Origin of the sequence: Tropicibacter oceani, from assembly GCF_029958925.1 — a bacterium.
Lineage (GTDB): Bacteria > Pseudomonadota > Alphaproteobacteria > Rhodobacterales > Rhodobacteraceae > Pacificoceanicola > Pacificoceanicola oceani.
In genome coordinates this window covers 2984046-3041716 of the sequence record NZ_CP124616.1, presented here as the reverse complement: position 1 = coordinate 3041716, position 57671 = coordinate 2984046, and the positions used below count along the sequence as shown (strand labels likewise).

The following is a 57671-nucleotide window of genomic DNA, read 5'->3' as shown; positions in this document are numbered from 1 at the left end:
GGATCTGGCGACTGTCGGCCGCGATGGCCGCGCGGATCGCGGGCCAGTCGCGGTTGAAAAAGGCCAGATGGCCCCAGGCGCCGGGCGGCTGCGTCACGCCTTTTGAGAGGCGGCTGCCAGCGCCTGAACCTTGCCCAGGGCGCTGCCGGAATCGATGCTTTCCCGCGCCATTTCAACGCCCTGGCGCAGATCATCCGCCTTGCCGGCGATGGTCAGCGCGGCGGCGGCGTTCAGCAGAACCGCATCGCGGTAGGCGGATTTTTCGCCCTCCAGCAGCGCGCGAAAGGCCTTGCCGTTATCTTCGGGCGTGCCGCCAAGGATCGCCTCAAAGGGATGCTGGGGCAGGCCCGCGTCCTCGGGGTGCAATTCGGCCTCGCGGATTGACCCATCCTCTTCCAATGCGGCGACCCAGGACACCCCGGCAATCGACAGCTCGTCCGTGCCGTCGCTGCCATGCACCAGCCAGGCGCGTTCGCTGCCAAGCTGGCCAAGGGTTTCCGCCATGGGGCGGATCAGATCGCGGGTAAAGGCCCCGGTCAGCTGGCGTTTGACGCCTGCCGGGTTGGTCAACGGGCCAAGGATGTTGAAGATCGTGCGGGTGCCCAGCTCGGCGCGGACCGGGCCGACATGGGCCATGGCCGGGTGATGCATGGGCGCCATCATGAAACAGATGCCAACGTCTTTCAGCGCCTTTTCAACGACTTCCGGGCCAACCATCACGTTGATCCCCATCTGCCCCAGCGCATCCGCCGCGCCCGATTGCGACGACAGGTTGCGGTTGCCATGCTTGGCCACCGGCACCCCGGCGCCCGCCACCACAAAGGCCGTGGCGGTGGAAATGTTCAGCGTACCCTTGCCATCGCCGCCGGTGCCAACGATGTCCATCGCGCCCGCAGGGGCCGCAACCTTGTGGCACTTGGCGCGCATCACGGCGGCGGCGGCAGAGAATTCATCAACCGTTTCGCCGCGCGTGCGCAGGGCCATCAGCAAACCGCCGATCTGGGCGGGCGTTGCCTCGCCCTGAAACAGCACGGTAAAGGCGGCCTCGGCCTCGGCCCGGGTCAGGGGGCGGTCGGCGGCAGCCCCGATCAGGGGTTTGATGTCATGGCTCATGCGGGCACCTTCGTCATGTCCAGAAAATTCTTGAGCAGTTCATGCCCATGCTCCGAGGCGATGGATTCGGGATGAAACTGCACGCCCTCGATCGGCAGGCTTTCGTGGCGCAGCCCCATGATGGTGCCGTCCGCCAGCTCTGCCGTGACCTTCAGGCAGGACGGCAGGTCGGACCGGCGCACCACCAGCGAATGATAGCGCGTCGCCTTCAAAGGCGAGGGCAGGCCCTTGAACACGCCTTCGCCCTTGTGCAGCATTTCGCCCATCTTGCCGTGCACGATTTCATCATGGCGCACCACGGTGCCGCCAAAGGCCTGGCCGATGGTCTGATGGCCAAGGCAGACGCCGAACAGCGGGGTTTTCGTTTCGGCCGCCGCGGCAACCATGGCCAGGCAGATGCCCGCCTGATCGGGATCGCAGGGGCCGGGCGACAGAACGATGCCCTCGGGCTTCATCGCCATGGCCTGCTGCACGTCGATCGCATCGTTCCGGTGAACCTTCACATCTGCGCCCAGCTCTCCGAGATAGTGCACAAGGTTGTAGGTAAAACTGTCATAGTTATCGATCAACAGCAGCATGGGTCTCTCTCGGGGCTGGCGGCTTGGGGCTTGGTCGCGGTATACATGCGCAGGCGGGCCCGGTGGCGTCAAGAGCACCAAGGGACAACAGGCCCGCAGCAGGCATGACAATTGGGCAAAGGGCAGGACATATGGCACGCGGATTTGTGATGGGCGCGATCTGGGGAACCGTTGTTGCGGGCTTTGGCGCGGCGGCATTGTCGATTGCGGTCGGAACCCCGGGAAACCAGACCAGCCCCTTGCCGCCCGTGCCGCAGGTCGATCAATCCCCGGCGCCGCAGGCCTCCGATGCCGCGCCCGAACGCCCCGTCGTGCAGGAACCCACGGCCGCCGATGCCCCCAAAGCCCCCGCTGCGGTCGAAAGCACCCAGCCGGGCCGCAGCCCCGAACCTGAAACCGGCGTGACCCTGCCAGAGCAGCCCGCCGCTGATCTTGCCCCCCCTGAGGCCCCCGGCCAGATCGGCACCGATACCGAACCGCCCGCACCGCCGCAGATCGGCGAAGCACCGCAGGCGCCGCAGGCGGTCAGCGATGCGCCCGCTGCGCCGCTCAGCGTCAGCTCGGATGCCCCGGTCGTGCCGACCGCCCAGGCCGAAGCCCCGGACATGCCCGCCCCCGAACAGGCCCTGTCGATCTCGACCGACCCGGCGCAACCGCCGAAGCCCGCCGCGCCCGCGCCCGCGCAGGCCGAGGCCCCGGCGCCCGAGGCAGCGCAGGTCGATCAGCCCCCGGCGGATGATCCCGCCGCCATCCCGGATACCCCGGATGACCCCGCACAAAGCGCCGAGGACCTGCCCCAGCTGCGCGCCGAGCCCGGCGAACAAGACGGCGCCATCGGCCTTGGTACCTCGGCCGGAACCCTGACCGATCGCGAACCGGCCGTCCCGCAGGGCCGCCTGCCCAGCATTGGCGGCGACAGCGACGCGCCCCAGGATGCCGCCACCGCCGGCACCGCGACCGGTCTTGGCGATGACAGCCCGCTGATCCGCTTTTCCGCCCCCGCCGAGGCCGCGCCGGACCAGCCGCGCATGGCCATCGTGCTGATCGACGACGGCACCGGCCCGCTTGGCCCCGACGCGCTTGGCAGCTTTCCCTTCCCGGTGACCTTCGCCATCGACCCGGCCCATCCCGCGCCGCAGGAAACCGCCGCCGCCTACCGCGACCTGGGCTTCGAAGTCATGGTTCTGGCCGACATTCCCGAAGGCGCGCAGGCCTCGGATGTCGAAGTTTCGCTGGCCGGGGCGCTGGATGCGGTGCCGCAGGCCATCGGCGTTCTCGAAGACCCCCAGGGCGGCATCCAGGGCAGCCGCGCGATCTCGACCCAGGTCACCGAGGCACTGGCCGCCTCGGGTCACGGGTTGGTGACCCTGCCAAAGGGGCTGAACACCGCCCAGCAACTGGCCGCCAAGGCCGGCGTGCCCTCGGCCACCTTGTTCCGCGACTTCGACGGCGAAGGCCAGGATGCAAGGGTGATCCGCCGCTTCCTCGATCAGGCGGCCTTTCGCTCGCGCCAGGAAGGGGCAGTGATCATGCTGGGCCGCCTGCGCGCCGATACGGTCTCGGCGCTGATGCTGTGGGGGCTTCAGGACCGGGCCAGCTCGGTTGCGCTTGTCCCGGTGTCCTTCGTGCTGCGCGAAACCCTAGGGGAATAACCGCGCGCCCGGTTTCCATTTGCCCAAAATATCCCGGGGGAGTCCTGGCCAAAGGCCAGGGCGGGGGCAGCGCCCCCAAGCCCCGTCAGCCGCGCCCGGCCCAGTCCGACAGGGTCACCGCCAGATCGCCATAGCCGGTCATGCGCCGCTCGAATGCCAGTCCCAGCCGTTCGGCCTGCGCCCGCGCCTTGTCCGTCAACGCCGGGTCATCGGTCTGCGCCAGGTAGACCAGCGTTTCGTAATTGCCGAAATACATGTGCCGCAGGTCCGGGTGGCGATCCAGCCCCAGCGGTTTCCAGACAAAGGCATCGAACTGCCGCACCAGGAAATCGGTCAGGTAAAAGCTGGTGATCTCGCCGCGATCCTCAAAGGCCTGCACGCCGTCGAAAAAGGCATAACAATGCGGCCCGGCCACCATCTCGACCCCCATGTCTTCGCAGGCCGCCTGCAGCAGGCCGCCGGTGCCGCAATCGGCATAGACCACAAAGATCTGTTCGTACTGGCTCCGGTGCCTGGCCACGGCGTCGCGCACGGCATCGGTGATGCGTTCGGGGTGGTTGTGCAGGATGGCGGGCAGGCAGGTCAGGTCCAGGTGGTCCCAGCCATTGCGCGCCTTGATGTCAAGGATCTCGCGCGCCAGCGCGCCGCAGGCAATCAGCAGGACACGGCCCTTGCCGGTGGCGGCAAACCCGTCCTCGGTCAGGGTCGACAGGTCGGGAAGGGGAAGATCAGGCGTGGTTGTCATCGTGCGGCACATGCGCCAGCGCCCATCGGGCCACCAGCGCAAGACACAAGAGCAGCGGCATCACCGTCAGCATGCCCCAGGCCGAAACCGCCCAGATCGTCAGCGCGGCAGCGGCAATGACGGACAAGATCAGAAGCGCAAAGGATGTAACAGGCACGCAGCTCTCCTTATTCTTGCAGCCAATATGGGACATGCGCGGGCAAAGAAAAAGGCCTCTTTGCACGAAAGAGGCCTTTGGGTGGAAATTTGCCGTGACGCTTCTCGTGCAATCAGCCGGCAGCCATCTGGTTGTGCTTGCGCGCGATGAATTTCTTGGCGGTCTCGACGGCCACGGCCGCATCGCGGCAATAGGCGTCGGCGCCGATGGCCTTGCCGAATTCCTCGTTCAGCGGGGCGCCGCCGACCAGGATGACGTAATCATCGCGGATGCCCTGGGCGATCATCGTGTCGATCACCACTTTCATGTAGGGCATGGTGGTGGTCAGCAGGGCGGACATGCCAAGAATGTCGGCCTCTTCCGTGGCCAGCGCCTCGAGGTATTTTTCAACCGGGTTGTTGATGCCCAGATCGACCACCTCGAAACCCGCGCCCTCCATCATCATCGAAACAAGGTTCTTGCCGATGTCGTGGATGTCGCCCTTGACCGTGCCGATCACCATCTTGCCCATGCGCGGTGCGCCGGTTTCGATCAGCAGCGGTTTCAGGATCGCCATGCCCGCCTTCATGGCGTTGGCGGCCAAAAGCACCTCGGGAACAAAGAGAATGCCATCGCGGAAATCGTTGCCGACTATGGTCATGCCGCCGACAAGCGCCTTGGTCAGAACGTCGTAGGGGGTCCACTTGCGTTCCAGCAGGATGTTGACGCCGTCTTCGATCTCTTCCTTCAGACCGTCGTACAGGTCGTCCCACATCTGTTCGACAAGTTCTTCGTCGTTCAGGTCAGCGAGGATGATCTCTTCTTCATCGGACATTTGGTGCGTTTCCTTGTACCGGCCTGCGGACGCCCGCAGGGCTGTGGTTCATTTCTCTATTGTGGCCAGAAAGGTTTTGACAATTGGCGAATTCCGACATGGGGCGCGCCGGTTCCGACGTGGATGCGACAGAATGTCAGAAACTTGCGCATGTTCTTGTTGTGTTCTAATTTGTGCAGATGCCTGATGCCACGCGCCCCGTCCCAAAGGAACGCCGCCCCGGAAGGGGGGCCGCCAGCCGTGAAACCGGCCGGTTCGAACGCCATGTGCGCGAGGATGTGCAGGACGGCTGGGACATTCCCGAAGACCTGCCGGTGCTGCGCACCTTTGTCAGCGACGAGGTGGCGCGCAGTGTCATCAACTATGTGCGGTCGCCCGATCTGCCGTTTGACCGGTCGTTGAACCCCTATCGCGGCTGCGAGCACGGGTGCATCTATTGCTTTGCCCGGCCCAGCCACGCCTATCTGGGGCTGTCGCCGGGGCTGGAGTTCGAAACGCGGCTGATTGCCCGCCCCAACGCGCCGCAGGTGCTGGCGCGCGAATTGCGGGCGCGGCGCTATGCTGTTGCGCCGATTGCCATCGGCACCAACACCGACCCCTACCAACCGATCGAACGCGACCGTGGCATCATGCGCGCCTGTCTTGAGGTGCTGCGCGATTTTCGCCATCCGGTGGCCATCGTGACCAAGGGCACCTTGATCGAACGCGATCTGGATATTTTGTCCGACATGGCCGCGCAGGGTTTGGTGCGGGTGGGGATTTCGGTGACAACGCTGGACGCCGGGCTGAGCCGCAGGATGGAGCCGCGCTGCCCCGCGCCTGCGCGCCGCCTGGCGGTGATCCGCAGATTGACCGAAGCGGGCGTGCCGGTGCGGGTCATGGCCTCGCCCATGGTGCCCGCCTTGACCGACCCGGAGCTTGAGGCGATCCTGACAGCGGGGCGGGGCGCCGGGGCCACCTCGGCCAGCTGGATCATGCTGCGCCTGCCGCGCGAGGTGGCCGATCTGTGGCAGGAATGGTTGCAGGAACACTATCCCGACCGCGCCGCGCGCATCATGGGCCATCTGCGCGCCATGCACGGCGGCGAGGTCTATTCCAGCGCCTGGCACAAACGCATGCGCGGCGAGGGGCCTTATGCACAGATCATCGCGCAGCGCTTTGACCGCGCGGCGCGGGCGCTGGGGCTGAACGACGCGCAACCACCGCTGCGCTGCGATCTGTTCAGACCGCCCGCCCGGGCCGGGGATCAGCTGAGTTTGTTCTAGGCACATGGCAAGGGTGCCGGGGATTGCCCCGGCCTGCTTTGGGTTCGGTGAATGGGATGGCGTTAGACGCGGCGGCGTTTGCTGCGGCGAACGCGGCCTGCGCCGGCCTCTTCGCCCAGACCGTCGCTGTCCGAGGAAAAACCGCCAAGCGCGCCTGCGATTTGATCGAGCGTCGGGCGCGGGCCAAGGGGGCGGGTTTCCAGCGCCTCGCGCATCGCCTTGAGGTGCACCGGCATGGTGCCGCAGCAGCCGCCGATGATCCTGGCCCCGCAGTCGCGGGCCAGTACGGCGTAGTCGGCCATCAGCTCGGGCGTGCCGTCATAGTGAATGTGGCCTTCGTGGTATTTCGGGATACCGGCGTTGCCCTTGGCGATGATCGGACGTTCGGTGCCCTGGGCGGCAAAGCCCAGTACGGTGCGCAGCAGGTCCGACGCGCCGACACCGCAGTTGGCGCCAAAGGCGATGGGCGGGTTGGGCAGACCTTCGACCAGATCGACCATCGAGGCCGAGGTGACGCCCATCATGGTGCGCCCGGCGGTGTCAAAGCTCATGGTGCCGCACCAGGGGGCATTGATGTTGCCAAAGGCCTCGGCGGCGGCGCGGAATTCCTCGGGGGCAGAGATGGTTTCGACCCAAAGCACATCGGCCCCGCCGTCGATCAGCCCCTTGCCGGTTTCCTCGAACATCTGCACGGCGGTTTCATGCGCCAGCGTGCCGGCGGTGCCCATGATTTCACCGGTCGGACCGACCGAGCCTGCGACGATGACCGGGCGGCCCGCGGCATCGGCCACTTCGCGGCCCAGTTCGGCGGACAGTTTCGACAGCTCATAGGCGCGGTGGGCGGCGTCGTGCAGTTTGAGGCGCGAGGCATTGGCGCCAAAGGAGTTGGTCAGGAACAGGTCGGAGCCCGCATCGACCGCACCGCGATAGAGCGCGCGGATCTTGTCGGGTTCGTTTTCGTTCCAGAATTCCGGTGCGTCACCGGACATCAGGCCCATGTTGAACAGGTTGGTGCCCGTCGCGCCATCGGCCAGCAGCCAGTCGCGGGTTTCGAGCAGTTTGGTCAGAGCATTGGACATGGGGACCCCTTGGTCGGTTTCGGCCGGGTTTTTCACGGATCGCAGATCAAGGCAAATTCATAATCTGCATGTTTATTATGAATGATGCGCGGGGAGGCTGGACGGCGCTTGTTCCGGCTTTACGCCGGAACCTCGCCCCGCCCGCCGTCCCATGGGCGAGGGGCGCTGCCCCTCGCGCTCCCCGGGATATTTGGGGCAATTGGAAATCAGTGGGGGGTCATTCCCACTCGATCGTGCCCGGAGGCTTGGAGGTGATGTCATAGGTGCAGCGGTTGATGCCCTTGACCTCGTTGATGATCCGCGTGGCGGTTTCGCCAAGGAAGTCGTGGGTGAAGGGGTAGTAATCCGCCGTCATGCCATCGACCGAGGTCACCGCGCGCAGGGCGCAGGCATAATCATAGGTGCGCCCGTCGCCCATCACGCCGACGGTGCGGACCGGCAGGATCGCCACGAAGGCCTGCCAGATGTCGTCGTAAAGGCCGTGCTTTCGGATCTGGTCGATATAGACCGCGTCCGCCTTGCGCAGGATTTCCAGCTTTTCGCGGGTGATTTCGCCGGGGCAGCGGATCGCAAGGCCGGGGCCGGGGAAGGGGTGGCGCCCGATGAAATGCGCGGGCAGGCCCAGTTCGCGGCCAAGGTCGCGGACCTCGTCCTTGAACAGCTCGCGCAGCGGTTCCACCAGTTTCAGGCCCATCTTTTCGGGCAGGCCGCCGACGTTGTGGTGCGATTTGATGGTGACCGAGGGGCCGCCGCTGAACGACACGCTTTCGATCACGTCGGGATAAAGCGTGCCCTGGGCGAGGAACTGCGCGCCTTCGATGTCGTTCGCGTATTTCTGGAAGACGTCGATGAAGAGTTTGCCGATGATCTTGCGCTTGGTTTCGGGGTCGCTGACGCCGTCAAGCTCGCCAAGGAACAGCTCTTGTTCCTGTGCGTGGATCACCTGGAGGTTCATGTGATCGCGGAACATGGTCACGACTTCTTCGGCCTCGTTCAGGCGCAGGAGGCCATGATCGACAAAGACGCAAGTCAGCTGATCGCCGATGGCCTCGTGGATCAGCGCGGCCGCGACCGAGCTGTCGACGCCGCCGGACAGGCCGCAGATTACCTTGGCGTCGCCCACCTGCTGGCGGATCTTGTCGATGGCTTCCTGGCGGTAGGCGCCCATGGTCCAGTCGCCCGTGAAACCCGCCAGTTTCACGAAATTCTCGTAGAGTTTCGCGCCGCGCGGGGTGTGGTGCACCTCGGGGTGGAACTGCACCGCGTAGAAGTGGCGCGAGGCGTCTGCGGTGATGGCAAAGGGCGCGCCGGGCGAGGTGCCGTAGACCTCGAAACCCGGGGCGATTTCGGCGACGTGGTCGCCGTGGCTCATCCAGACCTGTTCGCGGCCTTCGGTGAACCAGCCGTCCAGCAGGTCAAGCTGGGCCTTTTGTTCGACATAGGCGCGGCCGAACTCGGCGGTGCCGTGGCCCGATTCGACGCGGCCGCCCAGCTGCTGCATCATGACCTGCTGGCCATAGCAGATGCCAAGGATCGGCACGCCGTAGTCGAAAATCTCTTGCGGGGCGCGTGGACTTCCCTCGCGGGTGACGCTGTCGGGGCCCCCGGAAAAGATGATCGCCTTTGGCGCCATCGCGCGGACCATGTCCATGGTCACGCCCTGGTAGGGGTGGATTTCGCAGTAGACGTTCAGTTCCCGCAGGCGGCGCGCGATCAGCTGCGTCACTTGCGATCCGAAGTCGATGATGAGAAGGCGATCATGCTGTGTCATGGCGATGCTTTAGGGGCGCGCGCGCGCCTGTGCAAGATGGCTTTGCCGCTTTGGGTATGGTTGCGGACGGCAGAATGGGGTGCGCGGCGGCGGCATCCGGGACGGCCTGTGGACCGGGCCGGCGCGCTGGCTTGCCTTGCCGCCCTTGGAATTTTGTCGGTTCGGGGCGGTTTCGGCAATCGGCATGTCGTTTTCCCCCCGCAATGGCCGGAATCCGCTAATGGCGCGGGCGCGCGGCGCTGTAGAACCCCTGCAAAGCGGCGGCGCAGACCCTGTGCCGCATTCACAGGCTATGAGGATCACGATGATGGCAGAAGCAGAGGCACGCGGCAGACGGGCTCGGGGCGGCGGCGGGGCCGCGCGGCGGGCGGAACGCAGCTCGGTCGTGGTGGAAACCGCCAAATACATCGAGCGCAACATTCCCAACTACGAGATCCTGAGCGAAGAGGCGCTTGAGATCATCGAGCACAACGCCGAGACGATCCTGGAAGAGATCGGCGTCAATTTCGTCAACAATCCCGCCGCGCTTGACCGCTGGCGCGATGCCGGGGCGGATGTGCAGGGCGAACGCGTGCGTCTGCCGCGCGGGCTGGCCCGCGAGTTGATCAAGACCGCGCCCAGCCAGTACACCCAGCACGCCCGCAACCCCGACCGCAATGTCGTCATCGGCGGCAAGAGCCTGGTGCTGGCGCCGGTTTACGGCCCGCCCTTCGTGCGCGACCTGGATGGCGGGCGCCGCTATGCCACGATCGAGGATTTCCGCAAGTTCGTGAAGCTGGGGCAGATGTCCAAGTGGCTGCACCATTCCGGCGGCACCGTTTGCGAACCCACCGACGTGGCGGTGAACAAGCGGCACCTGGACATGCTGCACGCCCACATGACGCTTTCTGACAAACCCTTCATGGGGTCGGTGACCGAACCCAGCCGCGCCCAGGACAGCGTCGAGATGTGCGAGATCCTGTTCGGCAAGGAGTTCGTCCAGGAAAACACGGTGATGACCTCGCTGGTCAACATCAACTCTCCGATGACCTTCGACGATGTGATGATGGGCGCGCTCGAGGTCTATGCCGCCAACAACCAGGCCTGCATCGTGTCGCCCTTCATCGTTGGCGGCGCCATGGCGCCGGTGTCGGTGATGGGCACGCTGACCCAGGTTCTGGCCGAGGTCATGGCCGGGATCGCCTATAGCCAGCTGGTGCGCAAGGGCGCGCCGGTGATCTTTGGCGCCTTTGTCACCTCGATCGACATGAACTCGGGCGCGCCGACCTTTGGCACCCCCGAGGCGGCGCAGATCACCTATGGCGCGGGCCAGTTGGCGCGCCGGCTGAACCTGCCGTACCGGTCGGCCGGATCGTTCTGCGGATCGAAGCTGCCTGATGCGCAGGCCGCCTATGAAACCGCGAACACCCTGAACGTCGGCCTGCAATCGGGCGTGAACTTCATGCTGCATGCCTGCGGCTGGCTTGAGGGTGGGCTGGTGTCCAGCTTTGAGAAATACGTGATGGACGCCGATCAGCTGGGTGCGCTGCACCACATGGCGCGCGGCGTGGCGATCGACGAAAACGCCCAGGCGATGGATGCGATCCGCGAAGTCGGCCCGGGCGGGCATTACCTGGGCTGCGCCCATACGCAGGCCAATTTCAAGAACGCCTTCTGGCGCTCGGACCTGCTGGATTACAAACCCTTCGAGGCCTGGTCCGAAGAGGGCGGCCGCGACACCCAGGTGTTGGCCGCGGCGCGGGTCAGGAAGCTGCTCGATACCTATCAGCAGCCCTATCTTGATCCGGCGATTTCCGAGGCGCTGTCGGACTACGTGGCGCGCAAGAAGGCGTCGATGCCGGACAGCTTTACCTGAGGACCTGACGGGCAGGGCGCGCCCGGCCGATCAGGCCGGGCCGCAATCACCGACACGATCCCCGCCTAGCTGCGGGCTTCGCGCAACAGGCGCGCTTCGCCCATCATGGCGACAAGCAATTCGACATGGCGCGACACGGAATAGCCCGCGTCGTCGCTGCGCCGCCGGTCGTCCAGATCGGTTTCCAACTCGATCAGCTTCATCAGCGCCGCGCCGGGACGCGGCAGGGTGCCATAGCCCAGCAGCCGGTGCAGATGCGCCCGGCGGTAATCCTGCGCGCCGATTCGGGCGGCGCGGATCAGCAGGCGGGGGCGGCGAAGATCGTTCAGCAGTCCCAGGATGTCTTTCATGGCGTGGTCTCCAATCCATCGGTGATTCTGACGATGGAAAGGTGACACAGCCCGGGGCGGTGTTGCGCCGGGGCGTGTCGGCGCGAACGCAGGGTTACCGAGCTGTTTAGAAAATGTGGCGAATTCTAGGCGGTGCACGGCAATCTTAACTTTGGAGTAATACACACACGCCTAGGTTGCGATTGATCCATGGGGATAAAATTGTGGATAACCGATCGCCCGGGGAAGGGGAATTATGATCGAGGTCAGCGGAACAGACATGGTGGCACAGCTGCCAAACTGGGTGCCCGATGCGGCGCGCGTATACATTGCGCACACCGAGGACGGACATTCGATTCGCGCCTTGGCGCGGGAGGCGGGGTGCCATGCCTCGACCGTCCTGCGACAGGTGCGGAAAATCGAAACTCGTCGTGACGATCCTTTGATTGACGCCGCCTTGCGACAGCTTGGCCGCTCCAGACCTGCCAAAGGTGCGATCCACTCTGATAAGGACAGCGACGCTATGACGGCATTTTCCGATATTCCGTCCACACCGGACGAAAAAACCCTGACGCGCGAAGCGCGCCGGGTGCTGCGGCGGCTTTGTGAAAGCGGGGCGGTTCTGGCCGTGGCCGCCGAAATGGACAAATCCGTCGTGGTGCGCGACACCGGCGAAGGCGGCTCGACCCGCACGGCGGTGGTGGATTCCGCGATCGCCCAGGCGATGGCCCTCAAGGACTGGATTTCCTGCGAGGCGCCGGGCCGGATTTCGCGCTATCGCATCACCTCGTCCGGGCGCTCGGCACTGGGCAAGATGATGGCCGAACAGGAAAGCCGGGTGCGCGGTTTTGCCGAGGCGCAGGCCGGGTTCGATTCGGGCCGCGCCGCCGAAGAGGCGCTGGACGAGATCGACCGCGACCCGCGCGCCCGAAAAGGCCGCTTCACACTGGTCGAAAGCCCGCTGACCGCGCTGGCGCGGCGTCGGGACAAGGATGGCAAACCCTTCCTCAGCGATGTGCTTGTGGCGGCCGGGGAACGCATGCGCGAAGATTTCGAGCTGGCGCAGATGGGCCCGCGCACCACGCAGAACTGGGATCAGTTCCTGACGGCGGGGGTGCAGGCAGGCAGCGCCAAGGGCGAGATGGGCAGCTCGGCGGCGCGCACCCGGCTTGAATCCGCGCTGCGCGACCTGGGGCCCGGTCTGGGCGATGTGGCGCTGCGCTGCTGCTGCTACCTTGAAGGGTTGGAAACCGCCGAAAAACAGCTGGGCTGGTCGGCGCGCTCGGGCAAGGTGGTGCTGCGCATCGCCCTGCAACGCCTGCGCCGCCACTACGAAGAACGCGCGGCGCAGGGCGGCGACCTGGTCGGCTGACCCCCGTCTTTCCATTGATAAGAAGACCTTGAACCTATCGCCCCCGGCGATAGGTTCTTTGTATGAACATCACGCTCAAGCAACTGACCTATTTCAAGGCGCTGGCCGAACAGGGCAATTTCCGCCGCGCGGCAGAGCAATGCCACGTCAGCCAGCCGGCGCTTTCGGTGCAGATCCAGGAACTGGAACGCAGCCTGGGCGGCGCGCTGGTCGAACGCCAGACCCGCGGCCTGCTGCTGACCCCGCTGGGCCGCGAAGTGCTGGAAACAGCGCAGCGGGTGCTGTCGGACATCGCCCAGCTGGAACGCAGCGCCCACAACCGGCTGGGGCTGGGCGGGGCGCTGCGCCTTGGCGTGATCCCGACCATCGCGCCCTATCTTCTGCCCGAGGCACTGGCCGCCCTGCGCTCGGCCGATATTTCGCTGGATGTGCAGATCACCGAAGGCAAGACCGACCGCATTCTCGACCTGCTGGCCGAAGGCGCGCTGGACGCCTGCATCCTTGCCCTGCCCAGCGAACGCGACGGGCTGGAGGAACGCGCGCTGTTCGAGGACCGCTTCTTGCTGGCGGGCAGCGCCGGGCGGCTGGAAAGCCTGGGGCCGGACATCAATCCCGAAGGCCTTGGCGACAGTCAGCTGCTGCTGCTCGAGGATGGCCATTGCCTGACCGATCAGGCGCTGGCCGCCTGCGGGCGCGGCCGTGGTCACGCGCGCATTCACATGGGGGCATCGTCGCTGCCGACGCTGACGCGGCTGGTCGAGGCGGGCTTTGGCCTGACCTTGATGCCGGAACTGGCCGCCGCGACCGAACGCGCCGTGGCGCCGGGCATGGGTTTGCGCCGCTTTGACGGGGTGCAGCCGTCGCGCCGTGTCGGATTGGTGCGCCGCGCCACCCGGCAACCGGCGCCCTGGTTTGACGCCCTGGCCGATACCCTGGCACAGGTGGGCAGCGGACTTGTGAATGACGCAAGGCTTTTGTGCGATGCGCTGGCCGGCGCAACGGCTGGCCGCAACCCTTTGCCGCAAAAAGAAAAAGGTGCAGGGGGCACTGGTTAACGTTTGGGATGCGCCACTCGGAAGACACTCCAAGCGGTACTGGTAAAACCCCCTGCATTTCTTTATTAGAAACGCAACGTCACTTCTTCGCGGGGAAAAAACCGTGCGCGATCTCAAAATCCCGTCTCAGCGTCACCCTGAAAAGGCGCATCGCCCCGACAACGCCCAGCCCAAGAAACCGGACTGGATCCGGGTCAAGGCGCCCGGCGGCGAAGGCTATAACGCCACGCGAAAAATCATGCGCGAACATAACCTCGTGACCGTCTGCGAAGAGGCAGGCTGCCCCAACGCCGGCGAATGCTGGAACCAGGGCCACGCCACCATGATGATCATGGGCGAAATTTGCACCCGCGGCTGCACCTTTTGCAACGTCGCCACCGGCAAACCCAACGCGCTGGACGCCTTTGAACCGGGCCGCGTGGCCGATGCTGTGCAGAAACTGGGGCTGAACCACGTGGTCATCACCAGCGTCGACCGCGACGATCTGGAGGACGGTGGCGCCGAACACTTTGCCCAGACCATCCGCGCGGTGCGCCACCGCAGCCCCGGCACCACCATCGAAATCCTGACGCCCGATTTCCTGAAATGCGACGACAGCGTGCTGGAGCGTGTGGTCGCCGCCAAACCGGATGTCTTCAACCACAACCTTGAAACCGTGCCGGGCCTTTACCCCACGGTGCGCCCCGGTGCGCGCTATTTCCATTCTCTGCGCCTGCTGCAGCGGGTCAAGGAACTGGACCCGTCAATCTTCACCAAATCCGGCATCATGGTCGGCCTTGGCGAAGACCGCCAGTCTGTCGGTCAGGTGATGGACGACATGCGCGCCGCCGATGTCGATTTCCTGACCATCGGCCAGTACCTGCAGCCGACGCCGAAACACCACGTGGTTGACCGTTTCGTCACCCCCGAGGAATTCGCAGCCTATGAAAAGGCCGCCTATGGCAAGGGCTTCCTGATGGTGTCGGCCACGCCGCTCACGCGCTCCAGCTATCACGCCGGGGATGATTTCGCCCGCCTGCGCGATGCGCGCCAAGCGAAGATCAGCAAGGGATAGACTTTCCGCATTCGTTGGACCGGGAATGCCACGACGGGGCAAGCCTGCCAAAGGCCGGGTGTTTGCGGTGCCGGACAGGCAACCTGCGCCGCTGCCATGACAGCGCCTCTCCCGTGTTGACTTGCAGCGTATCGAACCTGATGCTGGTTTCGAAACTTGGATTTCATCGCGTCCTGCAAGTTGCATGAGGGTGGCATGGACATGAACACTTCACCGTTCGCGAAACGGGTTTACAGCTACAAGGCTGGCACGTTCCAGCCGATCTTCATGTCCGGTCTTTTGATCTTTGCAGGGTTGATTGTCTTTGTCGTCATCACCTCCCTGCACACACATCGCACCTATGAATTCAACGGCACGACAGGGCAACATTCTGATGCTTTCGTCATGGGGGCAAGTATCACGGTCTTTGTCATATATCTGGGTTGCTGTCTCATGACCTTGCGCTGGCTCCAAAGGAACAGGCACTCATCCCGAACAGTTGTTCTGGATGAAGAAAAAGTGCAGCGCCCAATGTCCAAAGGGGATCGGCGCGAAGACTATCTATCCTACGACGACGTTCTGAGTGTCAAAGTGAAGCACTACCCTGAAGGCGGCCCCGAGCTTGTCGTTTCCACGCGTTCGGGGCGCGTTGCCTATAAAAGCGTGTATTTCGAAAGCGCTGCCGAATTCACTGACTTTTGCCATCGCATGGAACAAGTGTTGAATAGGAACGGCACTGCCGTCACCGGGTCTGCCGCAAAGGCCGGTGCATAGGCGAGCCGACAAATGCGGCGATTTGCACGACAAGTGACCGGACGCAACGTCTGCCGCAGCGCAGGTCAAAGACCTTCGGCAGCCCTGCCAGGACAGGGCCATCCGGCCACGGGGCTTGGCGCGAGATCGACAGCGCGACCTGCAAAATGCCGTTTCTTCGTTTCGATGGCGCCGGGATCACTGTGCCGGTGCGGGCAATGCCTTGACATAGGCCGCCACGGCCTGCCGGTCCTCTGCCGGCAGTTTCGCGAAATTCGACACCACCGCGGCCATGTGGCCGCCGACGCTGTCGAAATCCGGGGTGAACCCGGTTTCGAGGTAATAGGCGATATCCGACGCGCCCCAGGTCAGCTTGTCCGGCGTCAGCGCGGGAATGGTGCCTTGCCCCGACGGGTTCGGCGCACCTGCCAGCCAGCGCGACTTATCCAGTCCGCCCAAGGGGTTGCGCGGTGTGTGACATTCGCCGCAATGGGCCAGCGTTTCCACCAGATAGCGCCCGCGCTCCAGCTCGGGGCCGACCTCCATCACGTAGTCGTCGGAAAAGAACAACAGCTTCCAGCCGCCCAAAGACCGCCGGATGTTGAAGGGAAACCCGACATCATGCGGTTTCGACGGGGTCGCATCGGGCGGCAGGGTCTGCATATGCGCAAACAGGTCCGCCAGATCCTGCGGATCCATCTTGGTGTAGGAACTGTAGGGGAAGGCCGGGTAATAATGCTGACCCTCGGGCGAGGTGCCCTTGAGCACCGCATTGGCAAATTCGGGAAAATCCCAGGCGCCGATCCCGTGTTCGGGGTCGGGTGAAATATTCGGGGCATAAAAGGTGCCAAAGGCCGTGGCAAAGGGCTGCCCGCCAGCAAGAACCAATTTGTCCTCGCTTTTCGGCGCATGGTGACACGAGGCACAGCCAGCGGCGGTAAACACCGCCTCGCCGCGCGCGGCATCGCCCTCGATCCCGTCGATCAGGGCCGCGTCAACCTTGGCCGGAGCGGTCAGCCACAATCCCACCCCGGCGGCGATGACCGCCACCGGGACAAGCAGTTTCAAGGCGCGTTTCATCGCCGATCACTCGGGCGCGCGATAGGCGTCGTGGCAGGCCTTGCAGGTGCCGCCCAGCTTGCCAAGCGCGGGGCCGATCGCCTCCTGGCCGGTGGCGGCCGCGGTCTGCATTTCCTTGGCGGCATCGCCAAGCGCGCCCCATTTGGCCATCACGTCATCGAGGTTTTCCCACATGTTGGGCTGGGCGCGGGTGCCGTCGATGCTCATGTTGTCGGACCCTTCGGGCCACAGCGTCGGCTGGTGCACCATCGACACGCCCACCAGCGAATCCGCGGCGGCCTGTGCGGCGGCCATGTCATAGGCGATGTCGCCCTTGGCCATGCCCCCCAGAACACCCAGGTTCAGCGCAAGGATGCGGAACTGGCCCTGGCGCGCCTTTACTTCGGCGGCATAGTCCTGGGCCAGGGCGGCGGTGCCGCCGAAAATCGAAAAGGCTGCAATCAGTGCGAAAGTCTTTTTCATGGATATCTCCCTGAGAGTTCAATGGTACCACCATAATAGGAACCTGTACCTTCACAAGAGTATTAGCGATTCCTGCAATCAGGGGGCAAAAACTTGCACAGGGTGAACTGGGACGATCTGCGGCACGTTCTGATGGTGGCCGAAAAGGGCTCGGTCGCGGCGGCGGCGCGGGCGCTGGGGGTCAACCATGCCACCGTTCTGCGCCGCATCGCCGCCTTTGAAGAGGCGGCAGGCGGCCCGGTGTTCGAACGCCACGCCCAGGGCTATCGGCTGCGCCCCGACCGCGTTCCGGTGATCGAGGCCGCCCGCCGCGCCGCCGAGGCGATGGAACAGGCCGGGCAACTGATGCGCGGCAAAAGCACGGGCGCGGCGCAGGTGTTGCGCGTGACCTCGGTCGATACGCTCTGCGCGGGCCTGCTGGCGCGTGAACATGCCCGCATCGCGCGGCGGGTCGCGCCCTACCGGCTGGCGCTGATCTCGGCCAACACGCACCTGGACATGGCGCGGTTGCAGGCGGATGTCGCCGTGCGCCCGGCCAATGCCTTGCCCGAAGGCATGGTTGGCGATGCGCCCTGCACCCTGGGGTTTGGCGTCTATGCCGCGCCGGGGGCGCCGGAAACCTGGCTGGGTCTGACCGGGCCGATTGCGGGCTCGCCGGCGGGGCAATGGGCGGCGCAGTGCCTGCCGCAGGATGATCTGGCGGCCAGCGCCGACAGTTTCGTGGTGCTGCGCGAACTGGCGCTGGCCGGGCAGGGGCGGGCCATCCTGCCCTGTATCCTGGGCGACGCCTGCGCCGGGCTGACCCCGTTACCCGGCCTGATGCCCCGGATCGACGTGCCGGTCTGGGTTGCCTGTCATCGCGATCTGGCCGGGGCCGGACGCATCGAAAGCCTGCGCGCCGCGCTGGTCTCGGTGCTGCGGGCCAATGCCGGGGCGCTGGCCGGTCAGCATTAGGGCCTGCGCGCCTCAGTCGGTAAAGCGCACCTTGCCGATAAAGGGCAGGTTGCGGTTGTGCTGGGCAAAGTCGATGCCATAGCCCACCACGAATTCGTCCGGGATCTCAAAGCCCGTCCAATCCGCCTTGATCTGCACCTCGCGGCGCGACGGCTTGTCCAGCAGCGCGATCGAGCGCAGCTTGCGCGGCCCGCGCGACTTGAGCAGCCCCAGCACGTGTTTCATGGTGAACCCGGTGTCGATGATATCCTCGACCACCAGCACGTCGCGCCCCTCGATCCCGCCGCGCAGGTCCTTGAGGATGCGCACCTCGCGCGAGGATTCCAGCTCGTTGCCGTAAGAGGACGCCTCCAGGAAATCGACCTCGACGTCCAGCTTCAGTTCGCGCACCAGGTCGGCGATAAACACGAAGGACCCGCGCAAAAGCCCCACGACCACCAGCTTGTCGGTGTCGGAAAACTCCTTTTCGATCAGGTCGCTAAGGTCTTCGATCCGGGCGGCGATGGCCTTGGCCGAAATCATCTTGTCTACGACATATGGACGCTGAGGCATGATCCATCCCTTGTAATTTCGCGCGCAGCATACGACATGAGGCCCCATTGTCACCAAGCAAAGGGGCGACATGCCGACCCACTCTGAAACCCGCCACCTGCCGTACACGGCCGACCAGATGTACGCCCTTGTGGCCGATGTCGCCAACTACCCGCAGTTCCTGCCTTGGACCGCCGCCGCGCGCATCCGGTCGCGCGAGGATTGCGGCGATCACGAGGTGATGCTGGCCGACCTGGTGATCAGCTTCAAGGTCTTCCGCGAACGCTTTGGCTCCAAGGTCACGCTCTGGCCGCAGGCCCGGCGCATCGACACCGAATACCTGGACGGCCCGTTCAAGCACCTTGTCTCGCGCTGGGATTTCAAGGATGCCCCGGACGGCGGGGTCGAGGTGTCGTTCTTCGTGGATTTCGAATTCAAGAACCGCATCCTGCAAGGCGCGGCCGGCATGTTTTTCTACGAGGCGATGCAGCGCGTCGTGCGCGCCTTTGAACGCCGCGCGGCCGAGCTTTACGGCTGACCCCGAAACGAAAACAGGCCCCGCAATGGGGGCCTGCTTTGTCACCATCCGATCCCTGAATCAGCTGGCGTGATCGTAGGCGCGTTCGCCATGGGCCGACAGGTCCAGCCCGTTGACCTCGGTTTCGGCATCGACGCGCAGCGGCGTGATCGCCTTGACCACAAAGATCAGAACCACGGTCACCACGGTGGTGAACACCCCCACGATCACCAGCGATCCCAGCTGCGCGGCCCAGCTGCCCGCGCCAAAGGCCGCGATCATGATCGTGCCAAAGATGCCGCCGACACCGTGCACTGCAAAGACGTCCAGCGTGTCGTCGATCTTCAGCGTGTTGCGGATCAGGTTGACCGCCTCCTGGCACAGGATGCCCGCGACCGCACCGATAACCAGCGCTTCGATCGGCCCGACAAAGCCCGACGCCGGAGTGATCGAGGCAAGCCCCGCAATCGTCCCGGTCACGATACCCACCAGGGATGCGCGCCCGAACTTGATCTTTTCCCACAGCGCCCAGGTCAGCGACGCGGTCGCCGCCGAGATATGCGTGACGGTCAGCGCCATCGCCGCGCCGCCGTCAGCCGCCAGTTGCGAGCCGCCGTTGAAGCCGAACCAGCCGACCCACAGCATCGCCGCGCCGATGAACACGTAGCCGGGGTTGTGCGGCGGGGTGGTGCGGTTCTTGCGCGGGCCCAGGAACACCGCGATCAGCAGCGCCGCAAGGCCTGCGGTTTCGTGCACCACGATGCCGCCCGCGAAATCGCGCACACCGGTTTCGCCAAAGATGCCGCCATCGGACAAAAACCCGCCGCCCCAGATCCAGTGCGTCACCGGCGCATAGCACAGCAGCATCCACAGCCCCGAGAACAGCAGCACAAAGCCAAAGCCGATGCGTTCCACATAGGCGCCGACGATCAGCGCCGGGGTGATGATGGCAAAGGTCATCTGGAAGGCAAAGAACAGCACCTCGGGCAGGGTGCCCGACAGAGTATCGGCGTCGATCCCGATCAGGAACGCCTTGCCCAGGCCGCCCCAGACCGCGTTGCCCTCGCCAAAGGCGATCGAGTATCCGAAGGCCAGCCAAAGCACGCTCATCAGGCAGGCGATGGCATAGCAATGCATGAAGACGCTCAGCACGTTGCGCGCCCGTACCAGGCCGCCATAGAATAGTGCCAGCCCCGGCAGCGTCATGAACAGCACCAAGGCCGTTGCAACGATGATCCAGGCGGTATCCGCTCCGTTCATTGGGTTTCCTTCCCTTGTCCCTTTAACGTTGCGCGCCTGCATGCCGGATTCGATTGCGGATAAAACGCACTTTCTGGATTGAGACAGGTCATTTCCGGGGCAGTTTGCGAACTGCACAAAAAACAGGCTGAAATATCGGGAAACGCCGCATCAGCGGGCAGCCGATGAACCCTTGGATTTCAGGGAAACCGGGCGCGCGGACGGTTTTCCGCCACAGAGGGGGGCGGATGGGGCGTGCCGCTTTTTTGTGCAGTCGGCTGGCCTGCGGCCGGGGTCCTGGCTGGTTTTCGGGGCGTTTCAAGGCGCCCGACCGGCCCCGTGGGGCTGACGCGTCTGGGCCTTTGGACTACGCACCAAACCCGGCCCGTTTCGTACCAAACGTGGTAAGGGTCCGTTTACCGCAGCGCCGACAAGATCAGGTTCAGCGCGTGCTGCGTCGCCGCGTTTCGCACATTCGCGCGCCCCAGCGCCCCGTGTTCCACCGTCTCGCTGGTCACGCCATCCGCCGTCGCCAGCGCATAACAGACCCGCCCTTCGGGTTTGAAATCCGACCCGCCGGGCCCTGCAATACCGCTGATCGCCACCGCCACATCGGCCTGCGCGCGGCTTAGCGCCCCCTGCGCCATCTCGCGCGCGACCTCCTCGGACACCGCGCCATATGCTTCCAGCGTGCCGGCTGCGACGCCCAGCATGTCCTGCTTGGCGCGGTTGGAATAGGTGACAAAGCCGCGTTCAAAGATCGCCGAACTGCCGGCCACATCGGTCAGCGCGGCCGAAACCTTGCCCCCCGTGCAGCTTTCGGCGCAGGTGATGGTCTTGCCCTGATCCTTTGCCAAATCCTTGATTTCAGTGGCAAGTTTCAGGGTCACATCATCACCCCATGATAGATCGAGGCCAGGATGATCGCCCCCAGCGCCGCGAAAAGACCGGCGAACACATCGTCCAGCATGACCCCCAGCGGCGTGCCCAGCCGGTCCGCCTTGCCCACGATCCAGGGCTTGGAAATGTCGAACAGCCGAAACAGGACAAAGCCCGCGATCCAGCCGGGCCAAAGCCGGTGCACCCCGATATCCATCATGATTGCGCCATAGCTGACCGGGAACAGCGCGATCCACATGCCGACAACCTCGTCGATGACGATCCAGGACGGGTCGTGATCCTCGTCCTCGTCGGCGGTGATGATCTGCGTGGCCTTCCAGCCGATGAAAAAGGCGGCGACGGTGCAAACCAGCAGCAGCCAGAACCCCCCAATGATATGAAGGGCATAGGCGGCGGGCAGGGCGGCCAGCGATCCCCATGTTCCGGGCGCGGGGCGCATGCGGCCCACGGTCAGGAAGGATCCGATCAGGCGGGCGGTCTTGTTGTTCATGGTTTCACCAATGTGGCTGTTGCGATGGCGGCGATGCCCTCTTCGCGGCCGGTGAATCCCAGCCGTTCCGAGGTGGTGGCCTTGATCGACACGCGGTCCGGCGTGATCCCCAGAATGTCGGCCATGGCCTGCATCATGGCGGGCGCATGCGGGGTGATCTTGGGCCGCTCGCAGATCAGGGTGCAGTCGACGTTCGACAGGGCAAAGCCCATGTCACGCGCCATCTGCGCGGCGTGACGCAGGAAAATATGGCTTTCCGCGCCTTTCCACTGCGGGTCCGAGGGCGGGAAATGCCGCCCGATATCGCCCATCGCCAGCGCGCCGTAGATTGCGTCGGTGACCGCGTGCATGCCGACATCGGCATCCGAGTGGCCCTTCAGCTTGCGGTCATGCGGCACCTTGATCCCGCACAGAACGACATGGTCGCCCGGTTCAAAGGCATGCACGTCAAAGCCGTTGCCAAGACGGATATCCATATGATTTCCCTTCAGAATTCTTTCGGCCCGGGCGAAATCCCCCGGCGTGGTGATTTTCAGGTTGGCCTCGTCACCGGCGACGATGGCCACTTCCAATCCGGCGGCGCGGGCGATCTGGACATCGTCGGCGGCGTCGGGCGGATGGGCGCGGTGCGCGCTCAGGATCGCGTCAAAACGAAAGCCTTGCGGCGTCTGCGCCCGAAACAGCCCTTCGCGGTCGCGCGTTCCGGTGACCTTGCCACCCGCACCGGTCCACAGCGCATCGGTGACGGCCACGGCAGGGGCGGCGCCTGGTGCGGAGTCCAGCGCGTCGATCACCGCGTCGATCACCGCGCGCGGCGTGCAGGGGCGGGCAACGTCCTGGATCAGGACAAGGTCGGGGGCCTCGCCTGCCAGCGCCTCAAGCCCCGCGCGCACCGATCCAGCCCGCGTATTGGCCCCGTCGACCAGCGTCACATCCAGCCCCCGCGCGGCCGCTTGGGCCAGGGCGCGATCATCGGGATGGATCACCATGACAAGGCGGCCCAGATGCGCAAAGGCCTGCAGCGTCCAGCGCGCAACGGGCTGCCCCAAAAGCGCCTGCCACTGCTTGGGCAAGGGGCCTTTGGCGCGGCTGCCGCGACCTGCGGCGACAAGGATGACGGCTGTGCGCATGGCTCTCTCGTGTCGGTCGCGGCTTGTCTAAGGCCTGCGCGGGGCGGGCGCAATTGCCCAGGGCGCAGTGCACAATTTTTGTGCATTCGCTTTTTTCCAGTGCGCGAAAGCCGCGCGACTCATTGAACCCTTGGGGGGGCGGGGTTACCTGAACCCTATAGCGTGTTGCCTTTGCTTGCATTCCCGTGCCCGGCGATTTGTCCGACTGCCGGGGGAACGGGCTTTGCCGCAGGCAGGATCCCTGGTCCGCGACACGCAAAAGATGCACAAGGAATAGGCGTTTGAGCTTTCGTCTGAAAGACAAGGAAATCACCCCACCGGTCATGCTGGCCCCGCTTGCCGGGATCACCGACCTGCCGTTTCGCACCCTGGTGTCGCGGTTCGGCGCGGGCCTTGTGGTGTCCGAGATGATCGCCAGCGGCGAATTCCTGACCGAGCGCCCCGGCACCCGCGAAAAGGCGGAGCTGGGCGCGCAGATCGAAAACACCAGCGTGCAGATCGCCGGCCGCGCGCCTGGACCGATGGCCGAGGCGGCCAGGATGGTCGCCGACATGGGCGCGCGGGTGATCGACATCAACATGGGCTGCCCGGCCAAGAAGGTGACGGGCGGCTGGTCCGGCTCGGCGCTGATGCAGGTGCCCGACCACGCGCTGTCGCTGATCGAGGCGGTGGTTGATGCGGTCGACGTGCCGGTGACGCTCAAGACCCGGCTGGGCTGGGATGACAGCTGCCTGAACGCCGCCGATCTGGCCCGCCGCGCCGAGGCGGCAGGGGTGCAGATGGTGGTGATCCACGGGCGCACCCGCTGCCAATTCTACAAGGGCCGCGCCAACTGGGCCGCGATCGCCGAGGTAAAGAATGCGCTGACGGTGCCGGTTGTCGCGAACGGCGATATCGTCGATGCCGCCAGCGCGCGCCGGGCGCTGGCGCAGTCCGGCGCCGATGGTGTGATGATCGGGCGCGGGGCGCAGGGCGCGCCCTGGACGCTGGCGCAGGTGGCGCATGATCTGTTCGGCGCGCCGGCGCCGGTGATCCCGCAGGGCGCTGACTTTGTCGACATGGTCGCCGGCCACTACGAGGCGATGCTGGATTTCTACGGCCCCGATCTGGGCAACCGCGTCGCCCGCAAACACCTGGGCTGGTACATGGACCGCGTCGGCACCGACGGGGCGGCGCGCGGCGCGCTTTTGCGCGAAAAATCCCCCGCGGCGGTGCTGGCGCGTCTGCCCGATGCCCTGAACCGGCCGTTCTGCCCTTCGGGAGCTGCCGCATGATGGAAGAAGATACCGAAGCGATGATCTGGTCCTCACTGCCGGTTCCGGCAATCCTGATCGACCCGGACGAACGGATTGGCGATCTCAACCCCGCCGCCGAGGGGTTCCTGAACAATTCCGCCAAATGGCTGCGCGGCCAGCCGGTCTGGGATCGGCTGGCGGTGGATGCGCCTCTGGAGAAAAGCCTGGCGCGGGCGCGCGAAAACGGCACGCCGCTGTTCGTCAACGATGTGGATGTCGGCACTGGCAGCCGCCCGCCGCTGGTCTGCAACCTGCAGATTTCGCCGCTGATGGGGCGGGCGGGCTGGATGCTGATGCTGATCAGCCCGCGCGAACTGGCCGGGCGCATGACGCAAAGCCATTCGGTGAAATCGGCCGCCAAATCCGCCATCGGCATGGCCGAGATGCTGGCGCATGAAATCAAGAACCCGCTGGCGGGCATCGCCGGGGCGGCGCAGCTGCTGTCCATGAGCCTGCCCAAGGAAGACCTGGAGTTGACCGACCTGATCGTCATGGAAACCCGCCGCATCGTGAAGCTGCTGGAACAGGTCGAGCAATTCGGCAACCTGTCGGCCCCCGAACGGCTGCCGGTCAACGTCCATGACGTGCTGGACCGGGCGCGGCGTTCGGCGGCGCTGGGGTTTGGCGCCCACATGAAGATCGTCGAGGATTACGACCCCTCCCTGCCGATGGCGCTGGGGGATCCCGACCAGCTGCTGCAGGTGGTGCTGAACCTGATCAAGAACGCCTCCGAGGCGGCCGATCCCCAGGCGGGGGGCACGATCCGGCTGCACACCTATTATGACCACTCGTTCCGGATGCGCCGTGCCGACGGGTCGGGCCAGTCGCTGCCGCTGCAGATCGAGATCATCGACGATGGCCCCGGCCTGCCCGAAGAGATCCGCGGCGACATCTTTGACCCCTTTGTATCGGGACGCGAAAACGGCACCGGCCTGGGGCTGGCGTTGGTCAGCAAGATCATCTCGGACCATGACGGCTGGATTTCCGTGGACTCCGTTCCCGGCCGCACGGTCTTTCGAATTTCATTGCCCCGGCACGCCGGGAAGCCGCAGGAGAGCATCTGATGGATGGCACCGTACTTGTCGCCGACGACGACCGCACGATCCGAACCGTTTTGACCCAGGCCCTGACGCGCGCCGGGTGCAAGGTGCACGCGACCTCCAGCCTGACGACGCTGATGCGCTGGGTGGCCGAGGGCAAGGGCGACGTGGTGATCACCGATGTGATGATGCCCGATGGCAACGGGCTGGAAATGCTGCCCAAGATCAACAAGGACCGGCCCGGGCTGCCGGTGATCGTGATTTCGGCGCAGAACACCATCATGACCGCCATCCAGGCCGCCGAGGCCGAGGCCTATGACTATCTGCCCAAGCCTTTCGATCTGCCTGACCTGATGAAGCGTACCTCGAAGGCGCTGGAACACCGCAACCGCGCGCCGCGGCGCGAGGACCCGGTGGTCGGCGCCGACGAGCCGGACGAGCTGCCGCTGGTGGGCAAGACCCCGGCGATGCAGGCGCTGTACCGGCTGGTGGCCAAGGTGATGAACACCGATCTGCCGGTGCTGGTCTGCGGCGAAAGCGGTACGGGCAAAAGCCTGATCGCGCGCGCCATTCACGACTTTTCCGACCGCCGCACGCTGCCCTTCGTGACGGTGACGGGCGCTGACCTGGCCGATCTGGAAGGCCCGGCCAAGGTGCTGGCGCGGGTGCGCGGCGGCACGCTGCTGATCGACGAGATCGCCGACATCCCAGACGAGGTGCAGGCGCGCATCGTGCGGATGATGGATGTGCCGGGCGAACACGTGCCGCGCTTCATGGCGACCACGCAGTATGATGCCGGGTCGCTGATGGACAGCGGCAAGGTGCGTCAGGACCTGTTCTATCGCCTTGATGGCGCGACGATCACCGTGCCGTCGTTGCGCGAACGGGTCGAGGACATCGCCCTGTTGACCGACCATTTCCTGGCCCGGGCGGAACGCGAGGGGGCGCCCAAGCGCTGGCTGTCCAAGGAGGCGGCCGAGCTGTTCCGCGTCTACAGCTGGCCCGGCAACGTGCGCCAGTTGGAAAACGCCGTGCGCCGTCTGTGCCTGACCAGCATGGAAAAGGAAATCACCCGCGCCGAGGTCAGCGCGGTGCTGGGCAACCAGCCCGAAACCGGACCGGCCCTGCATGGCGGCGACAGCGAAAACCTGGGCGCGTCGGTGGCGCGGCACCTGCGGCGCTATTTCGACCTGCACGGCGCGATGCTGCCCCCCGAAGGCCTGCACGGCCGCATCATCAAGGAGGTCGAAGAGCCGCTGATCGAGATCGCGCTTGAGGCGACGGGCGGGAATCAGGCGAAATGCGCCGACCTTCTGGGAATCAACCGCAATACCCTGCGAAAAAAAATCACCGACCTTGATATTCGCGTGACACGGCGCCGCAAATTGATGTAAAAGGGCCACATAACTGTGGCAGCGCCGCCATGATGCGGTGAAAAGACCACAAGATATGGCGGTCGCTACCCAAGGGTAGCACATCTTTGCGAGGGTTGGCTGTGGCCACACGAGCACGGTCTGAAGCGTCCGGGGGCACCTGGGCGCGCCTTAACCGTCTGCGACGGCAAAGGCATGTGCAAAATGCGATGACACTGGCGCTGGTGGCGCTGGGTCCCTTGCTTGCGCTGGCGACATTCCTGGTGCTGGGTCCGCTGGACAGCGGTTCGGGCACGCAAATGAGCCTGCGGCTGATCCTTCTGGCCGATCTTGTCTATGTGCTGCTGGTTGCGGCGCTGGTCCTTAGCCGGGTGGCGCGGATGATCGCCGACCGGCGGGCGCAATCGGCCGGATCGCGGCTGCACCTGCGGCTGACCGGGGCCTTTGCGCTGATGGCGCTTTTGCCGGCGATCACGGTGGCGGTCTTTGCGGTCATCACCATCAACATCGGTCTTGAAACCTGGTTCTCCAGCCGGGTTCAGAACGTGGTGGGGGCCTCGCTTGCGGCGGCCGAGGCCTATGAAAGCGAACAAAGCGCCGCGCTGACACAGGATGCCTGGGCGCTTGGCGGGTTCGTCAACCAGAACCGCCAGGTGCTGACGCTGAACCCGACCATGACGCTGCGCGAATTGCTGTCCGAAGGCCAGTCGCAGATCCAGCGCGGTCTACGCGAGGCTTATGTAATTGACAGTGCAGGGGAAATCATTGCGCGGGGCGAACGGTCCTACCTGTTCGACTTCGAACGCCCCGGCCCGCAGGATTTCGCCCGCGCCGACGACAACGGGGTCGCCCTGATCGAGGATTGGCAGAACAACGAATTCCGCGCCCTGGTGCCGCTGAACGCCTTTGTCGATCACTACCTTTACGTCAGCCGCGATGTCGACGGGCGCATCCTGACGCTGCTGGATGAAACCCAGGAAACCGCGCGGTTCTACCAGCAACAAGAAAGCGAACGCGGCCGGCGGCTGTTCGATTTCGCCCTGCTGTACCTGGGCTTTGCGCTGCTGTTGATCCTGGCCGCGACCTGGGCCGGGCTTTGGTTTGCCGAACGTCTGTCGCGCCCGGTGGGCCGGCTGGCGGGCGCGGCGCAGCGCGTTGGTGGCGGCGATCTGGACGTGCAGGTGATCGAGGACGAAGGCGACGACGAAATCTCGATGCTGGGGCGCTATTTCAACCAGATGACCCGGCAACTGAAAGCGCAGCGCGAAACCCTGCTGGAAAACACCCGCCAGATCGAACGCCGCCAGCGGCTGTTCGATTCCGTGCTGTCTTCGGTCACGTCGGGGGTGGTCGGGCTGGACGAAGAGGGCAAGGTGACCTTTGTGAACCGCGCCGCCGAACGCCTGCTGGGCTGGCACGAAAACCACCGCGCCGACCCGATCTTTGTCGCGGTGCCGGAATTCGGCACCCTGTTCGACCGGATCCGCGAGGAAGGCCGCGAAACCCTGCAGGAAGAAATCAAGGTCAGCCGCGAGGGCCGTCTGGAACACCTGCTGGTACGCCTGTCCACCCGGCGCCGCAGCGATGCCAGCCTCGAAGGCTACGTGGTGGCCTTTGACGATGTGACCGACCTTGTGGGCGCGCAGCGCATGGCCGCCTGGGGCGATGTCGCCCGCCGCATCGCCCACGAGATCAAGAACCCGCTGACCCCGATCCAGCTGTCCGCCGAGCGCATCAAGCGCAAGTTCGGCCGCAAGCTGGAAGGCGACGACGTGACCTCGCTGAACGATCTGACCGAGGTGATCATTCGCCAGACCGGCGATCTGCGGCGCATCGTCGATGAGTTTTCCAAGTTCGCGCGCATGCCCGAACCCGAACGCAAGCCCGAGGACCTGGGCGCGCTGCTGCGCGGTGCCGTGCTGTTGCAGGAAACCGGCCAGCCCGAGGTGCGGTTCAAGACCGATATCCCGGGCGATCCGATGCCCTGTGAACTGGATGCCACGATGATCGGGCAGGCGCTGACCAACCTGATCAAGAACGCCGGCGAAGCCATCGAAAGCCTGCGCGAACAGGGCGCCCCGGACGGCTTTGACCCCGAAATCCGCGTCAGCGCCGCGCTGTCGGACGACGGCCGCGCCGAGATCCGGATCATGGACAACGGCATCGGGCTGCCCGAAGACCGGGCGCGGCTGTTCGAACCCTATGTGACGACACGCGACAAGGGCACCGGCCTGGGTCTGCCGATCGTCAAGAAGATCATCGAGGAACATGGCGGGACGCTGTCTTTGGAAGACGCGCCCGCATTTGGCGAGGGCGCGCATCCGGGCGCCATGGCCGTTGTACGTCTGCCGTTGGGCGCCCCCGCGTCCGAGGCGCAGATGAAACTGGTGCAGGAGGTTTGAGGTCCAGAATGGTTGAGGTGAAGACATGAGCGATATTCTGATTGTCGACGATGAACGCGATATCCGCGAGCTGATCGGGGATATCCTGGAAGACGAAGGCTTCTCCACGCGGCTTGCGGGCAATTCGCAGGATGCGATGAATGAAATCAACGCCGAACCTCCGGCGCTGCTGATCCTCGACATCTGGCTGAAGGACAGCAAGATGGACGGGATCGACATTCTCAAGACCGTCAAGCGCGACAACCCCGATGTGCCGGTGGTGATCATTTCCGGTCATGGCAACATCGAGATCGCCGTGGCGGCGATCAAGCAGGGGGCCTATGATTTCATCGAAAAGCCCTTCAACATCGACCAGCTTCTGGTGGTGATCCGGCGGGCGATGGAAACCTCGCTGCTGCGCCGCGAGAACCAGCAGTTGAAGCGCGGCGAGACGAAGAACGCCGAGATGATCGGCGACAGCGCCTCGTTCCGCACGCTGGTCAGCCAGCTGGACAAGGTGACCAAATCCAACGGCCGCGTCATGCTGACCGGGCCTGCGGGCAGCGGCAAGGAAGTGGCCGCGCGCTATATCCATGCGCGGTCGAACCGGACCAATGCGCCCTTTGTCACCGTCAACTGCGCCGGCGTCGAACCCGAGCGCATGGAGGGGATGCTGTTTGGCCGCGAAAGCGCGCAGCGCGGGGTCGAACCGGGGCTGCTGGAACAGGCGCATGGCGGGGTGATCTATTTCGACGAGGTCGCCGACATGCCCGTCGGCACCCAGTCCAAGATCCTGCGCGTCCTGGTCGATCAGCAGTTCACGCGGGTGGGCGGCAACGACAAGGTGCGGGTGGACCTGCGGGTGATTTCATCGACGGGCCGCGACCTGAAAGAGGAAATCACCGCCGGGCGGTTCCGCGAAGAACTGTACCACCGGCTGAACGTTGTGCCGATCGCGGTGCCGTCGCTGGCCGAACGCCGCGAGGACATCCCGCTGCTGGCGGCGCATTTCATCAACGAATGCAACCAGTCGCAGGGCCTGCCGGTCCGCAGCATTTCCGAGGATGCGGCGGCGCTGATGCAGACCATGACCTGGCCGGGCAACGTGCGCCAGCTCAAGAACCTGGTAGAGCGGGTGCTGATCCTGGGCGATGGCACCGGCCCGATCGAGGCGCGCGAGCTGCCGCAGGAAAGCACGCCGGGCGATGCCGAAGAGGACCGCGTGGTGTTGTCCGGCACCCTGGCCACGCTGCCGCTGCGCGAGGCGCGCGAGGCCTTTGAACGCGAATACCTGCTGACGCAGATCAACCGCTTTGGCGGCAACATCTCGCGGACGGCCTCGTTTGTCGGGATGGAACGCTCGGCCCTGCACCGCAAGCTCAAGAGCCTTGGGGTGGTGACCAGCCAGAAATCCGGTGCGCGCGTGGCGCATGTGGATGACGAGGCGGTGGAACGGGCCTCCTGATTGCCGGGGCGCGTCGGGTGATCGGACTGCGCGGACTGGCGGCGCTGGCACTGGCGGCGCTGGTGCTGGGCGGCTGCGCGGGCGCGCCTTCGGGTGCGCTGACGTCCCGCTCTGGCGGCGGGGCAGAGGCGGGGGCGCAAACCCGGCAGGACCGCATCGCCGAATTGGGCGCGGCGATTGCCGCGCTTGGCCCAAACGTCGATCCGGACGAGGCCACGCGCGCCGCGCGCATCGCCATCCAGGAGCCGCTGCAATGGGCCATCGACTGGCAGGTGGTCGATCCACCTTTGATCCACAACATGAAGGTGAACAGCGGCCTGCGCCCGCGCGGCCTGTGCAAGGATTGGGCCGATGATCTTCAGGCCCGCATGGCGCGCGAGGATTTCCAGACGCTGGACTGGCACCGCGCGATTGCCAATCACGACACGGTGCTGATCGAACATTCGACGCTGATCGTGTCGGCAAAGGGCGCGGCGATGCAGGACGGGATCGTGCTGGACCCCTGGCGGCAGGGCGGCGGGCGGCTGTTCCATGCCCGGGTCCCCGACGATCCGAAATACCGCTGGACCCCCCGGGCCGAGGTTTTTGCCCTGAAACGCAAGTGGCGCGCCGCCCGAAACGCCCCGCGCCCCGAGTGACGCAAAGACGGGCAGGGCGGGCGCGCCGATGCTCGCGACTGCGACGAGGCGTTGACCATGCGCCCGCGTCATGCCATGCCGGGGGCTGGTTTGAATGAGGTTCGACCATGAAGGTCATCATATGCGGGGCGGGCCAGGTTGGCTGGCAGATCGCGCGCCACCTGTCGGGCGAACGCAACGACGTCACGGTTGTCGACAGCAACCCCGACCTGGTCCGGCGCGCCACCGATACGCTGGATGTGCAGGGGATCGCGGGTTTCGCCAGCTATCCGGACGTTCTGGAAAAGGCCGGTGCGCGCGATGCCGACATGGTGATCGCCGCGACCTATTCGGACGAGGTGAACATGGTCACCTGCCAGGTGGCCCATTCGGTCTTTGCCGTGCCGCGCAAGATCGCCCGCCTGCGGGCGCAAAGCTATCTGACAGCGATCTATTCCGATCTTTACCGGCGCGAACACCTGCCCATCGACGTCGTCATCAGCCCCGAACGCGAGGTCGCCGAGGCCGCGCTTCAGCGGCTGTCAGCCCCGGCGGCCTTTGACACCGAAACCTTTCTGGATGGCAGCGCGCATCTGCTGGGCCTGTCGATCGACGAAGACTGCCCGGTGGTCAACACGCCACTGCGGCAGCTGACCGACCTGTTTTCCACGCTGCGTTCGGTCGTGGTGGGGGTGCGGCGCGACGGCACGCTGTTTGCGCCCGAAGCCGGTGACCAACTGTTTGTCGGCGACAGCTGCTATGTCATGGTGCATCAGGACGATGTGCGCCGCACGCTTGAAATCTTTGGCAAATCCGTGCGCAAACAGGAACGCGTGGTGATCGTGGGCGGCGGCAACGTCGGCCTTGCGGTGGCGCGCCAGCTGGAACAGCGGCGCGACCGGATCCGCGCCAAGGTGATCGAGCGCGACCGCAAGAACGCCGAACGCGCCGCCGATGCGCTGGAACGCACCATCGTGCTGCATGGCGACGGCCTGGACGCCGCCCTGCTGAGCGAGGCGGGCGTCGAACGCGCCGACGCGGTGCTGTGCGTGACCGACGACGACAAGACCAACATGCTGGCCGCCGTGCGCGCCAAGGCCGCCGGCTGCCCGATGGCGATTGCCCTGGTCAACGATCCGACCCTGGTCGAGCTGATGGAGCCGCTGGGCATCGACGCCTATATCAACCCGCGCGCCACAACCGTAAGTTCCATTCTGCGCCACATCCGACACGGGCGCGTGCGCTCGGTCTATTCGATCGGCGACGCCGAGGCCGAGGTGATCGAGGCCGAGGTGCTGTCGACATCCTCCATCGCCGGGGCGCGCATCCGCGACATCGATTTCCCCGAAGGCGTGCTGGTCGGGGCGGTGCGCAAGGGCGGCAAGGTCGTCAAGCTGACCGGCAGCCTGCAGGTCGACGCGGGCGACCAGATCGTGATCTTTGCCCTGGCCAAGGACGTGCCGGAGGTCGAACGCCTCCTGCAGGTCTCGATCGACTTTTTCTGAGCCATGACCGCCATCGCACGATTGCCATTGTTCTTGATGCTGCTGGGGCTGATGTCGGTCACGCTGATCGTGCCGGCGGGCTATGCCCTTGCCATCGAGGAATTCCACGACGCGCGTGCCTTTTTCTATTCGGGGCTGGTGGGGATGATCCTGACCGCGCTGGTCGGCATCGCCCTGTCGAACCGCGCCCACAACCTTAGCGGCGTGCGCCAGTTGCTGGGCTTTCTGGCGGCCTTCATATTTCTTCCGATCTTTCTTGCCGTGCCGTTCTACGAGGCCGTGCGCACCACCACCTTTCTGTCCGCCTATGTCGAAATGGTCTCGGCGCTGACCACCACCGGGGCCAGCCTGTTTGATCCGGCGCGCCTGTCGGGGCCCGAACACCTGTGGCGCGGGCTGGTCGGCTGGATGGGCGGGCTGATGGTCTGGGTCGCGGCCTCGGCCATCCTGGCGCCGCTGACGCTGGGCGGTTTCGAAGTCACGGCCGGCGGCGAGCCGGGGCAGCTGATCGCCAATGGCGCGGCGCGCGACGTGCGCAACACCCCCGCCCGCCGCCTGCACCGCAGCGCCGAGGCGCTGGTGCCGATCTATGTCGGGCTGACCCTTGCGCTGTGCGTGCTGTTGCTGGTGGCGGGCGATCCGCCGCTGGTCGCCCTGATGCATGCCATGGCGGTCATGTCGACCTCGGGGATCACGCCGCTTGCCGGGGTCACGGCGGCGCCCAGCGGCCTGATCGGAGAGATGATCCTGTTCTGTTTCATGTTCTTCGCCCTGTCGCGGATGACCTTTTCCACCGACACCGGGCAGGCGCAGCGCCGCGGCCTGCAATATGACCCCGAATTCCGGCTGGGTCTGTTGATTGTCGGGACTGTCCCGGTGCTGTTCTTCGTGCGCCACTGGCTGGCCTCGTTCGAGGTGGGCGACGAACAGAACCTGCTGGCCGGGGTGCGGGCCTTTTGGGGCGGGCTGTTCACGGCCATGTCCTTTCTCAGCACCACGGGGTTTCTCAGCGGCGACTGGGACACGGCGCAGGCCTGGTCGGGGTTGTCGACGCCGGGCATCCTGTTGATGGGCCTGGCCATGGTCGGCGGCGGCGTGGCCACCACCGCGGGCGGGGTCAAGCTGCTGCGCGTCTATGCGCTCTACCTGAACGGCAAGCGCGAGCTTGAGCGGCTGATCCATCCGCATTCGGTTGGCGGCTCGGGCCTGGTCAACCGCCGCATAAGGCGCGAGGGCGCCTTTATCGCCTGGGTCTTCTTCATGCTGTTCGCGGTGACGCTGGCCGGTTTCTGCATGGCCTTCAGCGCCGTCGGCATCGGCTTTGAACAGGCGATGATCCTGACCGTCGCGGGGCTGTCGAACACCGGGCCGCTGGTGCTGTATTCAGGGGCCGAACCGATCGTGCTGAACGCCCTTGGCGCCGAGGCCAAGGCCCTGCTGAGCGCCGCGATGATCCTGGGGCGGCTCGAACTTCTGGCCATTGTGGTGATGCTGTCGCCGGACCTTTGGCGCAGCTAGGCGAGGGCGGCAAAGGCGCCCTGGGGGCGGTCTTTGGCCGGAAAACCGGGCGGCGCCGCGGGCCTGTTTCGGGAAATGCGCTTTTTGCGCTGGAAACTCGGATGCGTCCAAGACATACTCGCCCAAAGTGAGGGGCGTGCCCTGCGCGGTGCGATACAAGAACAAAGGCAATTTCAATGGCTTCGGACAGACAGAACCTGCAGGACGCATTTCTTAACCACGTTCGCAAAACCAAGGTTCCGGTTACGGTATTCCTGATCAACGGTGTGAAGCTGCAAGGTGTCATCACCTGGTTTGACAATTTCTGCGTGCTTTTGCGCCGCGACGGCCAGTCTCAACTGGTTTACAAACATGCGATCAGCACGATCATGCCGTCGCAACCGATCAACCTTTATGATGGTGAAGACGCTTCTTGAGCGGACATGAACACGACACCGTAGCAACCCGCGCCTGGGTGCTGCATCCCGACATGAAATCCGTTCAGGATCGCCGCAAGGCGGACATGGCCCTGGAAGAGGCCGTGTCGCTTGCGCACGCCTTGCCGCATCTCGAGGTGGTCGGCCAGACGGTCGTGCCGCTCAAACGCGCGCACCCCGGCATGCTGTTCGGCAAAGGCAAGATCGCCGAGCTCAAAGACCGCTTCAAGGCCGAGGAAGTCGACCTGGTGCTGGTCGACGGTCCGGTCTCGCCGGTGCAACAGCGCAACCTGGAAAAGGAATGGGGCGTCAAGCTGCTGGACCGCACCGGGCTGATCCTGGAAATCTTCAGCGACCGCGCGGCCACGCGCGAAGGCGTGCTGCAGGTCGAAATGGCGCATCTGTCCTACCAGCGCACCCGGCTTGTCCGCGCCTGGACCCACCTGGAACGCCAGCGGGGCGGGCTTGGCTTTGTCGGCGGCCCCGGCGAAACCCAGATCGAGGCCGACCGCCGCGCCATCGACGAACAGCTGGTGCGCCTGCGCCGGCAGCTCGACAAGGTCGTCAAGACACGCGAATTGCACCGCGCCGCCCGCGCCAAGGTGCCGTACCCCATCGTCGCACTGGTCGGTTACACCAACGCCGGCAAATCCACCCTGTTCAACCGCCTGACCGGGGCCGAAGTGCTGGCCAAGGACATGCTCTTCGCCACGCTCGACCCGACCATGCGCCAGGTCGAACTGCCCACCGGCACCACGGTGATCCTCTCCGATACGGTGGGGTTCATTTCGGACCTGCCGACCGAACTGGTCGCCGCCTTCCGCGCCACGCTCGAAGAAGTGCTGGCCGCCGATGTCATCGTGCATGTGCGCGACATCTCGCACCCCGAATCCGAGGCCCAGGCCCGTGACGTGCGCACCATCCTCAATTCTCTCGGGGTCGATGACCAGGTGCCGCAGGTCGAACTGTGGAACAAGATCGACCGCCTCGACGACGAACAGGCCGACGCCACCCGCAACCGCGCCAACCGCGACGACGGCATCTTCGCGGTCTCGGCGATCACCGGCGAAGGGCTGGATGCCTTCCTCGACGCAGTGACAAGGTCGCTGGGCGAGGAAAAGCGCCGCGAAGACCTGATCCTGCCCTACAACCAGGGCCGCAAACGCGCCTGGCTGTTCGAAAAGGGACTGGTCGAAACCGAAGCGCAGACCGAAGACGGCTATGCGCTCACGGTCCACTGGACCGCAACGGACAAGGCCCGCTTCGACGCCCTGTGAACCCGCCCTGCGCTTCTTTGTGCCAAAAATATCCCGGGGGGGCGCGCAGCGACGGGGGCAGCGCCCCCAGCGCCGTCAGAAAACCGCGCTGTCCTGTGCCAGGATCCACTCCGCCGCCCGCAGCCTTGCGGCCTGTCTGCGCGAGGGCGCGGCCGGGGTGCGCGCCCATAGTCCCAGCGCAAAGGCGCGTTGCAGGAACACCCGCACCAGCGGATCGCCCAGGCCTTTGCCATAACCGTGCGCCAATGCTGCCAGTGCCTCCTCCGGGTCCTGCCCGACAGGGGTGAAGGCCAGGATATCGACGCCCAGGGCGAAAAGATCGCGCAGCGGCTCGTCCTCGGCGGCATTCTCGAAATCGATCCCCCACAGCGCCCCGTCCGCCCCGACCAGCAGGTTGCCGGCGTTCAGGTCCTTGTGGGTGACGGCGCGGGTCGCCGGCTTGCGGCGCACCTGGTCGAACAGCGCGTGCTGGGCGGCGACGTGGCGGGCAAAGCCCGGCAGGTCGGCGATCGCCCGCGTGCCTTCTGCACCCTGCGTCTGAAGTTTGTCCAGCCAGTTCAGGTGCCCGATGGGGCGAAAGGGGGCGGGGCGCAGGCTGGATGCGTGCAGCGCCGCGATCCAGGCCCCGGCGCGTTCCACCAGCGCCAAAGCCTGCGCGGGCGCGGCGCTTTGAAGCGCGGCCTCAAGCGGCTGGCCGCCACAATCGTGCATGACCAGCGCCGGGATCTCGGCCGCGAAATGCAGCACGCCCGGCGCGCGGAGCTCTCCGCGGGCCAGCACCTGTGCCACCGCGTTCTGGCGATCTGACTGGGCGCGGGCCTTGTCTGCGGCCTCGGGCGGCCACAGTTTGACCACGACCGGCGCGGCCGTGCCCGATGCGCGCAGCACGCCGGGGGCAAGTGCCGTCAGATCACCCGACCAGTCCGGCCACAGCGCGCGCAGGGCCTGCCCGGCCTTGTCGCGGGCTGCCTGCGGTGTCACGGCTTGACCAGCCGCGTGATCCCGACCGAAGCCGCCCGGGCCAGGCCTTCGTCCAGCGACATCGGGATGTATTCGCCGCGCCGCCACAGCTGGCCCAGGTCGTCATAGTGGCGCGACAGGAAATGCCCCGATTGCCCGGTCGCGCTGACAAACACCGAACTGTCGGGATCGGCAAAGTCATAGACGCCGCGATAGCCCGCCGCATGGACGTTTTCGAAGGGGGCGTCGCCGCTGCCGCGGGTGCGGCCGCGCATCAGCGTGTTGTCCCCGCCCGAGGTGCTTTGCTGGATGTTCACGAAATAGCGCAGCACCGGAACCTTGCCCAGGACCGTGTGTTCATGCACCGCCTGGTGGGCATCGCCCCAGCGCAGCGATTCCAGCGCGTCGCCATAGGTTTCATTGATCCAGACCAGCGCGTCGTCCAGTGCCAGCCTTGCGATGTCCGCGCAGCTTTCCTCGTTCACCGAACGCAGGATGTCACACCATTTCGCCGCGCCGTTCACGTCGCGAAAGACCCGTTCGATGAACAGCGGTTCGACATGGTCGAATTCGCTGGCCAGCGGGCCCAGGTCGTCGCGGATCAGGCGTTCCTGCAGCGCGCGCAGCCAGGCAGCATAGATCAGCGGTTCGGGCAGATGTTCGTTCATCTCGCCGTTCCAGTTGGCCAGCAGGTCCAGCGCGCGCTGGCGCTGGCGCTCGGGGGTGCCTTCGGGGGCGGCCTCTCCGGTGTACCACAGATCGCGGCCGATCAGCGGCAGCAGGGTGCGGGCTGTGACGGACACGGTGTCCAGCTGCGCCTCGATGAAACTGTCGCGGGTGTGCACCTGGCGGCCCTGCATGATGGTGCGCCAGCGCTGCACCCTCTGGCTGTCGCCCCAGTCAAAGCTGACGTGGCGCGGAAAGGCATCATCGGTCAGCTTGTTGTTGGTATTGCCGACGATCCCGCCCTGAGGGGCCAGAAAGCCGGGGTTGGCGGAATAGGGCAACGTGCCCTGCCAGCGGTTTTCGGCGACATGGCCAAGGCTGGGCATGCGGCCCTGGCTTTGGTGGCGCGGATCGCGCGACGGCATCACACCGATCAGTTTCAGCGCGACGGTGTCCTTGTCGATCAGCGTCAGGTTCTGCGACGGCGCCACATGGGCGCGGCTGATCTCGATCGCCTCGTCGACGGACCCTGACATCATCAACCCGATGCCCGCAGTCATCGAGGTATCCTTGCCCGACAGCGCGGTCCAGGACAGGGTGGCCACATGGCCCGGCGGGGTCACGGCCTCCAGGTCGAAACTGGCGCGCGGCAGCACCGGGCCGTTCGTCGTCCAGCGCAGGGTGATCGTGGCCGGCGCATGATCCTTGATGGTGATGATGCTTTTGCGGGTCTCAAAGCGCGCCCAGCCGTCCGGCGTGCGGTATTGTTCTGAGTCTTCGGGGTTCAGCTCTTCGATGAACAGATCCTGATCATCCAGGTAGGACGAGGTCAGCCCCCAGGCCAGGCGCTCGGACCGGCCGACCATCACCACCGGAATGCCCGGAATGGTGCCACCGATCACGCCGCCCGAGCGCAGTTCCAGCCGCGCCAGGTACCAGATCGACGGGGCGGTCAGCCCAAGGTGCGGGTCATTGGCCAGCAAGGTGCCGCCGCCCGCACTGCGCGAGGCATCCGCCGCCCAGGCGTTCGAAGCCCCCGACAGGCCGCGCGGCGGCGTGGCGGGCAGAAAGGCCTGCCGCGTCTGGCTGGGGGTATGGGCGGGCAGGGGGCCGGGCACCAGGCTGGCGTATTCGGGCAGGGCCGCGACGCCGGGGCCGGGCATGTCCGGCAGGATGTCCGACAGCCGGTCGGCATCGGGGATCAGCAGCGAGGTGCGGGCGCGCAGCACCTCTTCGCGCAGGTGGCCGGTCAGCTGAAAGGCCATCAGCTTGGTCAGGGCGATGGAATCAGCGGGCTTCCAGGGCGCCAGCGGCGCGTTGAACATGAAGAATTCGGGCGCGCCGCGTCCGTTGCTGCCCTGGTTGATTTCGTCAAGGCGGGCATTGACCCCGGCGCTGTAGGCTTCGAGAGCGTCCAGCGTGGCGGCATCCTGATGCGCCACCGAGGCCACCGCCAGCGGGTACAGATCCAGCCGCCGCATCAGCGTGTCGGTTTCCACCGTGCGGGTGCCAAAGATTTCCGACAGGCGGCCCTGCACGGTGCGGCGCAGCAGCACCATCTGCCACAGCCGGTCCTGCGCATGCGCATAGCCCAGCCCGAAAAAGGCGTCGCGGTCGGACAGCGCCATGATGTGCGGCACGCCGGCATTGTCGCGGATGATCTCGATGTCGGCGGTGATCCCGGCGACGGGCAGCGTCTTGTCGTATTCGGGCAACGACCGCGAGGCGAGATAATAGACCATGCCCGCCCCCAGCACCGTCAGAACGATGCTCAGCGTCACCAGCCGCAACAGCCATCGGAACACAAGCGCCATTTCCCTCGCCCTTTTCTTGCGCTAACTGGGATGCAACGGGGCTTAGCCTGCCCTTGGCCGGATGCCAAGGGGCGCGGGCGGCGAAGGCGTGCAAGAGGGAGAGAGTGAATGGCAAAGGTTGCATTTCTGGGGCTGGGAGTCATGGGCTATCCGATGGCGGGCTACCTGGCCAAGGCGGGGCATGACGTGACCGTCTACAACCGCACCGCCGCGAAGGCCGAAAAATGGGTTTCCGAACATGGCGGCGCCTTTGCCACCACGCCGCGCGCGGCGGCGCAGGGGGCCGATTTCGTGATGTCCTGCGTCGGCAACGATGACGATCTGCGCTCGGTCTGCCTGGGCGATGACGGGGCCTTTGCCGGGATGGAGGCGGGCGCGGTGTTTGTCGATCACACCACGGTTTCGGCGCAGGTCACGCGCGAATTGCACGCCGCTGCCGCCGACAGCGGCATCGCCTTTGTCGATGCGCCGATCTCGGGCGGGCAGGCGGGGGCCGAAAATGGCGCGCTGGTGGTGATGTGCGGCGGCGCGCAGGACGCCTATGACAAAGCCGAACCGATGATCGACGCCTATTCCAAGCTGTGCAAGCGGCTGGGCGAAAGCGGGTCGGGCCAGCTGTGCAAGATGGTCAACCAGATCTGCATCGCCGGTCTGGTGCAGGGTCTGTCCGAAGGGCTGCACTTTGCCGAAAAGGCGGGCCTTGACGGGCGCGCTGTGGTCGAGGTGATCGGCGGCGGAGCGGCGGGCAGCTGGCAGATGGTCAACCGCTATGAAACCATGCTGGACGATCATTTCGAACATGGCTTTGCCGTTGACTGGATGCGCAAGGATCTGGGCATCTGCCTGCAAACCGCCAATGAAAACGGCGCATCCCTGCCGGTGACAGCGCTGGTCGACCAGTTCTACAAGGATGTGCAAAAGCTGGGCGGCGGGCGCTGGGACACCTCGTCGCTGATCAAGCGTCTGCGCGAATTCGGCTGACCGGCGCGGCAAGGGGCCTTGCGGCCTGACCGGACCGGTATGTGAAACGCCAGCCAGGCGGACTTGCCCGGCGGGCGCAGTGTATCAAAGAGGGCAGGGTGCCATGACGCGACAACCAGACGACAGCCGGATCGGGATCGCCCTGATCGGCGCGGGCATGATCGGGCCTTCCCATGTGGCGGCGCTGTCGGCGATGCAGGACCGGGTGCGGCTGGCGGCGGTCGTCTCGCGGCGGCCGGAACGGGCGCTGCCGTTGGCCGAACACTATGACGGCCCCGCGCCGCGCTTTACCGCCGATCTGTCCGAGGTGCTTCAGGCGCCCGACGTGCAGGTGGTGATCGTCGCAACGCCGCCCAGCGTGCGGATCGAGCTGATCGGGGCGCTGGCCGCGGCGGGCAAGCATATCCTGCTGGAAAAGCCCCTGGCCCGCACCCTGGCCGAGGCCGAGCAGGTGGTCGCGATCTGTGCCGAGGCCGGCGTCACCCTGGGCGTTCTGTTCCAGCACCGCGCGCGAGCGGCCTCGGTCGCGGCGCGCCGGTACATCGACAGCGGCGCGCTGGGGGCGCTGGGGCATGTGGAAATCGCGGCCCCGCTGTGGCGCGATCAATCCTATTACGACGAATTGGGCCGCGGCACCTATGCGCGCGACGGCGGCGGCGTGATGCTGACGCAGGCGATTCACACCTTTGACCTGGCGCTGAGCCTGACCGGCTCGGTAACCCAGGTGCAGGCGATGACCGCCACCACCCCGCTGCACCAGATGGAATCCGAAGATATGGCCGTGGCCGGGCTGCGCTTTGCCAACGGGGCGGTGGGGTCGCTGAGCGTCAGCACCGCGAGTTTCCCCAATCGCGGCGAAGAAATCTGGCTGCATTTCGAAAAGGGCTCGCTTTGCGTGGGGCGTGACCAGTTGATGGTGCATTGGCGCGACGGAGGCCGCGAACAGGCCCCGCAGACCCCCGAGCAGGTGGCCAAGCATACCTGGCACCAGCGCGTGATCGAGGATTTCGTCGAGGCCATCGGCAGCGGGCGCGCGCCCATGGCGACCGGGCAGGACGGGCTGGCCGCGCAGCGCCTGATCGCCGCGATCGAGCGCAGCTCGGAGGCGGGGCGCGTTGTCGCCATGTCCGACCCGCTGGCCTGACGGCAGCGCGCCCGGCTGGCATCGGCGGGCAGGTCAGCACGATTGCCCATTGTCATTTGCCCCCGCCTGCCTTTATGTTGTCTGACAGGATACTGCCCGTGACGGCAGGTCCCGAAAGTTTCGCTGACACGGATGCAGGACAAAACATCCCTGTCAGGCCGATCTGGCCCCAACAGGCCGAAGTACCGTGCCCGAACCGCCAAAGGCGACGGGCCTTGAATGGGCGCCCCCGGTTCCAGGACGGGCAGAGCGTCGGAGAAGAAACGCGATGAAGCGCGCGACCACACACAGGCATGATGCAGGGACGCAAGGCGCCCTCCATGCCCGCGCGCCATCCCTCGCATTGACAAGACACAGCACTGGCACCTCGGCCCCACCCGGGCACGGGGGCGCTTTGCTGCGCAATTGGATCACATGGCAAAGAAAATGCTCATCGATGCCACCCACGCGGAAGAGACCCGCGTCGTGGTGGTGGACGGAAACAAGGTTGAGGAGTTCGACTTTGAATCCGAAAACAAGCGCCAGCTTGCAGGAAATATCTATCTAGCCAAAGTCACGCGGGTCGAACCCTCGTTGCAGGCGGCTTTCGTGGACTATGGCGGCAACCGCCATGGTTTCCTCGCCTTTTCGGAAATTCACCCCGATTATTACCAGATCCCCATCGCCGACCGTAAGGCGCTGATGGAGGAAGAGGCGGCCCTTGCTGCCGAGGAAGAAGAAGAACGCGAGCGCCCGAAAAAGCGCACGCGCGGCCGGTCGCGCCGCAAGCCCAGCCAGGCCGAGAACGCCAAGTCCGATGACGAGGTGATCACGGCGGAACCGTCCCGCGAAGTCAGCGGCATGGAAACCATCGACCTGGGCGACGACACCGAAGAGGGCGCACCGGGCGAAGGCCTGTCCCCGATGGAGACGGTGCACGAAACCCCCGTCGCCGACCCCGATGAGCTTGCCGCCGAAACCACCGCCGAAACCACCGCCGAGGCCGAGGCCCCCGCAGCAGAAGCCGAGGCAGCCCGTCCCGAGGCCGCCGAAGAGGCGGATGATGACGGCGACGACGAAGCAGACGATGGCGACGACGACGAAGCAGACGCCGCCAGCAAGGACGAATCCATCGAATCCGTGTCGGACGACGACTCGGAAGAAGACATCCGTCCGCGCCGCAAGCCGCGTCCGCGCAAATACAAGATCCAGGAAGTCATCAAGGTTCGTCAGATCCTTCTGGTGCAGGTCGTCAAGGAAGAGCGCGGCAACAAGGGCGCGGCCCTGACCACCTATCTGTCGCTGGCCGGTCGTTACTGTGTCCTGATGCCGAACACCGCGCGTGGCGGTGGCATCAGCCGCAAGATCACCAATGCCGCCGACCGCTCCAAGCTCAAGGAAATCGCGGGCGAGATCGACGTGCCCAAGGGCGCGGGCCTGATCATCCGGACCGCCGGTGCCAAGCGCACCAAGACCGAGATCAAGCGCGACTACGAATACCTTCAGCGGCTGTGGGAACAGATCCGCGAACTGACGCTGAAATCCAGCGCCCCGGCGAAGATCTATGAAGAGGGCGACCTGATCAAACGCTCGATCCGCGATTTGTACAACCGCGAGATCGACGAAGTTCTGGTCGAGGGCGAGCGCGGCTACCGCATCGCCAAGGACTTCATGAAGATGATCATGCCGTCCCACGCCAAGAACGTGAAACACTATGTCGACCAGATGCCGCTGTTCGCGCGCCACCAGGTCGAAAGCTACCTGTCGGGCATGTTCAACCCGACGGTCCAGCTGAAATCCGGCGGTTACATCGTGATCGGCGTGACCGAGGCGCTGGTGGCCATCGACGTCAACTCGGGCCGTGCCACCAAAGAGGGCAGCATCGAGGAAACCGCGACCAAGACCAACCTGGAGGCCGCCGAAGAGGTAGCCCGCCAGCTGCGTCTGCGTGACCTTGCCGGCCTGATCGTCATCGACTTCATCGACATGGACGAGCGCAAGAACAACGCCGCCGTCGAGAAAAAGCTGAAAGACAAGCTGAAGACCGACCGCGCCCGCATCCAGGTGGGCCGGATCAGCGGCTTTGGCCTGCTTGAAATGTCCCGCCAGCGTCTGCGCCCGGGCATGATCGAGGCAACGACAGCGCCGTGCCCCTCGTGCCACGGCACGGGTCTGATCCGCTCGGACGACAACATGGCCCTGCAGGTGCTGCGCCAGATCGAGGAAGAAGGCACCCGCCGCCGGTCGCGCGAAGTGCTGGTGAAATGCCCGGTTTCGATCGCCAACTACCTGATGAACCAGAAACGCGAACACATCGCCCAGATCGAATCGCGCTACGGCATGTCCGTGCGCATCGAAGGCGACGCGCATCTGGTGGCGCCCGATTACACCATGGAAAAGTTCAAGACCGCGACCCGCGCCGTGCCCGAAGTGGTGGCGCCTGTCGTGTCGGTGGACACCACCTTGATGGATGAAATCGACGGCAGTACCACATCGGCCTGGGATGACGAGGACGAAGCCGAAGCGGCAGAAGCCGCAGAGGCAGCCGCGGCAAGCCCGTCCGCCAGCGAAGACGACAAGCCGAAAAAGCGCCGTCGTCGTCGGCGTCGTCGCAAGAACGGCAACGGCGATGACAACGGTCAGGACATGGCCGGCGATCAGGACGGCGAGAGCGCCGATACGGCTGATGCCCCCGCCGAGCCTGCCGAAGCAGCAGCCGAGGCCGAAGCCGGCGAACCTGCGGTCCAAGCCGAGGCCGAGGCCGAGGAAAAGCCCAAGCGCAAACGCAGCACCCGTTCGCGCTCGCGCGCCAAGACGGTGAAATCCGACGACGAGGCAACCGCCGAGGGCGACGTGCAAGAGGCAACCGCCGAGGCCGCGCCCAAAGACGACACCGCCGAGGCAGAGGACGCGCCCAAACCCAAGGCCAAGCGCACCCGCACGCGCAAGAAAAAGGCCCCCGAGCCCGAGGCCGAAGCCCAGGAGGCAGAAGCCCAGCCCGAAGGCCAGGCCGCACCCGAGGCCGAAACCACGGCGCAGCCCGAACCCGCAGCGGCTGAACCGCAGGCCGAGGCCTCCGAAGAGGCGCAGGCGCCCAAGGCTCCGGCCAAACCGCGCCGCACCCGCCGCAAGGCCGCCGAGGTGATCGCCGAGGTCGTCGGAACCGCCGATGAAACGACCGAAGCCGCGCCCGCCGCAGAGCCGGTGGCCGAGACGGCCCAGCCCGAACCGGCCCCTGAACCGGTCGCCGAGGTCAGCGAAGCCGAACCCGTGGTCGAAACGGCCACAGCCGAGCCCGCCGTTGAAACGGTGGCCGAGGCCAGCGCCGAAGACGACAAGCCGAAAAAGCGCGGCTGGTGGTCCCTGGGGCGCTAAGCCACTGAGGCAGAAAAACAAAAGGACGGGCCCCCGGGTCCGTCCTTTTTCGTTGCGCGCGCGCGCGGTCAGCCCAGCCGCCTTCTCAGCCCGCCTTGATGATTTCCCAGACCATCGCCGCACCGTCTTCGCGCGACGCGGCCAGCTCATGGCCTGCCTCGTTGCAAAAATGCGGCATGTCGATCACGGCGGCGGGATCATCGGTGCGCACGATCAACCGATCGCCGGGCGCAAGCGCCTGCAGCCGCTTGCGGGCTTTGAGAACGGGCAGGGGGCACAGCAGCCCGGTGGCATCAAGATCATGGGTCATGCGCAAGGATTTAGGGCCTTTCGAAACAAAAGGGAATCCGATTCCCGCAGCGCCCCGCCCCGCACCACGAGGATGTGACCGAAAGCCGTGGTGACGCCGCCCGCGCAATGGCCTATCTGGTCAATCATGTTTGGAATCGAGATCATCGACGCATCGCTTTTGCCCGCCATGATCGTGGCGCTTCTGGCCGGGCTGGTGTCCTTCCTGTCGCCCTGCGTGTTGCCGGTGGTGCCGCCTTACCTCGCCTACATGAGCGGCGTGTCCCTTGGCGACATGAACCGCGACACGGGCCGGGGCAAGGTCCTGTTGGCGGCGCTGTTCTTCGTCCTTGGTCTGTCCACCGTCTTCCTGCTGCTCGGCTTTGCGGCCTCGGCGGCGGGCACCGCGCTGCTGCAATACCAGGATTGGTTCAACACCGCCGCCGGCATCATCGTGATGATCTTTGGCGCGCATTTCATCGGCGTCTACCGCATCGGCTTTCTCGACCGAGAGGCGCGGCTCGATGCCGGTGACCGCGGCGGCAGCGCCTTTGGCGCCTATATCCTCGGCCTTGCCTTCGCCTTTGGCTGGACGCCCTGCATCGGCCCGCAACTGGGCGCGATCCTGTCGCTTGCCGCCTCCGAGGCGTCGCTCACCCGCGGCACGCTGTTGCTGGGCGTCTATGCGGCCGGGCTGGGCATTCCCTTCCTGCTGGTCGCGGCCTTCCTGCCAAAACTCACCGGTGCCATGTCCTGGATGAAACGCCACATGGAGCAGATCGAACGCGCCATGGGCCTGCTGCTCTGGACCATCGGCCTTTTGATGCTGACGGGCGGCTTTTCGGCGCTATCCTTCTGGCTTCTGGAAACCTTCCCGGCGCTTGGCGCCCTGGGCTGACGCCGCTCTTCCAATTGCCCCAAATATCCCGGGGGAGTCCCGCAAGGGACGGGGGCAGAGCCCCCATGCCAACCTGCCCGCAGGCCTTACTCTTGCCGGAAATGCGCGCTAGACTGCCCGAATAACAAGGGCAGCAGGCATGACAGCAAAGCCGTCACAACCACAGGTCACGCGCCGCCGGGTGTTCTACATTCCCGGCTACGATCCGATTCATCCCCGGCGTTACCGTGAACTCTACCGCAAGGAAGGCGCCGATCAGGCGCGGATTTCCGGCTATGAGCTGACGCTCAGCCCGGGCAAAGGCGGCGACAACTATGGCTGGCATGTTCAGGCGCGCATCGACGGCGCCGATGTGCAATCCGATGTCGAAGTCCTCGTCTGGTCGGACATTGTCCGCGACAGCATGGAGACCTCGATCCCCGCCACCTATGCCCAACTGGTCCGCACGGCGGCGGAATACATCGGGTCGGGCGCGCTGTGGCGGCTGATGCGATTGCGAAAAGGCCCGGTGATTGCCGCGCTTTACCCCATCGGGATGCTGATCGGACAATTGCTGTTGGCGCTGCTGCTGGGCTGGGTCGCTTTTGCGGTGATCGCCATGGCCACCCCGGTAATCGGCTTTGCCGCTCTGCTGTTGGGCCTTGGCGCCATGGCCGCAACGGTCGTGGCCCTGCTGCGCTGGTTCAAGAAGAAAGACGGCAAGTTCTTTGCCTATTACCTGATGCACGACTACGCCTATTCGGCGCAGCACAAGGGCGCCAACCCGCCCGAGCTTGAGGCGCGGATGGCGGTTTTCACCCAGACCATCGCGGACGCGCTGAAATCGGATGTGGACGAGGTGCTGGTGGTCGGCCACAGCTCGGGCGCGCATCTGGCGGTGTCGATCCTGTCGGACCTGATCCGCGCCGGTGGAGTGCCTGAAAACGGGCCAAAGCTGGGGTTTCTCAGCCTAGGGCAGGTGGTGCCGATGGTGTCGTTCCTGCGCAACGCGCACCGGCTGCGCGCCGATCTGCGCTATCTGTCCGCCCGCGATGAACTGACCTGGGTCGATGTGACCGCGCCGGGCGATGGCTGCGCCTTTGCGCTGTGTGATCCGGTCAGCGTTTCGGGCGTCGCGCCCAAGGACAAACGCTGGCCGCTGGTGTTTTCGGCGCAGTTCACCAAATCGCTCAGCCCCGCGCGCTGGAAGGAACTGCGCTGGCGGTTCTTCCGGCTGCATTTCCAGTATCTTTGCGCCTTCGATGCGCCGCTGGATTACGACTATTTCCAGATCACTGCCGGGCCGCTGACGCTAGGCACGCGTTACAAGGACCGCCCGCCCTCGGCCAGCCGCATCGACCATGCCGTGTCGAAATTCACGAGCGTCGCGCCGTGATCCCGCCCAAACCCAAGGCGCGGCCTGATCGGGTGTCGCTGTGGCGCTATGTCAAACTGTTCCGTCAGGATATCCTCAGCGCGCAGCCCGCGCGGCTGTACCGGGCCTGGATGGCGGAATTCAAGACGCCGTTCTTCCGGTCCTACATGGTCAACCAGCCCGAATTGGTGAAAACCGTGCTCAAGGATCGGCCGATGGATTTTCCCAAATCCGGGCGGATCAGCGAAGGTTTGCGGCCTTTGCTGGGGGACTCGGTCTTTTTGACCAATGGCGCGCAGTGGCAGCGCCAGCGCCGGATCATCGACCCCGCGTTCGAGGGCGGGCGACTGCGCGAAACCTTTGGCGCCATGTGGGCGGCGTCCGAGGCGGCGCGCGCACGGCTGGCCGACAGGGCGGGCGAGGCCGTCGAGATCGAAGAGATCACCAGCCACGCCGCTGCCGACGTGATCTTTCGCACGCTGTTTTCCATCCCGATCGAGGACGCGGTGGCGCAAAAGGTGTTCCACGAATTCCGCACCTATCAGCGTACCCAGCCGATCCTGAACCTGGCGGCCTTTGTACCGCTGCCGCGTTGGATGCCGCGGTTCTTTCGCCGCGATACCAAGGACACCGCCCGCCGCATCCGCGCGCTGATCACCGGGCTGACCGAGGACCGCCAGCGCGAGATCGCCGCAGGCACCGCGCCTGACGATCTGGCGACCAAGATCATGACGACGGTGGACCCGCAAACCGGCGATACCTTTGATGCGCGCGAAATGGTCGACCAGGTGGCGATCTTTTTCCTGGCGGGGCATGAAACCAGCGCCAGCGCCCTGGCCTGGGCGCTGTACCTTGTGGCCACCAACCCCGGCTGGCAGGACAGGATCGCGACCGAGGCACAGGCGCTGAGCGGCGATTTCAGCGATGTCTCGAAACTGAAGATCAGCCGCGACGTGTTCCGCGAGGCGCTGCGCCTGTATCCGCCGGTCCCGATGATGGTGCGCGAAAACACCTGCCCGGAACGGTTTCGCGACCGCACCCTGCCCAAGGGCTCGCAAGTGGTGCTGAGCCCATGGCACCTGCACCGCCATGAACGGCTGTGGGACAACCCCGATGGCTTTGACCCGGCGCGCTGGCAGACCGAAAACGGCAAGACCTGCGCGCGCGACGCTTACATTCCCTTTTCCGCCGGTCCGCGCGTCTGCACCGGCGCGGGCTTTGCCATGGTCGAGGGGCCGCTGCTGCTGTCGCTATTGCTGCGCGATCTGAGGGTGACGGCGGTGCCGGGAAAAACCCCGATCCCCGAGGCGCATCTGACCGTGCGGTCGCGCGATGGCATCTGGTTGCAGGTCGACCGGCGGTAACCAGATTTTTCGCCGAAAAAACCATTCTCTGACAGGCGCAGCAAATAGTTTCAGACTGTTAGCGATAAAGGTCTGGCGCGCCTCTACCCAGGGGCGGGCGGCTCGTCTATTCAAGGGCCAACCGCATATTTCATACGAGGTTCATGATGGCGCAGCACCCAGAAGTCTTTGAAAAGCAGGTCGAACAGATGGCCACGGGCAAGGGCTTTATCGCCGCGCTCGACCAGTCGGGCGGATCGACCCCCAAGGCGCTGCTGCAATACGGCGTGCAGGAAGACGACTATGACGGCGAAGAGGCGATGTTCGCCGAAATCCACGCCATGCGCTCGCGTATCATCATGGCCCCCGATTTCACCAGCGCCAAGGTTCTGGGCGCGATCCTGTTCGAACGCACCATGCGCGGCGAAATCGACGGCAAACCCGTGGCGCAGGTGCTGTGGGAAGACCGCGGTATCATCCCCTTCCTCAAGATCGACAAGGGGCTTGAGCCCAAGGCAAACGGCGTTCAGCTGATGAAGCCGATGCCGGGCCTTGATGCACTTCTCAAGGATGCCAAGGGCTTTGGCGTCTTTGGAACCAAGGAACGGTCGGTCATCCACGAGGCGGACGAGACCGGCATCGAAGCCGTCGTCGCCCAGCAGTTCGAGGTCGGCCGCCAGGTCGTGGCCGCCGGACTGGTGCCGATCCTGGAACCCGAGATTGACATTCATTCCTCGACCAAAGCCGAGGCCGAGGTGATCCTGCGCGACCGGATCGCCGCGCATCTGGACACGCTCAAACCCGGTGAGCGGATCATGCTGAAACTGACCATCCCGTCGCAGGACGGGCTGTATGACGCGCTGGCCGATCATCCCAACGTGGTGCGGGTCGTGGCACTGTCGGGCGGCTATTCCACCGACGAGGCCTGCGAACGTCTGGCGCGCCAGCCCAAGATGATCGCCTCGTTCAGCCGTGCGCTGGCCGAAGGGTTGACCAAGCAGATGTCGGATGCCGATTTCAACGCCGCCCTTGGCAGCAACATCGACAAGATCTACCAGGCTTCGCTGTAACCGGTCGCGGCGGCGCTGCCGCCACCCGGGCCAGCCTTTCGCGGGACGCAGACCGGATGGTTTGCGTCCCGCTGTGCGTTTCGGTCCTTCGATTCGCGGCCCCCGCGACCCTTTACCCTTTTGCCCGCTTGGGTTGCATCGGCAAGAAAAGGCTCATCTGTCTTTGCGGCCGATATCGGAACAATCCCGCATGCCTTGGGCCACTGTGTCCAGCCGCGCAACCGGGGCGGCGAAATAGGCGGTTTCCAACCCGTTTCTTGCCACAATTTTCGTCCAATTTTAGCCTTATTCGAGTGATGCAGAGTAGGGTTTCTTGTGACGATTCAGCGTGTCTATCTTGCAGCGCTTGCCCTTGCGCCCGCATTGGCCGTTCTGCTGTTTCCCCTGCCTGCGCTGAGTGCGCCCGTAACGCTGACGCTGGGCGGGGCGGGCGGGCTTGTCGGTATTCTTGCCTCGTTCGGGCAATCGGGCGGGGCGGCGCGCCGGGGGGCGGCGCAGCGGTTGCTGCGCGACCCGCGCGGTTTGCCCGATGATCTGCCGGATATCGAACAGGCGCGCCGCCTGCTGATTCAGGCCACATTGGTCGTCGATGACAGCCCCGGCGCGCCGCCGGGCCGCGACAGCGCCATTGCCGAGGTTCTGACCGGGGTCATGCAGGGCTGGGGCCATGCCGGCGCCGAAACCCTGCCGCGCGCCCTGGTGCAGGAACTGACCGTGCTGGACCGTCTGCTGCGCGCATCCCCGCAAGAGGCCGGCGCGCTGGCGCAGTATTTTGCCCGGCCCGACCTGATGCTGGACCTGCGCGACGGGGTCAATGAAATCGCGGCCCACCGGGCTGTTCACGACCGCAACCGCGCCGCGTTCGAGGCCAGCCAGGTGATGTGGGAAGCGCAGAACCGGGGGCAGGCGCCCCATGGTCTGCTGCCCGTGTTGCGCGCGCTGAACGCGCCGGACCCGGATCTGTGGCATCGGGTCATCCTGGGCCATGACCGCACCGATCCCGATCAACGGGAGGCGGCGCTTTGGTGCGTGGAACAGCCCGGCTGCGACCGGGCCAGCATTGCCCTTTACATGGCCGAACTGGCGGCGGGCGACGCATTGCTGCACGCGGCGCGGCGCGGCGACGACCGGTTTCTGGACCGCATTCTGACGGTGATCCAGGGGTTGAACGACGGCGCCTATGGGCAATCCGAACTGGCACTTGACCCGGTGGATGCGGTGGCGGGCGACACCCAACGCTTCAACACCATGCTGGCGGCGCTGGCAGAGCAGACCGGGGCCATGCGCTGGCCTGCGCCTTGCGGGTTGTTCACCGAATATGCCGGGCGCGCGCCCTATGCACGCGACCATTGGTGCCTGCGCAGCGGCCGCCTGATCGCCGCGCCGGACGTGCGCGATTACTTTCCGGCCGGGCAGGGCGCGGCATAGGGGGTTGTACCTGCGCCGCGCCGCGGATTAGTCAGGGCCCAAACAAGGAGCGGCGCCCATGTCCCAAACCCCCGGCACACCCCCGACCAGATCGCATGGCCGCAAGACCATCAAGGCAACGCTGAAACCGCGCAGCCTGATGGAGGACGACGACGATCTGGCCCGCGCCTGGCGCGCTCAGGTCATCACCCTGTTCCCCGAGGCCTTTCCCGGCATCCTGGGCCTGTCGCTGACCGGCAAGGCGCTGAAGGACGAGCTGTGGCAGCTGCAAACCGTCAACCTGCGCGATTTCGGCATGGGCAAGCACCGCAATGTCGATGACACCCCCGCGGGGGGCGGCGCCGGGATGGTGCTGCGCCCCGATGTCATGGGCCATGCCATTGATTTCGCGCAGCGCCGCGTGCCGGGGCCCTTGGTCTACCTGTCGCCGCGCGGTCGCCGCTTTGATCAGAAGATGGCGCAGCACTGGGCCAGCCTGCCGGGGATCACCCTGATCTGCGGCCGGTTCGAAGGGCTGGATCAACGGGTGGTGGATCACTACGGGATCGAAGAGGTATCGCTGGGCGATTTCGTCCTGACCGGAGGAGAGATCGCCGCGCAGGCCATGCTGGACGCCGCCGTGCGGCTGTTGCCGGGGGTTCTGGGCAATGCCGAAAGCGCGGTCGAGGAAAGCCATTCCTCGGGGTTGCTGGAGCATCCGCAATTCACCCGCCCCGCCGAATGGAACGGTCTGACCATTCCCGACGTGCTGATGTCTGGCCACCACGGCGAGATCGCCAAGTGGCGGCAGGCCCAGTCCGAGGCCCTGACCCGGCAGCGCCGCCCCGATCTGTGGGCGGCGCATCAGGCCGGGAAGGACAGCAAGTGACCGCACCCGCCCTGACCATGCGCCGGGCCACGACCAAAGACATCCCCCAGATCGTCCGTATGCTGGCGGATGATCCGCTGGGCAGCACGCGCGAAGTTGTCTCGGACCCGGTGGACGCCGGATATTTGGCGGCGTTTCAGGCGATCGCCCGGGACCCCAACCAATATCTTGCCGTGGCCGAGGTCGCGGGCCGCGTGGTCGGCACCTTGCAGCTGACCTTTCTGCCCGGCCTGTCGCACCGCGGCGCATGGCGCGCCCAGATCGAAGCGGTCCGCGTCGACACCCCCGCGCGCGGCACCGGCCTTGGCCGCCAGATGATCGCTTGGGCGCAGCACGAAGCCCGCCAAAGGGGCTGCCGCATGGTGCAACTGACCTCGAGCGCCAGCCGCAAGGACGCGCACCGGTTCTATGAAGGCCTGGGGTTCGAACAAAGCCACGCCGGGTTCAAGCTGGTGCTGTAGGGCCGGGCATGAATTGGGCACCGACCCGATTGAGCAGCGCCCCTGCAGCCGTAAAAAGCTGGAATGCGTCGGCAGCATAGCCCTACAGTATGATCCAGACGTGAAATCTGAATTCCACAGTGAACAGGGGCTGAAAATGTCGAAAAGAACCTACTACCTGGAAATCTAGACAGCGCACGAGGACAAGGCCGGTACCGACGAAGATGTGTGGATTGCTCTGAAAGGGCCGGGCGGTACTACCCCGTCCATGCATCTGGATAGGGGCGGGTACAACGATTTCGAAAAGGGTGACTGCGACACCTATTCGGTGGTCTGCAACGATGTTGGGGACGTGGATGTAATCTATGTTGGTTTGTTGGCCGAAGGAAAATACGAAGGATCGCCTGATCTGGACAGTGAAACCAGTCTTACAAAGAAAGACGAACACATCCTGGAGCAGGGCGTTCGGATCGCAAAGAACGTGTTGGGCGCCGAAAAAGGACACACCAGCCCGATGTGGAAGCTGGGTCATATCACCGTATTCTCGGGCACCCAGACGGACCAGGTCAACATGGACAACTTCATGCGTATCGTGACCGGGAGAGATGTTCTTGACGTCACAAAGAAACTCAACCCGGTGAAATTCACTGTGGAATCGTGGATCAATGTTGGTCAGGTTCTCGTGATCCCAAAGGACTGAGGCCGCAAGGGCGAGTGCCTTTCATTATGTGGGCAGCGTCAATTGACCCAAGAGAATGGTATCGCCGCCCTCGCATGCTGCGCTTTGATCCACGGGTTTGAGTGTGCCCACGGCCGACCGCGCCGTTGCAAAGGCAAAGCGCGGCCCCGGGTCCTTGGTCCACTGCATTCGCCCTTGCTTTGTTGGGTTTTGCGCCGTACACACGCGCATTCTTGGGCATCGGGGCGACTCGGTGCCTTTGGATATTGGGTGCCCCTGACCGGGCGCCCGGCATAACAAAGAACAGCTGACGCATCTTTTGTCCTTTTGGATCAAAGCTCTGGCCAGACATCACCCGCGGGCAAACCGCGATGACATAAGGAGAGATCAGATGAACCTGATCGCACAGCTCGAGGCGGAACAGATCGCCTCGCTCGGGAAGACCATTCCCGATTTCAAGGCCGGCGACACCATTCGCGTCGGCTTCAAGGTGACCGAAGGCACCCGCACCCGTATTCAGAACTATGAAGGCGTGTGCATCAGCCGCAAGAACGGTTCCGGCATCGCCGGGTCCTTCACGGTCCGCAAGATTTCCTTTGGTGAAGGCGTCGAACGCGTGTTCCCGCTGTATTCGACCAACATCGAAACCATCGAGGTTGTCCGTCGTGGCCGCGTCCGTCGTGCCAAGCTGTACTACCTGCGCGATCGTCGCGGCAAATCCGCCCGTATCGCCGAGGACGCAAACTACAAAGCCCTCAAGGGCGCAGACGCGTAAGGAGCGACGAGATGAAAAAGGACCTGCATCCCGATTATCACCTCATCACCGTCAAGATGACCGATGGGACCGAATTCCAGACCCGCACCACCTGGGGCAAGGAAGGCGACACCCTGCAGCTGGACATCGACCCGACCGTGCACCCGGCCTGGACCGGTGGCAACTCGCGTCTGATGGACCAGGGCGGCCGCGTGTCGAAGTTCAAGAAGAAATACGAAGGCCTGGGCTTCTAAGACCTGCTTTCGATCTGATTGCGAACGCCGTCCCCCCGGGGGCGGCGTTTTGCGTTTCGGCGCGGGCTTCGTCGCGGGCAGGGCGCGCCTAGCGACAGGTCACACCAGGATCGTTCAGCATGTGCATCAGCGCCGCCTCAACGGTGGTGGTGCGTGTCAGGCCGCCGCCCGCACTGCCGCGCAGGCGGTCAAGCGCGGCTTGGCTGGCCTTGCCGAATATCCCGTCAGGCGTGATCTGACCGCAGCCGCGCGCCGCCAGTTCCGATTGCAGGGAATAGGACTGCACCATGCGGGCCAGCGCTTCGGCCTCGGCCAGGATGTGTTTGCCGGGGCAGGCGGTGGTGGCGTGCGCCTTGTGCGGTTGGATATGGACGGTGGGCACGCGGTATAGCCTCTGGGCCTGCGACATGACGCGCACCATCGACAGCCGCGCCGCATCGGTCAGGTGTTCATGGCCGAAATCCCCCAGCGCCATGACGGCGAAATGCCCGTCAAAATCGGCCAGTTGCGACGATCCGGGCGCGGTTGAGCTGGTCGCGGGTTTCAGGTGCACCGGCCGTCCCTTGACGATGCTGCCATCAGGGCCGACCACATAGTGATAGGCGATCATGCCCAGCCCGGCATCCCCGGCATGATAGGCGTTGATGTTCAGCACCCTTTGGCTGGCGCTTTGCCGCATCCGCGCCTTCGAGGCCCGGGCAAACAGCGCCGCATCGGTGCCTGCAAATCCTTCGTGGTGAAAGGTGATGTGGGTGATCCTGTCCTGGCGGAACCCGCGCAGGGCGTCTGGGTCGATCCTGGTCAGGGGCGGGCGCTGTTCGCCCGGCACCGTCAGCGCCGCAGGGTCCGAGGCAAGCGGGCCGGAAAGCAGGGCAAATGCCAGCGCAGTAATCAGGAAACGGGCCATGGAAAATGCCTTTTGGGCTGAAATACCCGGCAAGGATACCACGTCACGCCCTGTGTCAGAAGCCTGGCGTTTCAAGCGGCAGCGGCGGCACGGCCTGCGCCGGGGCCGTACGGTATACCGTGGTGGCCTGCGACGTCTAAGCATCTGACGCATTCGGCTTTGTGAATTTATATAGGGTCAACGCAGTGATTCCAGCACCCGGAGGAGACCCGCCCGTGGAATTCAAGAAGATCAACGACGACATCACCGTCTCGCCGCAGATCCTGCCCGAGCATCTGGCCGAAATCGCCGCAGCCGGTTACCGATCCGTCATCTGCAACCGCCCCGATGGCGAAGGCGCCGACCAGCCCACCTTTGAGGAAATCGCCAAGGCCGCGTCTGATGCCGGTCTGCAAACCCGCTATCAGCCGATCGTCGGCGGCAAGGTGCTGGACGAAGACGCAGAAACCTTTGGCAAGCTGCTGCGCGAACTGCCCGGCCCGGTCTTTGCCTATTGCCGCACCGGCACACGTTCGGCGACGCTGTGGTCGCTGAGCCAGGCGGCGGGCATGGCCCCGGCGGACATCCTGCAGGCGACCAAATCGGCAGGTTATGACATGGCGGGCGTCGTGCGCCGCATCGTCAATGGCGGCAAGACCCCCACCGATGAAGGCGATGCCAAATACGACGTGGTTGTCGTCGGCGGCGGCGCGGCAGGGATTGCCGTGTCTTCCAGCCTCAAGGCGCGCAAGCCGGGGCTGAACATCGCGGTGATCGACCCGGCGGATGTGCATTACTACCAGCCCGGCTGGACCATGGTTGGCGGCGGCATCTTCGAGGCCGAAAGCACCGCGCGCACCATGGGCAGCCTGATCCCCAAGGGGGTGCATTGGCTCAAATCCGCTGTGGCGGCCTTTGAACCGCAGAACAATGCCGTCATCCTCGATGGTTGCCGCGTGGTGAAATACGACCGCCTGATCGTCTGTCCGGGGCTCAAGCTGAACTGGAACGCGGTCAAGGGGCTGGTCGACACGCTGGGCAAGAACGGCGTGACGTCGAATTATCGTTACGATCTGGCACCTTACACCTGGGAGTTGGTCAAGGGTATGAAGAAGGGCCGCGCCCTGTTCACCCAGCCGCCGATGCCGATCAAATGCGCCGGCGCACCGCAAAAGGCGTTGTACCTGTCCGGCGACCACTGGTTCCGCAATGGCATGCTGAAGAACATCGACATCCAGTTCATGAACGCGGGCGGCGTGCTGTTCGGGGTCAAGGACTATGTCCCGGCGCTTGAGGAATACGTCAAGAAATACGACGCCAGCCTGAACTTCTTCCACAACCTTGTTGCGGTGGATGGCAAGGCCAAGACCGCGACCTTCAAGGTGGCAAAACCCGAGACCGAGCCGACCGAAGTCACGGTGGAATTCGACATGATGCACGTCTGCCCGCCGCAGTGCGCGCCCGATTTCATCCGCGTCTCGCCCCTGGCGGATGCGGCGGGCTGGGTCGATGTCGATCAAAGCACCCTGCGCCACAAGACCTATGACAACATCTGGAGCCTGGGCGACGTGATGAACGCGCCCAACGCCAAGACCGCCGCCGCCGCCCGGATGCAGGCCCCCGTGGTGGCCGACAACGTCGCTGCCGACATCGACGGCAAATCGCCGGTGTCGATGTACAACGGCTATGGCTCGTGCCCGCTGACCGTCGAAAAAGGCAAGATCGTCCTGGCCGAGTTCGGCTATGGCGGCACGCTTCTGCCCAGTTTCCCCAAGTGGATCATCGACGGCACCAAACCGACCCGCGCCGCATGGCTGCTGAAGGAACAGATCCTGCCGCCGGTCTATTGGAAGGCGATGCTGCGCGGCAAGGAATGGCTGGCCAAGCCGGAGAAGGTCACGGCCAAGTAGACCCGCTGCGGTGAAAGACACTCGGCCCCGGGGCATGCTCTGGGGCCGCGACAATTTCGGGGTCAGGGGTTAATCGCCCTTCACAAATTCCGTAAGTTGAATATATAGGGCGCAATCGCGCAACCCCGAGTCTCTTTCACAGGCTTGGAGAGACAGGACAAAGCCCATGAAAATGCCCCGGCCTACGGCCTCGAGCTTTACCCGTTACCTGCCCATCCTGACATGGGCCAAGGACTACAACCGCCACACCGCCACCAATGACGCCGTGGCGGCGGTGATCGTGACGATCATGCTGATCCCGCAATCGCTGGCCTATGCGCTTTTGGCGGGGCTGCCGGCGGAAATGGGGCTCTATGCCTCGATCCTGCCGCTGATCGCCTATGCGATCTTTGGTACCAGCCGCGCGCTGGCGGTGGGTCCGGTGGCTGTGGTGTCCTTGATGACAGCGGCGGCGATTGCCAACCTGGGCCTGTCGGACCCGGTGCAGATCGCCATCGCGGCGGGCACGCTGGCCTTCATCTCGGGGGCAATTTTGCTGGTGCTGGGGGTTTTGCGCCTTGGCTTTCTGGCGAACTTTCTCAGCCATCCGGTGATCGCGGGTTTCATCACCGCCTCGGGCGTATTGATCGCGGCCAGCCAGCTCAAGCATATCTTTGGCATCGACATGCACGGTCACACGCTGATCGAACTGACCCGCACCATGATCGAGCATCAGTCCGATACCAACGTCATCACCCTGTTCATCGGCATTCTGGCTGTCGCCTTCCTGTTCTGGGTGCGCAAGGGGCTGAAACCCTTGTTGCTGGGCCTGGGGCTGAA

Annotated in this window: 53 protein-coding genes and 1 pseudogene (2 of these 54 cut by a window edge); 34 read left to right on the top strand and 20 right to left on the bottom strand. The window is 65.1% G+C overall.

Translation table 11 applies throughout. The features are described 5' to 3' along the window. The 3 genes in view from QF118_RS14590 to QF118_RS14580 are tightly spaced (each overlapping or abutting the next) and all read right to left on the bottom strand, a layout consistent with a single transcriptional unit that may run on beyond the window. A protein-coding gene (locus tag QF118_RS14590; RefSeq protein WP_282299769.1) for a uracil-DNA glycosylase crosses the window boundary here: on the bottom strand, positions 1-97 show its beginning. 551 nt of this gene lie to the left of the window's left edge; 97 of the gene's 648 nt are visible here — the first part of the coding sequence; the start codon lies at positions 95-97; its stop codon lies beyond the left edge, outside the window. Then, positions 94-1113, bottom strand: coding sequence for an anthranilate phosphoribosyltransferase (trpD, locus tag QF118_RS14585; protein ID WP_282299768.1), 1020 nt, complete (start codon positions 1111-1113; stop codon positions 94-96). The genes QF118_RS14590 and trpD overlap by 4 nt, the downstream gene beginning before the upstream one ends. Further along, positions 1110-1691, bottom strand: coding sequence for an anthranilate synthase component II (locus tag QF118_RS14580; RefSeq protein ID WP_282299767.1), 582 nt, complete (start codon positions 1689-1691; stop codon positions 1110-1112). The genes trpD and QF118_RS14580 overlap by 4 nt, the downstream gene beginning before the upstream one ends. A gap of 131 nt (positions 1692-1822) precedes the next feature. Between QF118_RS14580 and QF118_RS14575 the strand changes: the two genes are divergently transcribed. After that, positions 1823-3343: a divergent polysaccharide deacteylase family protein gene (locus QF118_RS14575; protein WP_282299766.1), complete on the top strand. Its 1521-nt coding sequence runs from the start codon at positions 1823-1825 to the stop codon at positions 3341-3343. A gap of 85 nt (positions 3344-3428) precedes the next feature. Here QF118_RS14575 and QF118_RS14570 read toward each other — a convergent pair whose 3' ends face one another. The 3 genes from QF118_RS14570 to QF118_RS14560 all read right to left on the bottom strand — a co-directional run bounded on the left by QF118_RS14570 (position 3429) and on the right by QF118_RS14560 (position 5059). Next, a complete protein-coding gene (locus tag QF118_RS14570; protein ID WP_282299765.1) occupies positions 3429-4088 on the bottom strand; it encodes a DUF1638 domain-containing protein in 660 nt (219 codons plus the stop codon). After that, positions 4072-4245: a hypothetical protein gene (locus QF118_RS14565; protein ID WP_282299764.1), complete on the bottom strand. Its 174-nt coding sequence runs from the start codon at positions 4243-4245 to the stop codon at positions 4072-4074. The genes QF118_RS14570 and QF118_RS14565 overlap by 17 nt, the downstream gene beginning before the upstream one ends. 112 nt (positions 4246-4357) lie before the next feature. After that, the gene (locus QF118_RS14560) at positions 4358-5059 is read right to left on the bottom strand and encodes a corrinoid protein (RefSeq protein ID WP_282299763.1); all 702 of its coding nucleotides are present in this window, start codon (positions 5057-5059) and stop codon (positions 4358-4360) included. A gap of 179 nt (positions 5060-5238) precedes the next feature. On the opposite strand from QF118_RS14560, the gene QF118_RS14555 reads away from it, so the two are divergent. Further along, the gene (locus QF118_RS14555; RefSeq protein ID WP_282299762.1) at positions 5239-6324 is read left to right on the top strand and encodes a PA0069 family radical SAM protein; all 1086 of its coding nucleotides are present in this window, start codon (positions 5239-5241) and stop codon (positions 6322-6324) included. 62 nt (positions 6325-6386) lie between these two features. On the opposite strand, the gene bmt is transcribed toward QF118_RS14555, so the two are convergent. Both bmt and guaA read right to left on the bottom strand, forming a co-directional pair. Then, on the bottom strand, positions 6387-7403 hold the full coding sequence (gene bmt, locus QF118_RS14550; RefSeq protein WP_282299761.1) for a betaine--homocysteine S-methyltransferase: 1017 nt from the start codon (positions 7401-7403) through the stop codon (positions 6387-6389). A 217-nt stretch (positions 7404-7620) separates the two neighbouring features. Next, positions 7621-9180 (bottom strand): glutamine-hydrolyzing GMP synthase, encoded by a 1560-nt coding sequence (gene guaA, locus QF118_RS14545; RefSeq protein ID WP_282302492.1) that lies wholly within the window; start codon positions 9178-9180, stop codon positions 7621-7623. A 301-nt stretch (positions 9181-9481) separates the two neighbouring features. Here guaA and QF118_RS14540 point away from each other — a divergent pair, with 301 nt between their 5' ends. Further along, entirely contained in the window at positions 9482-11029 is a 1548-nt protein-coding gene (locus tag QF118_RS14540) for a trimethylamine methyltransferase family protein (protein WP_282302491.1), read from the top strand. A gap of 65 nt (positions 11030-11094) precedes the next feature. Here QF118_RS14540 and QF118_RS14535 read toward each other — a convergent pair whose 3' ends face one another. Beyond that, on the bottom strand, positions 11095-11379 hold the full coding sequence (locus QF118_RS14535) for a DUF6477 family protein (protein WP_282299760.1): 285 nt from the start codon (positions 11377-11379) through the stop codon (positions 11095-11097). 235 nt (positions 11380-11614) lie between these two features. Between QF118_RS14535 and QF118_RS14530 the strand changes: the two genes are divergently transcribed. The 4 genes from QF118_RS14530 (at position 11615) to QF118_RS14515 (ending at position 15592) form a co-directional block, all read left to right on the top strand. Then, positions 11615-12730, top strand: coding sequence for a DUF6456 domain-containing protein (locus QF118_RS14530; protein ID WP_394357063.1), 1116 nt, complete (start codon positions 11615-11617; stop codon positions 12728-12730). A 62-nt stretch (positions 12731-12792) separates the two neighbouring features. After that, positions 12793-13785 carry a hydrogen peroxide-inducible genes activator gene (locus QF118_RS14525; RefSeq protein WP_282299759.1) on the top strand — a complete coding sequence of 331 codons (993 nt, stop codon included), beginning with the start codon at positions 12793-12795 and terminating at the stop codon, positions 13783-13785. Positions 13786-13888: 103 nt separating this feature from the next. Continuing rightward, on the top strand, positions 13889-14839 hold the full coding sequence (lipA, locus tag QF118_RS14520; protein WP_282299758.1) for a lipoyl synthase: 951 nt from the start codon (positions 13889-13891) through the stop codon (positions 14837-14839). A 195-nt stretch (positions 14840-15034) separates the two neighbouring features. Then, the gene (locus QF118_RS14515; protein WP_282299757.1) at positions 15035-15592 is read left to right on the top strand and encodes a hypothetical protein; all 558 of its coding nucleotides are present in this window, start codon (positions 15035-15037) and stop codon (positions 15590-15592) included. A gap of 177 nt (positions 15593-15769) precedes the next feature. On the opposite strand, the gene QF118_RS14510 is transcribed toward QF118_RS14515, so the two are convergent. After that, on the bottom strand, positions 15770-16651 hold the full coding sequence (locus QF118_RS14510; RefSeq protein ID WP_282299756.1) for a cytochrome c: 882 nt from the start codon (positions 16649-16651) through the stop codon (positions 15770-15772). A 6-nt stretch (positions 16652-16657) separates the two neighbouring features. Beyond that, positions 16658-17113: a c-type cytochrome gene (locus QF118_RS14505; RefSeq protein ID WP_282299755.1), complete on the bottom strand. Its 456-nt coding sequence runs from the start codon at positions 17111-17113 to the stop codon at positions 16658-16660. Between the two features lie 102 nt (positions 17114-17215). Between QF118_RS14505 and QF118_RS14500 the strand changes: the two genes are divergently transcribed. Beyond that, positions 17216-18067: a LysR family transcriptional regulator gene (locus QF118_RS14500; RefSeq protein WP_282302489.1), complete on the top strand. Its 852-nt coding sequence runs from the start codon at positions 17216-17218 to the stop codon at positions 18065-18067. Between the two features lie 12 nt (positions 18068-18079). Here QF118_RS14500 and hpt read toward each other — a convergent pair whose 3' ends face one another. Further along, complete coding sequence (hpt, locus tag QF118_RS14495; protein ID WP_282299754.1) at positions 18080-18619, bottom strand: hypoxanthine phosphoribosyltransferase; 540 nt, start codon at positions 18617-18619, stop codon at positions 18080-18082. Positions 18620-18689: 70 nt separating this feature from the next. On the opposite strand from hpt, the gene QF118_RS14490 reads away from it, so the two are divergent. Beyond that, the gene (locus QF118_RS14490) at positions 18690-19136 is read left to right on the top strand and encodes a type II toxin-antitoxin system RatA family toxin (RefSeq protein WP_282299753.1); all 447 of its coding nucleotides are present in this window, start codon (positions 18690-18692) and stop codon (positions 19134-19136) included. A gap of 60 nt (positions 19137-19196) precedes the next feature. On the opposite strand, the gene QF118_RS14485 is transcribed toward QF118_RS14490, so the two are convergent. The 4 genes from QF118_RS14485 to QF118_RS14470 all read right to left on the bottom strand — a co-directional run bounded on the left by QF118_RS14485 (position 19197) and on the right by QF118_RS14470 (position 22874). Further along, a complete protein-coding gene (locus QF118_RS14485) occupies positions 19197-20375 on the bottom strand; it encodes an ammonium transporter (protein WP_282299752.1) in 1179 nt (392 codons plus the stop codon). A 395-nt stretch (positions 20376-20770) separates the two neighbouring features. Continuing rightward, entirely contained in the window at positions 20771-21244 is a 474-nt protein-coding gene (locus QF118_RS14480; RefSeq protein WP_282299751.1) for a CinA family protein, read from the bottom strand. Then, positions 21241-21744, bottom strand: coding sequence for a phosphatidylglycerophosphatase A family protein (locus QF118_RS14475; RefSeq protein ID WP_282299750.1), 504 nt, complete (start codon positions 21742-21744; stop codon positions 21241-21243). Before QF118_RS14475 ends, QF118_RS14480 begins: the two co-directional genes overlap by 4 nt. Next, entirely contained in the window at positions 21741-22874 is a 1134-nt protein-coding gene (locus QF118_RS14470; RefSeq protein WP_282299749.1) for a bifunctional 2-C-methyl-D-erythritol 4-phosphate cytidylyltransferase/2-C-methyl-D-erythritol 2,4-cyclodiphosphate synthase, read from the bottom strand. The genes QF118_RS14475 and QF118_RS14470 overlap by 4 nt, the downstream gene beginning before the upstream one ends. Positions 22875-23155: 281 nt before the next feature. Here QF118_RS14470 and dusB point away from each other — a divergent pair, with 281 nt between their 5' ends. From dusB to hflX, 10 genes are all read left to right on the top strand, one after another. Next, the gene (gene dusB / locus QF118_RS14465) at positions 23156-24148 is read left to right on the top strand and encodes a tRNA dihydrouridine synthase DusB (RefSeq protein WP_282299748.1); all 993 of its coding nucleotides are present in this window, start codon (positions 23156-23158) and stop codon (positions 24146-24148) included. Next, on the top strand, positions 24148-25233 hold the full coding sequence (locus tag QF118_RS14460; RefSeq protein WP_282302488.1) for a two-component system sensor histidine kinase NtrB: 1086 nt from the start codon (positions 24148-24150) through the stop codon (positions 25231-25233). The genes dusB and QF118_RS14460 overlap by 1 nt, the downstream gene beginning before the upstream one ends. Continuing rightward, complete coding sequence (locus QF118_RS14455; RefSeq protein ID WP_282299747.1) at positions 25233-26603, top strand: response regulator; 1371 nt, start codon at positions 25233-25235, stop codon at positions 26601-26603. The genes QF118_RS14460 and QF118_RS14455 overlap by 1 nt, the downstream gene beginning before the upstream one ends. Positions 26604-26704: 101 nt before the next feature. Then, positions 26705-28984, top strand: a complete 2280-nt coding sequence (locus tag QF118_RS14450; protein ID WP_394357062.1) for a sensor histidine kinase NtrY-like — start codon at positions 26705-26707, stop codon at positions 28982-28984. 25 nt (positions 28985-29009) lie between these two features. After that, positions 29010-30428 carry a nitrogen assimilation response regulator NtrX gene (ntrX, locus tag QF118_RS14445; RefSeq protein ID WP_282299745.1) on the top strand — a complete coding sequence of 473 codons (1419 nt, stop codon included), beginning with the start codon at positions 29010-29012 and terminating at the stop codon, positions 30426-30428. A gap of 17 nt (positions 30429-30445) precedes the next feature. Next, positions 30446-31066, top strand: a complete 621-nt coding sequence (locus QF118_RS14440; RefSeq protein WP_282299744.1) for a hypothetical protein — start codon at positions 30446-30448, stop codon at positions 31064-31066. A gap of 107 nt (positions 31067-31173) precedes the next feature. Then, the gene (trkA, locus tag QF118_RS14435) at positions 31174-32550 is read left to right on the top strand and encodes a Trk system potassium transporter TrkA (protein WP_282299743.1); all 1377 of its coding nucleotides are present in this window, start codon (positions 31174-31176) and stop codon (positions 32548-32550) included. Between the two features lie 3 nt (positions 32551-32553). Then, complete coding sequence (locus QF118_RS14430) at positions 32554-34068, top strand: TrkH family potassium uptake protein (protein WP_282299742.1); 1515 nt, start codon at positions 32554-32556, stop codon at positions 34066-34068. Between the two features lie 176 nt (positions 34069-34244). Next, on the top strand, positions 34245-34484 hold the full coding sequence (hfq, locus tag QF118_RS14425) for an RNA chaperone Hfq (protein ID WP_097802888.1): 240 nt from the start codon (positions 34245-34247) through the stop codon (positions 34482-34484). A 53-nt stretch (positions 34485-34537) separates the two neighbouring features. Then, entirely contained in the window at positions 34538-35761 is a 1224-nt protein-coding gene (gene hflX, locus QF118_RS14420) for a GTPase HflX (protein ID WP_282302487.1), read from the top strand. A gap of 75 nt (positions 35762-35836) precedes the next feature. On the opposite strand, the gene QF118_RS14415 is transcribed toward hflX, so the two are convergent. After that, entirely contained in the window at positions 35837-36742 is a 906-nt protein-coding gene (locus QF118_RS14415; protein ID WP_282299741.1) for an aminoglycoside phosphotransferase family protein, read from the bottom strand. Next, entirely contained in the window at positions 36739-39201 is a 2463-nt protein-coding gene (locus QF118_RS14410; RefSeq protein ID WP_282299740.1) for a penicillin acylase family protein, read from the bottom strand. The genes QF118_RS14415 and QF118_RS14410 overlap by 4 nt, the downstream gene beginning before the upstream one ends. Positions 39202-39309: 108 nt before the next feature. Here QF118_RS14410 and QF118_RS14405 point away from each other — a divergent pair, with 108 nt between their 5' ends. The 3 genes from QF118_RS14405 to QF118_RS14395 all read left to right on the top strand — a co-directional run bounded on the left by QF118_RS14405 (position 39310) and on the right by QF118_RS14395 (position 44680). After that, positions 39310-40182, top strand: a complete 873-nt coding sequence (locus tag QF118_RS14405; RefSeq protein ID WP_282299739.1) for an NAD(P)-dependent oxidoreductase — start codon at positions 39310-39312, stop codon at positions 40180-40182. Between the two features lie 103 nt (positions 40183-40285). Next, positions 40286-41326: a Gfo/Idh/MocA family protein gene (locus QF118_RS14400; RefSeq protein ID WP_282299738.1), complete on the top strand. Its 1041-nt coding sequence runs from the start codon at positions 40286-40288 to the stop codon at positions 41324-41326. Between the two features lie 414 nt (positions 41327-41740). Then, positions 41741-44680: a ribonuclease E/G gene (locus tag QF118_RS14395; RefSeq protein ID WP_282299737.1), complete on the top strand. Its 2940-nt coding sequence runs from the start codon at positions 41741-41743 to the stop codon at positions 44678-44680. Between the two features lie 85 nt (positions 44681-44765). Here the strand turns inward: QF118_RS14395 and QF118_RS14390 are convergent, their stop codons facing one another. After that, positions 44766-44990: a sulfurtransferase TusA family protein gene (locus QF118_RS14390; protein WP_282299736.1), complete on the bottom strand. Its 225-nt coding sequence runs from the start codon at positions 44988-44990 to the stop codon at positions 44766-44768. A gap of 126 nt (positions 44991-45116) precedes the next feature. Between QF118_RS14390 and QF118_RS14385 the strand changes: the two genes are divergently transcribed. The 10 genes and pseudogenes from QF118_RS14385 (at position 45117) to rpmE (ending at position 54056) form a co-directional block, all read left to right on the top strand. Beyond that, positions 45117-45866: a cytochrome c biogenesis CcdA family protein gene (locus QF118_RS14385; protein WP_282299735.1), complete on the top strand. Its 750-nt coding sequence runs from the start codon at positions 45117-45119 to the stop codon at positions 45864-45866. Positions 45867-46005: 139 nt separating this feature from the next. Then, positions 46006-47241 carry a hypothetical protein gene (locus QF118_RS14380; protein ID WP_282299734.1) on the top strand — a complete coding sequence of 412 codons (1236 nt, stop codon included), beginning with the start codon at positions 46006-46008 and terminating at the stop codon, positions 47239-47241. Further along, positions 47238-48584 (top strand): cytochrome P450, encoded by a 1347-nt coding sequence (locus QF118_RS14375; protein ID WP_282299733.1) that lies wholly within the window; start codon positions 47238-47240, stop codon positions 48582-48584. Before QF118_RS14380 ends, QF118_RS14375 begins: the two co-directional genes overlap by 4 nt. 146 nt (positions 48585-48730) lie before the next feature. Beyond that, positions 48731-49633, top strand: a complete 903-nt coding sequence (locus QF118_RS14370; RefSeq protein ID WP_282302486.1) for a fructose bisphosphate aldolase — start codon at positions 48731-48733, stop codon at positions 49631-49633. Positions 49634-49948: 315 nt separating this feature from the next. Then, positions 49949-51061: a hypothetical protein gene (locus QF118_RS14365; RefSeq protein WP_282299732.1), complete on the top strand. Its 1113-nt coding sequence runs from the start codon at positions 49949-49951 to the stop codon at positions 51059-51061. A 58-nt stretch (positions 51062-51119) separates the two neighbouring features. Continuing rightward, positions 51120-51929, top strand: coding sequence for a tRNA (guanosine(37)-N1)-methyltransferase TrmD (gene trmD / locus QF118_RS14360; RefSeq protein ID WP_282299731.1), 810 nt, complete (start codon positions 51120-51122; stop codon positions 51927-51929). Continuing rightward, a complete protein-coding gene (locus tag QF118_RS14355) occupies positions 51926-52390 on the top strand; it encodes a GNAT family N-acetyltransferase (RefSeq protein WP_317133878.1) in 465 nt (154 codons plus the stop codon). The genes trmD and QF118_RS14355 overlap by 4 nt, the downstream gene beginning before the upstream one ends. Positions 52391-52571: 181 nt before the next feature. Further along, positions 52572-53069 (top strand): annotated as a pseudogene (locus tag QF118_RS14350) (PLAT/LH2 domain-containing protein); the annotation flags it as partial. 370 nt (positions 53070-53439) lie between these two features. Beyond that, on the top strand, positions 53440-53823 hold the full coding sequence (gene rplS, locus QF118_RS14345) for a 50S ribosomal protein L19 (RefSeq protein WP_282299730.1): 384 nt from the start codon (positions 53440-53442) through the stop codon (positions 53821-53823). Positions 53824-53834: 11 nt separating this feature from the next. Beyond that, positions 53835-54056 carry a 50S ribosomal protein L31 gene (gene rpmE, locus QF118_RS14340; protein ID WP_282299729.1) on the top strand — a complete coding sequence of 74 codons (222 nt, stop codon included), beginning with the start codon at positions 53835-53837 and terminating at the stop codon, positions 54054-54056. Between the two features lie 88 nt (positions 54057-54144). Here rpmE and QF118_RS14335 read toward each other — a convergent pair whose 3' ends face one another. Then, positions 54145-54963, bottom strand: a complete 819-nt coding sequence (locus QF118_RS14335; protein WP_282299728.1) for an N-acetylmuramoyl-L-alanine amidase — start codon at positions 54961-54963, stop codon at positions 54145-54147. A 215-nt stretch (positions 54964-55178) separates the two neighbouring features. Here QF118_RS14335 and QF118_RS14330 point away from each other — a divergent pair, with 215 nt between their 5' ends. Both QF118_RS14330 and QF118_RS14325 read left to right on the top strand, forming a co-directional pair. Continuing rightward, entirely contained in the window at positions 55179-56852 is a 1674-nt protein-coding gene (locus QF118_RS14330) for a bifunctional protein tyrosine phosphatase family protein/NAD(P)/FAD-dependent oxidoreductase (RefSeq protein WP_282299727.1), read from the top strand. A 166-nt stretch (positions 56853-57018) separates the two neighbouring features. Further along, on the top strand, positions 57019-57671 hold the start of the coding sequence (locus QF118_RS14325; RefSeq protein ID WP_282299726.1) for a SulP family inorganic anion transporter. Its footprint extends 1099 nt past the window's final position; the window shows 653 of its 1752 coding nt (coding positions 1-653); the start codon lies at positions 57019-57021; its stop codon lies off the right edge, out of view.

Bases quoted from the DNA above. Each gene is read 5' to 3' on its own strand.
- QF118_RS14525 (WP_282299759.1), top strand. From the start codon at position 12,793: ATGAACATCACGCTCAAGCAACTGACCTATTTCAAGGCGCTGGCCGAA.
- QF118_RS14385 (WP_282299735.1), top strand. From the start codon at position 45,117: ATGTTTGGAATCGAGATCATCGACGCATCGCTTTTGCCCGCCATGATC.
- QF118_RS14515 (WP_282299757.1), top strand. From the start codon at position 15,035: ATGGACATGAACACTTCACCGTTCGCGAAACGGGTTTACAGCTACAAG.
- QF118_RS14535 (WP_282299760.1), bottom strand. From the start codon at position 11,379: ATGAAAGACATCCTGGGACTGCTGAACGATCTTCGCCGCCCCCGCCTG.
- trpD (WP_282299768.1), bottom strand. From the start codon at position 1,113: ATGAGCCATGACATCAAACCCCTGATCGGGGCTGCCGCCGACCGCCCC.
- QF118_RS14570 (WP_282299765.1), bottom strand. From the start codon at position 4,088: ATGACAACCACGCCTGATCTTCCCCTTCCCGACCTGTCGACCCTGACC.
- hfq (WP_097802888.1), top strand. From the start codon at position 34,245: ATGGCTTCGGACAGACAGAACCTGCAGGACGCATTTCTTAACCACGTT.
- ntrX (WP_282299745.1), top strand. From the start codon at position 29,010: ATGAGCGATATTCTGATTGTCGACGATGAACGCGATATCCGCGAGCTG.
- QF118_RS14580 (WP_282299767.1), bottom strand. From the start codon at position 1,691: ATGCTGCTGTTGATCGATAACTATGACAGTTTTACCTACAACCTTGTG.
- QF118_RS14335 (WP_282299728.1), bottom strand. From the start codon at position 54,963: ATGGCCCGTTTCCTGATTACTGCGCTGGCATTTGCCCTGCTTTCCGGC.
- QF118_RS14460 (WP_282302488.1), top strand. From the start codon at position 24,148: ATGGAAGAAGATACCGAAGCGATGATCTGGTCCTCACTGCCGGTTCCG.
- QF118_RS14485 (WP_282299752.1), bottom strand. From the start codon at position 20,375: ATGAACGGAGCGGATACCGCCTGGATCATCGTTGCAACGGCCTTGGTG.
- QF118_RS14475 (WP_282299750.1), bottom strand. From the start codon at position 21,744: ATGAACAACAAGACCGCCCGCCTGATCGGATCCTTCCTGACCGTGGGC.
- QF118_RS14395 (WP_282299737.1), top strand. From the start codon at position 41,741: ATGGCAAAGAAAATGCTCATCGATGCCACCCACGCGGAAGAGACCCGC.
- bmt (WP_282299761.1), bottom strand. From the start codon at position 7,403: ATGTCCAATGCTCTGACCAAACTGCTCGAAACCCGCGACTGGCTGCTG.
- rpmE (WP_282299729.1), top strand. From the start codon at position 53,835: ATGAAAAAGGACCTGCATCCCGATTATCACCTCATCACCGTCAAGATG.
- QF118_RS14505 (WP_282299755.1), bottom strand. From the start codon at position 17,113: ATGAAAAAGACTTTCGCACTGATTGCAGCCTTTTCGATTTTCGGCGGC.
- QF118_RS14410 (WP_282299740.1), bottom strand. From the start codon at position 39,201: ATGGCGCTTGTGTTCCGATGGCTGTTGCGGCTGGTGACGCTGAGCATC.
- QF118_RS14470 (WP_282299749.1), bottom strand. From the start codon at position 22,874: ATGCGCACAGCCGTCATCCTTGTCGCCGCAGGTCGCGGCAGCCGCGCC.
- QF118_RS14490 (WP_282299753.1), top strand. From the start codon at position 18,690: ATGCCGACCCACTCTGAAACCCGCCACCTGCCGTACACGGCCGACCAG.
- QF118_RS14510 (WP_282299756.1), bottom strand. From the start codon at position 16,651: ATGAAACGCGCCTTGAAACTGCTTGTCCCGGTGGCGGTCATCGCCGCC.
- trkA (WP_282299743.1), top strand. From the start codon at position 31,174: ATGAAGGTCATCATATGCGGGGCGGGCCAGGTTGGCTGGCAGATCGCG.
- QF118_RS14540 (WP_282302491.1), top strand. From the start codon at position 9,482: ATGGCAGAAGCAGAGGCACGCGGCAGACGGGCTCGGGGCGGCGGCGGG.
- QF118_RS14380 (WP_282299734.1), top strand. From the start codon at position 46,006: ATGACAGCAAAGCCGTCACAACCACAGGTCACGCGCCGCCGGGTGTTC.
- hpt (WP_282299754.1), bottom strand. From the start codon at position 18,619: ATGCCTCAGCGTCCATATGTCGTAGACAAGATGATTTCGGCCAAGGCC.
- QF118_RS14390 (WP_282299736.1), bottom strand. From the start codon at position 44,990: ATGACCCATGATCTTGATGCCACCGGGCTGCTGTGCCCCCTGCCCGTT.
- QF118_RS14560 (WP_282299763.1), bottom strand. From the start codon at position 5,059: ATGTCCGATGAAGAAGAGATCATCCTCGCTGACCTGAACGACGAAGAA.
- QF118_RS14455 (WP_282299747.1), top strand. From the start codon at position 25,233: ATGGATGGCACCGTACTTGTCGCCGACGACGACCGCACGATCCGAACC.
- QF118_RS14405 (WP_282299739.1), top strand. From the start codon at position 39,310: ATGGCAAAGGTTGCATTTCTGGGGCTGGGAGTCATGGGCTATCCGATG.
- rplS (WP_282299730.1), top strand. From the start codon at position 53,440: ATGAACCTGATCGCACAGCTCGAGGCGGAACAGATCGCCTCGCTCGGG.
- QF118_RS14430 (WP_282299742.1), top strand. From the start codon at position 32,554: ATGACCGCCATCGCACGATTGCCATTGTTCTTGATGCTGCTGGGGCTG.
- hflX (WP_282302487.1), top strand. From the start codon at position 34,538: ATGAAATCCGTTCAGGATCGCCGCAAGGCGGACATGGCCCTGGAAGAG.
- QF118_RS14400 (WP_282299738.1), top strand. From the start codon at position 40,286: ATGACGCGACAACCAGACGACAGCCGGATCGGGATCGCCCTGATCGGC.
- QF118_RS14530 (WP_394357063.1), top strand. From the start codon at position 11,615: ATGATCGAGGTCAGCGGAACAGACATGGTGGCACAGCTGCCAAACTGG.
- QF118_RS14575 (WP_282299766.1), top strand. From the start codon at position 1,823: ATGGCACGCGGATTTGTGATGGGCGCGATCTGGGGAACCGTTGTTGCG.
- QF118_RS14370 (WP_282302486.1), top strand. From the start codon at position 48,731: ATGGCGCAGCACCCAGAAGTCTTTGAAAAGCAGGTCGAACAGATGGCC.
- QF118_RS14555 (WP_282299762.1), top strand. From the start codon at position 5,239: ATGCCTGATGCCACGCGCCCCGTCCCAAAGGAACGCCGCCCCGGAAGG.
- trmD (WP_282299731.1), top strand. From the start codon at position 51,120: ATGTCCCAAACCCCCGGCACACCCCCGACCAGATCGCATGGCCGCAAG.